This is a genomic window from uncultured Kocuria sp. (assembly GCF_947500125.1).
GTDB lineage: Bacteria > Actinomycetota > Actinomycetes > Actinomycetales > Micrococcaceae > Kocuria.
Genome location: NZ_CANMRA010000025.1, coordinates 1 through 57024 on the forward strand (window position 1 = coordinate 1; position 57024 = coordinate 57024).

Sequence of the window (57024 nt, forward strand, 5' to 3'; positions counted from 1 at the left end):
CGGGCCGATGTGGAGGCCACCGCCGAAACCGCCGCGCTGATGCTGCACTCCTGGGACACCGCCACCGACCGCACCCAGACCGCCGCCGCCATCCGCGCCAAACCGCTGATGTCCCAAGAGTGGGCCAATAACCAGGTCGAGCCGGAGCGCAACGGCAACCAGGCCGCCTGGCTGGAACCCGCTGAGCACCAGGCCTACAGCGCGCCCAGCCTCGTGCCGGCTGTCGGTGACGTCTCCCGCGACGTTGCCAAGGACAAAGCGATCCGCGCCTACGACCTCACCTGGCGGTGGATCAGCCGCGACGGCCACCAGATCGAGGCCACCGGCCAACGCCAAGTCGTCCTCTACCTCGAGAAGCACAGCGGGCAGTGGGACGTCGTCGGCCACCAGTCCAGCGACCTGCCTCAGTGACGACACGCGGCGGGCTGAAATATAGCTATTGTGCAATAGGTCTGTAAGACTGGCTCCATGAGTGAGTACAAGGCGCCGAAGATGTATGGCCGCAAGGTCGCATTTAGCACGCGCTTTACGCCTGACCAGCACCGGCTTGCAGCTGAGGCTGCTGCTAGGGCGGGTCTGTCGATGGCGGAGTACCTTGGCGCGTTGATCGAACGCGATGCGGGGCGGACCAACAAGCTCGACAACCCGCAGGAGGCGGAACTCCCGCTCAAGAACACCGCTTAAACGACTGACGGTCCGCCTGGCAGGGCGGACCGTCGAAGTCAATCAGCTGTCGCAAGTTTGGCGACCGAGACAGCTGGTTCAACAGAAACCGGATGAGAACTGCATATGAACCCATTACCAGGGGACCGTTGTGTCCCCTAGTGTACCTGAGGCGCGTCCGCAAGTGGACCCCGCCTTACTCGACATTGCCCTTTTTTGCCCCGAGACCCCGGCCCGCCGGTTTCTGGCGCACCACCGGATCGAGTACTTCCGGTGCGGTCAGACCAAGTCTCAGGCGTTCCCGAACCGTGGGCGGCCTGCTGGTGACTTCGCGTTCATCCAGCTCAACCCGGCCGACTGGCTGAACTTCCTCGTCGTGGACGTCGATGACGAGGACGCGTTGTTGAACCTGATGCACCCGGCCGTGCCCGAGCCGACCTGGATCATCGAGAACCCCCAGACTGGTCATGCCCAGGCCGGGTGGGCGATCGAACCGGTCTACCGGGGCGAGGGCGCTCGGCCAGGCCCGATCCGCTACGCGGAGGCGGTGCAACGGGCCCTGGACCGCCTGGTGGACGGGGACCCCTGCTTCACCCGGTACCTGGTGCGCAACCCGGCCGCTCAGTTCCCGGCCGGGCGCGTGTGGTGGGGCCGCAGAGCCAGCCCATGGTCCCTAGGGGATCTCAAGGCGCACATGGTCGAGTACACCGACCCGTTCCACGACGAGGCTATTGACGGGCCCGCAGCACCATCCTGGGACCCGGGCACGCCCCTGCTGGGACAGTCCGGTATCCCGCGAGCCTCTGTCTCGGACACCGCCACGGAGGTGGGGCGCAACACCGCGGTCTTCCGCGCCACCCGCCGGTGGCTGTGGGACCAGCGGCAGGCCCGCCACCAGACCCCCAGCGAGGCCGCCTCGATCGCCCACGCCAGGGCGCTCAACGCCCAGCTGCCCCACCCTCTGGCTGATGGGGAGGTCGCCTGTCTGGCGCGCTCGGCCGTCCGTCAGGTCAACGCCGGCAAGGGACGCCCCACCTCCACCAGTGGTTCCGATGCTGCCCACGAGTATCTAGCGCGGATGGGCCGCCGCGGCGGGAAGGCCAGGACCGAGGCCAAGGTGCGTGCGGCGGCAGACAACGCCGCCCAGGCCCGCCAGGCCCGCACCCGCCGTGTGGGGCAGCTGCGGGCTCTAGCGGTGCAGTTGCGGGCGGCGGGGGCGACCTACCGGGCCATCGCCGAGGCCGTAGGGCGTACTACACGCACCGTGATGGCCTGGTTGAAAAACGAGCCCACCACACCCGCTGGCAGCCCCGTCGAGGAGGGTGAAATTCTCCAAGCAACAGGTATTGGTTCCGCCCCAAAGGTGTGCCCCGCGCCCTCCCCTAGTGTGGAAGTGCCCCCCGGACCTGCCGATGAAGAGGATGCCCCCGTGACGAGTGAACCCGCCTACCAGTGGCCCGAAGGCGTCCTGCTTGGAGAACCCGACCCCGACTTCCGGGATCGGCTCCTCCCTGAGCACCGCGGTCTCACTCTCTGGGTGCCTCTGGACTACTTGGAGGATCATCCCACTGGCTCCGGGTACTGGTCTTTCACGACCGCCTCCGACTACTGGGAGACAGTCAAGGACGGACCGTTCCACGGCGCTGCGCTGGGTGGGCGAGAACTGCACGTCACTGAAGTGGGGGCCCGGGTCGGCAAACTCCACGGACTGCGCTTCCCACACCTGACCGCTGTCTCCTACGAGGTCACTCGAGTCGCTGGCGAGTCCCGGTGGTCAGCACGGTTCCCCGGCTACATCGTCCACTGACGCGTCGCGTCCAAGGTCAGTGCCACAGTGCTCTCAGGGACTTCGCTGTCCCCGGGCCTGTCCGACCGCTAGCTGGTCCGGTCAGGAACGCGGCCGACGGTGGTGAGGTGCGGGAGTGAGGATCACCGCGAACATCTCCTGCAAGGCAGCGAGGTCATGGTCTTCGGCTGCGGCCCGGGACGCAGCGTCGTTGAGTGCCCCGGTGACCTGGGTCCAGTCCAACCACCAGCCGGCGGCTACGGCCACTGAGTCGAAGAAGAAGCGCTGGGTGCGCCCGTTGCCCTCCCGGAACGGATGCAGATAGTTGACCTGGTCATAGTGATAGGCCAACCGTTCGATGAACCGGTCCCGATCCAAGTGCTGCAGGTAGCGGTCCTGGCGGAGCTGATCGAAGACGAAACCGGCCGAGCGAGTGATCATCGACACCGGCAAGAACGGCTGCGCCCCCGGGACCGTCTTGCGCAGATCCACGGTGCGCAACTGCCCCGCCCAGGGATAGACGTCCTGGAACAGGTGACGGTGAATGGCTTGCAGCTCAACCAAATCTCGGGTGGGCGCCGGTGGATGGCGCCACAGCTGCAGGGTGCGGACCGCCACCAGGTCGGCTTCCGCGGCGGCGAGCTCTACGGCGGTGCGTGCGCCGATCAGGTTAGTCAGAATCCCGGTGTGCGGGTCCAGATAAGGGTCACGGTGCGGGCCTGGGGCCTCACTCAAGGCCGTAGCGGGCGCGCGTGCGCCGAACCAGCTCCTCGACCTCGAGCCCACCCTCGGCGAAACGATCCAGCTCCGCCCGGGTCGCTGTGGTGACGTGGAGTCCTTCCATGGCAGCACTGTGCACCACGGAGGCCACCTGCTGTGCCCGGTCCACCTCAAGGGCCGGCGGCAGAATGTGCTGCTGTGCCATGGAACCTCCCCGGTGGTGTGCTGGGCCGTGCTGTGCGCACTAGTCTACCAAGCCCCCTGAACAGCGGCTGGAACCATGTCCTCCCCCGCCCCGTAGAGCAACTACCAAGGCGATCTCTCCCAGTGCTATACCACCGGCTGGGATGAGTTGCGCACCACTAGCTGCCCTAAGACACAGGAGGGGTTACCGCACATTTTCTCGGCCCCGAGGAGCCTCCAAAACGCTTGCCCAGGCGAAGCTTGGGGCGCCTCAGCGTCTACCCGCTGACTTGTCCAGCAGCATCACAACACATTGCTGGCAAAAGTGGGAATAGTACTAACGGAACCTTTCCGCTTTTGCCTCCTGCATACCTGGCCCGAGGCAACTTGCCTAGGGCCACGCACATCCGGCTCAGTGTCCATGCCGGCCTTCGTCTTACTGCAGCCATACTCGCGCCAAAGGAAACCCACGCCGACGATCGATCCACCGGATTGCCTCGCTCTGGAGCGGCTGGGCTCGAGTCCCCTGGCCCTCGGTGTGTGACATGGAAGAACTTTGCACTTTAGCCAATAGCACTATTGACAGTATTAGTACTAATACAGTTAGAGATCGGCTTGTCAGTCGATGTGTCAAAAGGTGCATGTCACGGAGACTTGCCATAGAGAGGTACGTCAAGGTATTTGGTGTCGTAAATGTGCGGCGGTGTTTTGAGACTGGAAATCCCTCATATCGCGCAGGTGAAGGGGGTCGGCGGGGCTCCCCCTCGGCGCGCCAGAGAGGCAGCAGTTGACCTGATTTTGGGCGACCCCGGCGAGGAAGGGGGAAGTCGTGAATGCAGGTCTAGCACGACCAGGAAGGTCAGGGGCGTGGATCCTTCTGGATCCTGGGCCCGACATAGGACAAAGCGGCGGGATGCTCGTGGTCGGCCCCGGCGAAATGAGAAGGACTCTGGTTGCAAAAAGAGGGTTCCGGCGGTCTCCATCGGCACACCACAGGATGTGACGCGTCAGCGAGCCTAAGTGTTGAAGCGCACAAGCTTGCTAACTCCTCTCTTAGTGGCTTTGCTGGGAATAGGACTATTAGTACCTGCAGTAGTAGGCAGGGCATTGGCGACGGCGTGCCGGTCCCCTCCGTCATGCCTTGATCGGGCCCCTTGTTGCCAGGCAGTTGCGGTAGGTATTCCATGCCGTGGTGGGGCCCGCACCGAGGCGACTTCAGCAGAGGGACATGGGAAGCTTATGCTGTGAATAGTACTAAAACTAGTAAAAGAGTTATTAGTGGTAATTTTGTACGCTCTCCATCTGTAAGGTAGGCCTGGCCGGCGCCTTCGGGGTCGAGAAACAGAAAGTACAGAGGGGTTCCCAGCGATAACAACCTCCATCTGTCGCAAAGGATTCGCCCTGGAACTGTGTCAGACGGTGGCGTGGTCGTGAGCTCGTAGCTGGAGGAGGGCCAAGGCGGTGAGAGGGATATCCACCCTGAGCTCGACAGCGGTGGTGACGAAGGCTCCGAGTATGTGCTCGCCTTCGTAGGGCAGCCCGGCGGTGACGTCGCGGTAGAGGGAGGAGGTGAAGCCCGAGCCCGGTGCGGTCAGCGTGACCATCATGGCGTCCTGCTCAGGCCGGGGCATCGGGTGGCCGGAGGCCACGGTGACTTGCTCCACCTCGGCGATGACGTCGCGGACGAACTGTTCCCCGTCAGGAACGGCCACGATGTTCCCGACCGGGGCGCGCATCAGGCAGGTGATGACCCCGGCGGTGGTGATGAATGCTCACTTGTGCCACATGGCGGCCAGTACGTCCTCGGAGATCGTGGCTTCGATCCCGGGCACAGACAGCTCTTGGTGGATGCGGCGGATCCGGTCGGTGACCGACCCGGACTGCGGCCCGAGGGTCAGGGTGGCGATCGGGTGCATCTGGTGGATCGCCCCGTCTTCGCTCACGGTGGCGACCACCTTCACGATCCCCCCAGCACCTGGGCCGCTCTGAAACGGTTGGTGAGCGCCGTCAGGTGCGCCATGCCATTGAGGAAGGGCAGAATCATTGTCTCCTCGCCCAACGCGGGGGCGATCTGGTCGATCACGGTGGGCAGGGCGCCGGCCTTGACCGCCACGACAACCAGGTCATAGGTGCCTTTCAGGTCCTTGGTGGTGACCGTGGCTACTGGGACGGTCTCCTTGCCACCGGGCCCGTTCAGGCGCAACCCGTCCCGAAGCTGCTCGGCGAGCCGGGGGCGGACCAGGAAGGTGACGTTGCGGCCCGCTTGGATCAGCCTGGCCCCGAAGTACCCGCCAGTGGCACCAGCTCCAGCGATCAGGATCCTCATCGGTTCAATCCTTCCAATCTCGCCTAGGGAAAGGTTCCATCGATCCGTTCCCAGACGAGTGACTTCTCGTCCTTGCGAGTGTACGGAGATTAAGACCCGGTACAGGTCTGGTGGAACGCACCTGGCATCCTTTACCCCTAATAGTACTTTTAGTGGTTATTTCTAGGTTCGGGGCTTGGGGAAATGCGTTTGGTCGGCATGACTGGGACCACGGCGGGATGGCAAGTGTTGATCCGTCTGCTGTGGCAGCCATGACGCCCGGCAGGGAAGAGCATCTTTGGGTAAGCGCGCCATGTAGGACTTCAAGGATGGAGCCAGCTCACTTCTCCAAACAGTCCTTCACCAGACGGTATGGAACAGCAGTATGAGCGTGCCGGCGGTTGTGAAGCATCGGTGAGTCGTACAACAGAAATTGGCCGGATGAGCCTCGGATAGGCACGTGAGCAAGTGGACGACAGACTGCCTCTAACAGTACTGTTACCTCTATTGGAGGTTCTATCTATGACGACGCGCATTCTCGCCCTGTGTAACCAGAAGGGCGGCGTGGGTAAATCCACGACCACCTTCCACCTCGCTCGGGCTGCTATCACTGCCGGTCAACGGGTGCTGGTGGTCGACCTTGACCCGCAGGGCAACCTGACCAGTGTCGCCGCGGCTGAGTCCGTACCGGAGGATCAGGTGGGAGTGGCGGATGTGCTCAGCTCCCGGGCCGAGGAAACCGCCCGGGACGTGATCGTGCCCGGGGTGTGGGAGGGCCTGGACGTGCTGCCCACCACGGGGGAGACCCTCGGGTTCGTCCGTGACGAGCTCGTGGTCGCCGGGGCCGGACGAGAGGGCCGGTTGCGGGAGGCTCTCGCCAAAGTCGCCGCAGACTACGACCTAATTCTCATTGACTGCGCCCCTAGCTTGGATCAACTGACCATCAATGGGCTTACTGCCGCCGATGCAGCGGTGGTGGTCACCCAGTCGAAGCTGTGGAGCGCCAACGGGCTAGCCCACCTGCTGACCACCATCGACAATGTGCGCCGCTACTACAGCCCGGAGCTGTCCGTGGCCGGGATCATCGTCAATCAGCACGAGGAGCACACAGTGGCCGGTCGCCATTGGCGCCAGGAGCTTCAAGAGGCCGCCACAGCGCGGTCCTTGACGGTACTGACTCCGCCGGTGCCCAAGCGCGCCGCGATCGCCGATGCGACCGAGGCCGCCCGGGGCCTGGACGAGTGGGGCACCAGTGAAGCGGCCTTGCTGGCCAGCATCTATGCCGACTACCTCATCACCCTGGAAGGAATCCGCTGATGGGCCGGCCCGCACCGCGCAAGTCCAGCCTGGCCGGAAGCACCCCGGTCACCCCGCCGGCTGAAGCGGCCCCAGCCGACTCTGCACCCCAGGCCCCAGCTACTCCGACAGCAGAAGGGCCGCCAGCGGCTCCTGCGCCCGAGAAGAAGAGCAAGTACCCGCCGAAGGTCTCCTTCTACCAGGACCCGGCCGACACCGCCCGGGTGCGCGGGGCCATCCTGCACACCCAGGTGGCTGAGGGCACCCGGTCGCTTTCGGACTTCATCAACAACGCCGTGATGGTTGAGGTGCAGCGGCTGGAGGCCAAGTACAACGGGGGGCATCCCTTCCCCGGAGTCGGTGCCCGAGGGCTGCCCCAAGGCCGTCCCATGGGGCGCTGATTCCCAGATTAGGCAGCTGGACGGCTTGTGCTGTCCTGTTCCGCCCGAAGCAAGTCGGCGCTGGACGATGTCAATCGTGAGACCCACTTGGACGGGTACACCTATAGCGAGGAAACAATTGACCAACTTCACGGACGACCAAAAGGTCTACGTCACCCCCCGGGGAACTCAGATGCATGGGGATTCCTTGGAGCTACTAGGAGCTCTGGATGACGAAACCGTGGACCTAATCGTGACCAGTCCTCCTTTCGCCCTTCAGCGGAAGAAGGCCTACGGCAACGAAAATCAGGAAGCGTATGTCGACTGGCTCGCACAGTTTGGCCAAGCTGCCAAGCGCGTCCTGAAGCCGACGGGGAGTCTTGTCATTGACCTCGGTAATGCCTACCGCCAAGGCAGCCCAACGAGGTCCCTCTATCCGTATCGCGTACTACTTAAGTTCGTCGACGAACTTGAGTACCATCTTGCCGAAGAATTTTTTTGGTACAACCCGGCGAAGCTGCCTAGCCCTCTTGAATGGGTGAATAAGCGGCGTATTCGTGTCAAGGATGCCGTCAACACCGTATGGTGGTTCTCGAAGACGGAGTGGCCGCAGGCTGATGTGAACCAGGTTCTGCTGCCATACTCGAAGAATATGCAGCGTCTGCTCAAGGATCCGGAGAAGTATTACAAGGCGACTCTGCGCCCAAGCGAGCACTCCATCTCCAAGCACTTCGGTACGAACAACGGCGGCGCCATTCCGTCAAACCTTCTGCAGATCCCCAACACTGACTCAAGCTCGGCTTACTTGAAGAAATGCCGCGCACTCGGCATCAAGTCGCACCCTGCGCGTTTCCCAGCCAACCTGCCTAAGTTCTTTATTGAGTTTCTCACGAATCCCGGGGACCTTGTCGTGGACATTTTCTCTGGGTCGAATACGACAGGAATGGTCGCTGAACGGCTTGGACGACGTTGGTATTCGTTCGAGCTGAGCCGGGACTATGCCGCCCTTTCCATCATGCGGTTCCTTCCCGGTCTGGCTCCGCAGGATGCCGGGAAGCTGTACGACGAGGCAAAATTGAGGACGGTGTCCCTTCCGGAGGAAGGTCGGTCGCTCCTTGCCACGATGGCGAAAACTCTCGAAGAGGACGCGGATAAGGCTGTGGCGGCAGCCGAGGAGGCGTTGGCGATTGCCGTTGAGGATCATTTGGAGGCCAAGGGTCGGCGCAAGAAAGCCAAGGATGCAAGCCGTGAGGTTCTGATCGTAGGTCCCACCGATCTTGTGGAGATCGCGGACGCAGCCTTGGCGCGGGCGGAGGAGGACTTGGCAGCTCGGTCTGCAACCATGCGCGCAGCAAAGCGCGATCTTTCTCAGGCGAAAAAACGTAGCGAGCTGGGACGCGCCTTGCTTGAAGACTTCGATGCCTATTACGACACGACTAAGTTCTTGGTGGAGGTAGACGAGCTTGCGGCCTCGGTGGAGTAGCCCATGGTCGGACAGGAAGCGGACACGTTGCCGCTGTTCGCAGATTACTCGGGCAAACCGGCGCTTATGGTGACGCGATCAAGAGCTAGCGAAGGTACTCGCCTTGCGAACCAAACCTTCGCCGCTGCTCTCGTCGAGCAATGCGCGCCGGATCCTACTTTTGGTACGGACAAAAAGCCGTTTGATCTGCACTCGGTTGCCTCCCTGCCGCCGCTCCTCCGGGTGTACATGTACACGATGACGACGCATCCTTCGGAACGTCAGCAGGGCGCCTACAGAATTCAGATTATTTTGCCGAAACAGGGCCGACACTTCGACACGACCGATGATGCATTTGTCATCCTGGCAGGCTATGAGCCGAGCCTGGAAATTTTCGCTTTGTGGGACGCGGACGCTCACGATGTCGGCGACGGCATCCCGCACTCCAAGGGCGTACAAGTCCTGGAGGACACACTCTTTGAAGCGCTATCGACAGGGACTGCCCAACAGAAGAGGAAGCTTCGTGGGACTGACATGATGGAAACTGTCGTTGCCTGTCGGCCAGACACTCTGCCCGACGCACTTGAGCTGCGTTGGCAGCTATCGATTGAGAGGCATACCTCATGAGTGCGGACGGTTGGGGCAACTCTGGCTGGACCCCCGAACCTGAATACGCCAGCGACAGGGATGACATTCTCAATGGGTTCTACCTGCAGGCCTTGAGTGAGGCCATCACGTACGACCGCATCACCGGCTTCTTCGCTAGCAGCGCCCTCACATTGTATTGGAAAGCGCTTCCTGGATTTGTTGACCGAGGCGGGAAGCTGCGCATCCTTTGCTCGCCGCGGATCACGGAGCGTGATGCACTAGGCATCGAACGCGGCTACGAAGCTCGCGACGATGAGTCCCTGGCTGCCGTATTGCGAGCTGAGTTTGGCGCACTGCTGGGGAGTGATCAGCTACGAAAGCCTGCTCTTGCTCTCGCTGCACTGATTTCAGAGAGCATCCTGGATGTCCGCCTAGCGCGGGTAGCCGGTGCCGCCCTCCACGACCGTCGCATGTTTCACGATAAGGTCGGCCTGTTCACCGATGCCGGGGGACAGCGGATCGGTTTCCGTGGCTCCCTGAACGAGACACGCTTCGGCATCGCCTCGGACGGCAACGTCGAGTCCTTTGACGCGTGGACCAGTTGGACAGGCCGCAACGACAACATCAGGGTCCAACGATCCGCGGAACGGTTCGAACGTCTCTGGGCTGGCGAGAGTGCGGGCGTAGAAGTTCTTGCCCTCCCAAGCTCATTCCGTCACTGGCTCGACACCCAAGCAGACGGCATCGACTGGCGGGAGTTCGCAGCTGAAATCACCACTGAAGCTGAACAAGACCTAGTGATCCGTTCTGCGCCAGACGGTCGGCCACTTCTAGAGCAGCAGCTTCGAGGCCTGGATGCTTGGGAGAAACACGGTAAGCGTGGCATCCTTGCCCATGCGACCGGTTCCGGTAAGACAGTCACTGGGATCACCGCCATCACCAATCACGACGGGCCAGCACTGGTTGTTGCTCCCTCCCGTCTGGTGGCCCGCCAATGGGAGAAGCAGCTTGAAGACACGGGGCGGCGGGTCCATCTGTGCGGCGACGGCGAAACCACATGGAAGACTCGACTGCGCAACTGGTTGACGCAGCCGGCTTCAGAACGGGTCGTCGTTGCGCTGGCGCCCACCGCCGCTCAGCAGGCATTCGTGAAGCAGGCGTCCCGCGCGAGGAATCTGCTGCTTGTGGGTGATGAGGTACATAGGTTAGGCGCGCCGTCGTATCGCAGCGTCCTGGAGATCGACGCGGCAGCACGTCTTGGCCTGTCAGCGACCCCTGAACGCGCGGGCGACCCCGAAGGCACTACAGCCATCTACAACTACTTCGGTGGGGTCATCGACACTTACACGCTGAAGGACGCTTTAAATGTGGGAACCCTCTGTGACTACCTCTACTACCCGCAGCTGGTGCGACTAAATGCACAGGAGCAAGAGGACTGGGACGAGCTGAGCAAGAAGATTGGCAGACTCGTCGCGCAGGCCCACAACTCCAACGACGGGGCGAGCAGCAACCTGATGGGCCGGGTGAAGGTGCTAGCGACGCAGCGCGCCCGCATCGCGAAAACGGCCGCTGCCAAGACACCGCTAGCCCACTCAGTCGTGAGCAAGAACTACGAGCCTGGCCAGCGCTGGTTGGTCTACTGCGACAACAAGCACCAGCTTCAAGAAATCACAGGTAAGCTTCGCTCCTCCGGCATCGACGCGTATGAGTACTACTCCGATATGCCGGGTGACAAAGACGCCACACTGAGGTATTTCAACGAGAACGGCGGCGTGGTCGTCTCGATCAAATGCTTGGACGAGGGCGTAGACATACCCAATGCTGATCACGCCCTGATCTTGGCCTCGTCAAAAAACCCTCGCGAGTTCATCCAGCGTCGGGGGCGTGTGCTGCGCAAAGCTGATGGGAAGAGCTTGGCGATCATCTACGACGCCATACTCCAGCCTGAGAGCCTCGGCGACGCATCGGGGATGGCGCTGCTGCAAGGAGAACTCGCCCGCGCCGGCAACTTCGCCCAGAGTGCACTTAACAGCAACGCGCGCGATCCGCTAGAGCGGTTAGTTGTCAGCCTCGGTGGTGATCTTGAGGCACTCTATGGGTACCTCGGTTCCGGGGATGAGGACGATTAGCACCGCTGGGTCTCAGACGCACCGCTCGGTACTTTATACGCGAAGCACCCTTGTAATAGGAGTAACTCTTATGCGAGACAACCTAACCACCGTGGTCGAGTCAGTGCGTTCACGATTCTTTGCTGACAGCGTCGACGCGACGCTGACCCAGCAGATCCTCGAGATCGAGAGGCAGCACATGGAGGACCGGCCACGCGCTCAGGAAAGCGTTGCCCGCACCATCCAGCAGCACCTGGATGGCGGGGCGGCGGAGTGAGGTACAGGAAGCTCACGATCGAAAACTTTCTAGTCTTCAAGGGCGAGCAGACCATCAGCTTCCCGGAGAAGGATGGGGTGGTCGTCTTCTATGGGCGCAATGGTAAGGGGAAAACCTCTTTGCTCAATGCCTTTCGCTGGGCTTGGACTGGTGAGGTTCGCAAGCGCAGCACCCGTACGCTGCCGCTCGAGGACATCACGAACCAGGTTGCGCTCGAGGAAACGAACAGTGATTCCCTCCGCTGCCGGGTGCGCCTCGAGTTCGAAGTTGATGGCGTCCAATGGGATCTCACCCGCACCCTGGCCACGACGGGACAAGGGCTTTCGACCGATCTCACACTGCGCCGTGCCGCGGTTGCACTGAGCACTGCCGACGCTGAGCGCCGGGTTGCGGAGTTAATGCCTCGGGAGATCGAGCAATTCTTCCTCTTTGACGGTGAGCTGCTCGACCAGTATGAAAAGCTTCTGGATGACGACAGCACCGCTGGCTCCACTCTCCGTGATGCCATTGAACGGATTCTAGGACTACCGATCCTTGAGAACGCTGCAAGGGACAGCTCGCGCGTAGCCGAAGATGCCGGCAGGCTCATCGCGGACGCTGCCAAGCGTGACAACAAGACGGAGAAGTTGGGTCAGTACCTTGCTGGCGAGCAAACCAGGCTCCAGGCGTTCCGCGACAACTTCGAAGCTGAGGACAGGAAGGTCAAGGAGCTCGAGGCTGAGTCACGTCAGCTCGAACAGCAGGTTGCCGAGCAGTCCGGAAAACTAGAGATCAAGGCGAAGCGCGACGAAGTCCTGGAGCGTCTGAAGGATGCAGAGACCCGTTACGAGGCTGCGAAGCAGGAGTTCGAGGAGCTTCTCGCTGACTCCTGGCGTGCCGTCCTAGTGGAGCCGATCGCGGCTCGCATCGAGCAGGACGATAAGGAGCTGGAATCACTGGAGAATCGGCTCGGCGGACTGCGCTTCGCGGCTGTCCTCGCCCGCCACTACAAGGCCTCCGGCGACGACACGTGCCCTGTGTGCGAGTCCCACTTAGGGGACGACAATCGAGCAGCCTTGGAGCAACACCTCCGGGAAACCGATTCCGATGAACTCGAAGCGGCGGAAGACCAAGCCGCAACGCTAAAAAGTAGCCTTAAACAGCTCCGGGCGTCCGGTACGGGGTACGAGCTGCGCGCTAATCTCAAGATAGTTGAGGACACTTATCTGAAACTGCAGCAGGAGATTGAGGACTACCGGGACGACCTGGACGACCTGAACGACAATTTGAAAGGCCGGGACGGCGAGCTCACAGAGCTCATACAGCGCACCACTAACGTCGCCAAGCTACTCGAGAAAGCGAAGACTGCCTATAAAGACGAGCGGGCACGCTGGGAGCAGGCGAGGGTGAACGTCGACAAGTTTGAGATGGAGATCCGCAAGACTGGTGCCGGGCAGGCTGACCCAACCATTTACCTGCGGAAGCAGACTGCCGAAGGGCTCGCAGCGCTATATGAGAAGGCGATAGTCATTTACCGTGACCAGCTCAAAGAGCAGATCCAGGAGAGAGGTACCGAGCTGTTCCAGAGCATGCGGTCGGAGAGCGACTACGTGAAGTTGGCAATCAACGAGTCCTACGGCCTTCGTATCCTGGATCGGTCAGGCCAGGCTGTAACGCACCGTAGTGCGGGATACGAGCACCTCGTCGCGCTGTCGCTCCTAGGCGGATTGCAAGCCAGCGCCCCCATCACCGGACCGCTCGTTATGGATTCGCCGTTCGGACGGCTCGACGAGCAGCACGTTGAAGGTGTCGTCGCCAACCTCGACAAGCTCAGCTCCCAGGTATTCCTTCTTGTGCACGAGCGTGAGCTTCCCCGCGACGCGGCACGAGACCTACTTCGCGGTCGCCTACTGGCCGAGTTCGAGCTGTCTCGAGGCTCGTCTGCACGCGAGACCAACATCCAGGAGTTACGCCAGTGAGGGAAACACCGACGCGCGCACGCGTCAATATTGCGTTGACGGGCCCAGCGGAGCTTGCCCGCGACGAGGTCAACGATCGATTTCCTTTCAGAGAGAAACAACAGCTCGTGCGTCTTGGGCTGGCCTACGCGCTGCGCCTCAACCTTGAGCCGGTCCGAGACGCCCACTTCGGTCGTGCTGGCGACGGCCAGAATATGAACGTCGGATCGTTTGACCCCAGTGGTGAACTCTTCGAGCTAGTGCGCGCGTTCCACCCGGACCAACGGAACGTTGCTGAGGTCGCCGAGACCCTCATGAGCCTCGGTCTGGTGAGGCTGGCTGAGGACATCCGCAACAGCGAGGTCAGCCGCATCGCCGATATCCTCTACTCGGGCAACGAGCCTGCGTGACAGGTGGAAGATCGAAGCGGGAGCTTCTCTGCATTCTCGCTAATCCTCCCCTTGGGAGTGGCGAGCGAACCCGGGCGCGCCTTGAACGCGCACGGGAAATCCTTGGCTTCGAGGCTGTGGTTATCGGCAATCTGTTTGCTATTCCATCTAAAAACGTCACTGACATCTCGTCACTCGGGAGAGATGCAGCCGGTTGGACGGAAGCTCGGGCGGCCTTAGAGCCAGCCATCGCAGTGTGTGATGGTGCGCTTCTTGCCTACGGCCTCGCGGAACCGAGCGGAGTGGCTCGATTTCACCACCGTGGCCAGGTGGACATGGTGATGCAGAAGTTAGGTGACGCCGGATGTCCCACGTTCCAGGTTGGCGATGGCCCTAGGCACCCATCACGCTGGCAACGGTGGACTGCGAAAAACTATCCAGAGCTTACTTTCCCTACAGCACTGCGACTTGCTATTGCACAAATCTAAGAGATGGTTTCAATAATATAAGGCTAGCGGCCCCTGCCGTGGCGACGATTATGGTCGACATGACGACGCGTAGATCTTCTCCAGGGCTGAGAATAGTGATGAGTGGTAGACGTTGCTCGAACTGTTAATCCCGCCGCATCCGCGGGCCACGAAGGGGTAAACCGGTTATGCGATGTTTGCCCACATATCGGACCAATTTGAAGCCGTCTGCCGGGCCGGGGTGGAACGGCACGACGTTTAGCCGCTAATCAGTTTTTTGATGATCGACGAGCAGATCCGTGAGCAACTACACGAATACAGCGCCGGTGTCTTTTTTTGATCCTCGGATCGGCACGCCCGGATCTCCTGAGGGAACTTAGCATTCTAAATCTCAAAAGCGGAGCTTTGACAGACAAGATGGGAGCCTGCCGAGCGTGACGCTCGACGGGCTCCCACCAAAACAAGACCCACGACCCACGTGCATCCTGTTCGTACGATGCTACAGTCTCGGGACTGCCGCACCGATGGGTCAGTTTGGGTTTCATGCCGCGAGTGTCACGGCGAGGTTCATCATGGTCTGGTACTCGATGGGGGTCAAGCTGCCGAGACAGGGTGCGTGCCTACGCCCAACAGCTCAACCGACAGCACCCGACCCCGATAGGGGAGGGAGCCAGCCGCGGAGGGCTTTCCCATGGTCCACGACGAAGGAACCCGGTTTACCGGTGGTGGTGGGTCGGGTTCCTCATTCCTAGGACAGGCGGCGGGATGGGTTGAGTGGCCGGATGGCTCTTCGGTCGACGCCGGTGCCCGCGCCTCTTCCGTAAGGGGCCAGGGCTAACCCCCAGCAGGAACCGTTGTCGGGGGCCAAAGGGACGACCAGCGCTGTCCAGGCTGGACGCGGGGCGTCCCGGCGGCACCGCACCGGGCAAGGACCGCCGGCCCGTCACCGAGCTGCTGATTACGAGGAGAAGGCCACGGTGACGTCCCCCATGCTCGAGGCCTGCCCCAAGTCGATCCACTGCGATGTCGCAGCGGTGGCCCCCAAGCACGAGGATCCGCTGCCGCGGATCGCCCGGACACGCCCAAGGGCGTGTCCGGGCGGGGGAGTGGGGGTCTACTGGGCGGCGTAGTAGGCGTCCTTGACGGACTGGTGAATGCGGCCGCGGTCGGAGACCTCGTAACCGTTCTCCTTCGCCCAGGCCCGGATCTTCGCCGTCTCCGGGTTACCACCCGTGGAGGAACGAGGACCGGGGGCCCGGGTGGGCTTGCCCTGGGTTCGCCGGCCAGCGGCCGCGTAGGGGCGCAGGGCCTCCCGCAGCTTCTCCGCATTATCAGTGGAAAGGTCGATCTCGTACCGCCGGCCGTCCAGGCCGAACTGGATGGTCTCATCCGCCGGCCCGCCCTCGAGGTCGTCCTCCAGAATGATCTTTACGCTCTGGGCCATCGCAAAACCCTTTCCTTCATCTCGTCATGTCTTTCGCTGGCGCACACCCATGGTCCTAAAAACCGGCACCGACCACTTGCACGCATGTTTCTGGGACAAGTCAAGGTGCCACGGTTGCGTGGGTGCTTTCGGATACCAACTCACCGTACCGAAGAATGCTAAACATTTTATAATTGGCTTCGGAGATAGCGAGACCGACCGCGTAGACATCAGCGGAACGGATCCTCATGTCGTAGCATATCGGGGAGTGGACTGACCAAAGCATTTCGATCGTGGACCGAGCCATGAAGTCAGCGGTCTGACGTACGCTCTGCATCGGTTGTAATATTGGTGAACGGGCAGTCCCGTAGAGAAGCCGTATGAAGCAAAGAGTCCTTGGGTGGTCTAATAGGTCCGGAACGCCTGACGTCATTTTGCGCCATCTCCAGATGACGATGCCGATGGCGAGATAAAAGCGTCCGCTGATCGCCTCAGTAAACACCGCCAGTGCTCCCACGAAGCCCAGACACATAAAAGTAATCGAGGTCACTTCGGGCTATCTTGATACAGTGGTCAGGGTGGATGGGGTAACTCCCGCGTACTGTGTCGAGGCCTGCCATGACGGCGCAACGCTCAACAATCCACGTCCATCCCACTCCCATACCAGCCATACACTGCCTCGGTGGGTGGCAGGTGTCAAAGATGCCCGCGATGAACGAGAATGCGGTCCAGTGCGCGCGCGGCAGCGTCCCGGCACGGTCTCGGTGGCCCCAACGGTGTGAGCCGATCACCGCGGTCGTCGATCCTGAAAAATTGGGCAAGCATGGCGACAAAATCCACGGCAACCAGTTGGACTTCAACACCTTCGTACCCGTTATCCACGTTGGCGATACTAGCGATTCTGTCGGCGATGTAAGGCTGACTCCCTTGCCGGTGTCCCGTGCTGGTGCGTCGTAGCCGCGGTCTGGGCAGGTTCCCTGCGCGCGTGACTCTGCCCGCACGTTGAGAGGAGTACCGAGTTTTGACCTCAAACGCGACAAGGACTCCCTCTACCACCGCGACCATGTCCAGGTCTTGTCGGCCCTCAGCGCGATCCAGCCCGGTGTCCCCAAGTGCCACCAAAATTGCGTCAAACTCGTCTTGCAGCAGAACTGCCGCAGTTTCCTCCCCCAGCGCCCCTACTTGAGCATCAGTTGCTCCACTTAACTCGACCAACAGTCGATCAGCCCCCGTTATGGCTAGCTCATCAAAGCGATTACGGAAAATCTGTGTCTTTTGTGCCGCAGAGGTCACGAGGCCAAGTTGGATAAATCCTGGAACTGACGTGTCATCTATATAAAGCGGGTAGGCGAACATAAGGGAGTCAGGACCGGATGTAGCGGCACGGCGTTCGATAGCGCGGTATTGGCGCCCTTCTCTCGACCAGCCGCGATTTAATGCACGATCCTGGACGTAAAGGTTGGGACCGTAGGTGCCCCCTGATGTATAGGGGATGAAGTGCCCGCGGTCGACTCGGCGTCCGCCGAAGGTTTCCACGAGAGGATACCCACGCTGATAAGACACATCCCGCTGCTCAAGTGGGGCTTTCGGATGTCCGACTGCTAGTACAGTTCGATTGAATTCGGGGTCCGTATCGAACAAAAACTCGGTACCTTGATGAGTGAAAGCAACTAAACTAGCCTTGGGGAAGGCGTCATAGTAGGCACCAGCGCAGGCATCACTGAGTGACTCCGGCAAAGAAACACCTAAAGTACGGGCGTTTGACACAATTGACCACAGGTTCACCCCTGCATGTTTAAACATTCTCTGTCTCGTAGTTGTACTCAATCACTTGCGCAACTTTCTTTTATTGCAGCCTCAGAGCCATCGATAAAAAACGGCGACGGCCTCGGCTAAAGTACTCCGTATGTCAAAATGGCATGTGTTTCTCCGCTATCAGATAAAAATTCAAGAATGTCAACTGGCGGTGTCCAATAAAATCAAAACACCACAAAACACTCCCCATGCATTATATGCTGAAGTGAGTCCTCAGCAGGTGTAATGCGTCGTCACGGAGCTGGGTCCGGCCGCGAGTCACCCAGTCTTGATCATTGACAAATGATTGTCGCAACACTGGAAGGACTTTCAGCCACAGATCCTCCATGAGATCAATTCGACCTAGACCGTTGTTGGCGTCATTATCAATTTCATAACCGCTGCCTGCAAACATGGAGAAACCACCCATCGTGTCAAGTTCCATGTCATAATATGCGTCGGGAACAGTGGTTTGAAGACATAATTTGGCCGGCCCGAATGATGCATTTTGACCTGCCAATAGAGAGGCCACTTCCACGCGTTCCGAATGGGCCCCGTCACTAAAGCGTGCTGATCCGCCGACTAAGTCCTGGCTTTTAACCTCACGAATCTCAGTCAAAAAAATATTTGGATCCAAGGTGGGGTTGTCACCAAGTTTGAAGAAGATCCATTTAAAAAACTCAGCGTCTATGAATTCTGGTAAATTGTTCCATTCAGTCCTGCCCTGGAATGCATGGGCAAGATTATCCAATGAGGGCACTACTTTATTTCGTACCGTTTTTGGGTCGCGAGTGGAACATAAGGCGGTCAAGCCTTCTTGGGGATCGCCGTCAAAGACGATCACGTCAAAGGCTTCACGCACATGGTATTGCCCCCATGGCGTACCGAGGGGCAATACGCGACGCACAGCGGTACGGGGTTCGTCGTAGTAAAACCTCACACGCATTCTGGCTGGAAGGTCTCTGCCCGCAGGAGTAATCGATGGTGCGGTTGCAGTAAAGGCATGAGAGGAGGGGTTGGCGTACACACCGTCATCCTCTATGAATCGTCCCCAGCCCTCACTTGGTTGCGTCGTGTCGTACACATAAAGATCTGCTTGAACCTGCGTCAATAAGTCTTGCAAATCCCCGTCAATAAATATGCGGAAAGGTTTTGCAATAACGCGTCCTGAGGTGAAAATGCTCACGATGAAACCTGTTTCGGGGGGCTACTAGTAGGGGTATCTGAGAATCACACCATCAAGATTGGATGTTGTTTTAAGTACGCGATTTACGATAAAGCTTGCTGCGTCCTTAACTTCCACGCGGGGTATAATCTTGATTGGCTGGTTGGCTCGAATAGCTTCTTCTCTTGGGTATATTCGAAACGTACATGACACACTATCTGAAGTTCCGATAGTACTGGTGGCGTTACAGAGAATGCCGTTGTCGGATTCCACAAAATTTTCTGAAGTTCTCACAGTTTCCGAAAGAAAATTGCCTCCATCCACTTGTATTCTTGCAGGTCCAGGAGGTGTAAAGTCCAGATTGATCACTATTCTTGATTCGCGCGCCCACTTTGCGACCAGCTTATGACATGCTCCGCTACCCTCAAGAGCGTAAGTGAAAGTTAAAGGCGTATAAAACTTGGGTTCTTCTCTGGTTATGTTGAGACTTAATTCCGGTGTTGGAGTTAGAGGCGGTTTGTCCTGGACGGTCCAACGAAAAACAAGGGTTGTGCGCCCAAAAATTAGATCTATAATAATGATATATGCAACGACCAAAACTACAGTCACAATCACTTTTTGGAATATGTGGCCTACTATGCCGGTTTGGAATAACCCAACTTGGGTGGCAATATATAACCCCAGTAGGGCTAGGTACTTAAGAGTTTCCCCTGCTATTTGTAGTGCTTTTTCCACCTTTACCGCAACACCTCATTGACCCAATCTTCGACGATTGAATCGAGGCGCGGGTTATGTGTTTCGATCACACCTAGGCTTCGTAAACTGAATGTTCCCTGCAATGGGCGGGGAGGCTGCATTGTTATCGACTTAATTTCATATGGAGGCAAGTCGTTGGTTAAGTAAAGATTCAGCCTTTTAACATTTTTTGCGCTAAAGGCTTCAGTCAGAAATTTTAGGTGATCTTCCTCGATGTCTGAGGAAACATCGTGACCGTCCATTACTTTTAGATCGATCCGCCTTAGTCGACAATTTTTTCGGCTACTTAAAAGGAAAGCCAAGTTTAGAATATCTGCTGAACCCAGCAACCATGAATCTTTGATGAGTAAAGGTGATTTTCGACGTGAGTTGTCGAACAGCCTCGACTCATGGGCATGCTTGTGGTGAGCACCCCTTCTCAGCTGCATGGTCGTCATTCGCCCAGTCTATCCATTGACTCGTCTACACGCACGTGTTACGATACGCGATTTTTGTCATCGCACACTCACGGTGCTACGTGCGATCGAGCAACCGATCAGCCTTAACTTCTACTTCTGACACCCTTTGGGGCTGCCATCGGCAAGCCCATCCGTTGCTCGGTGGGGGTGCCGTATAGCCATAGTCGTTTGACGCGCCGTGTACTGGGCGGTGTGCGGGGATATCACCGGGGCCATCGCCTGGATCCGCAGATAGTGCAGCAGTTCTGTACGCACCTCCGAATTCTCGGGCCCCCAGGGTCCAGGCGGCGCACGCCCCCCTCATCCGTCTCGCTTGATCACGCTGAGTTCGGCCCTCCTGCTCGCGGAGCAGGATGGATAAGTTTTGGTCCTTGCCCACCGGGTCGGAAACTTGTGCTTCGCCCCGGGCAAGTGATGTGCTCAGGCTCGACAGACATGTCTTGGAAGGCATGGGATGCGAGACGTCTCGTCCGGGAAATTTGCGCCCGCATGTTGTGAACCGCAGCGATAAGTGGCGCGCTTCTGACAGAGCTAAATGACGGGAGCAAGGCCGAGCGGTTCGATCCGGGTCGATGGGTCGTTCGAGCTCTGGATGGTTGAGAGTTTGTCCGGCTCGGACTGCCGTCCCACTTCCTAGGTACTGGGACGCTCGGCGTCGAAACCTAAGTTCGGGGACTATGGATATCGATTCGAGTGCCAGAAGTTAGGCCTAGAACTCAGTGCCATCTAGGTCGTACGGAACCGACTTCCGGTACGCTGAGCCCATGGAATTGGGCTATGCGCGGGTCTCGACGGCCAAACAGGACCTCGATCGGCAGATCGATGCCCTCCGCCAGGTCGGGATCGCCGCCGAGCGGATCTATGTGGACAAGAAGTCCGGGGCCACCACGGAGCGCCCCGGTCTGGCTGCGGCCCTGGCCTACGCGCGGGAGGGCGACGTGATCGTGGTGCACACCCTGGACCGGCTCGGGCGCACCGTGCGCGACACCCTCAACCTCATCCACGACCTCGCCGAGCGGGGAGTGGGCGTACGGAACCTCGCGGATCCGATCAAGGTGGACTCCACCAACCCGAACGACCCGATGGCTCAGCTGGCGGTGGTGCTGCTGGCGCTGTTCGGGCAGATGGAACGCACCTACACGCTCGAGCGCGCCGCCCACGCCCGATCGGTGGCCACGGCCAAGGGCCGGCGGATCGGGCGGCCTACGGTGGTGGACCCGGACAAGCTGGCCTACGCGGTGCACCTGCGCGAGTCCGGGCACACGATGGCGGAGATCGTGGCGAAGACCGGGATCACCCGCACCAGTCTCTACCGCCACCTCCCACCGCGGCCCCCGGAGCCGGTGACGGCCGGACCGGTCACCGCCGCCGATCCCGAGCCCGGTCGGGCGGACTGACCCTCGTGGGGTGATGGTGGTGGTGCAGCTGAGTCCGCAGGAGAAAGCGGCACTGCTGCGCCAGCACCTCGACGACGGGGTGCCGCTGACCCGGCTCGCCGCCCACGCCCAGGTCTCGGTCCGCACCCTGCAGCGCTGGGCCGCCGAGTACCAGGCGGACTCCTCCGCGGCCGGGTTGCACCGCCAGGTCCGCAGCGACCGCGGTCACCGCCGGTTGCCTGCGGAGCTGATCGCGGTGATCGAGGCCCTGGCGCTGCGCCGGCCGGCACCGACGACCACGTTCATCCACCGCCGGGTGTGCGATCTGGCCCCGGAGCGCGGCTGGGCGCCCCCGAGCTACTCGAGCGTGCGCAGCGTGATCGCCGGCATCGACCCCGGGCTGCGCACCCTGGCCCTGGAAGGAGACACCGCCTACCGGGACCTGTACGAGCTGGTGCACCGGCGGACGGCGGTGAGGCCCAATGAGCAGTGGCAGGCCGATCACACCCTGCTCGATCTCCAGATCCTCGACCACCGGGGGCGCCCGGTGCGGCCGTGGCTGAGCGTGATCCTCGACGACTACTCCCGCGCGGTCGCCGGCTACATGGTCTTCACCGGCGCCCCGAATGCGGAGCAGACCGCCCTGGCCCTGCACCAGGCCGTGCGAGCCAAGCCCGACCCGCGGTGGCCGGTCCAGGGGCTGCCGGAGGTGCTCTACAGCGACCACGGGTCCGACTTCACCAGCACCCGGCTCGAGCGGGTCTGCCTGGACACCCACATCCGGCTCATCCACTCCCGCGTCGGGGTCCCGCAGGGGAGGGGGAAGATCGAACGCTTCTACGGCACGATCACCACCGAGGTGCTCCCGCACTTGCCCGGTTACATCCCGCACGGCACCGGGGGCACCCCTACCTCACCACCTGCCCTGAGCCTGGAGCAGCTCGACGCAGTGGTCCAGCGTTACCTGATCGAGGACTACCACACCCGGGTGCACTCCGAGACCGGCCAACCCCCGGCCACCCGCTGGATCGGGGCCGGGTGGATCCCCCGCACCCCAGCACGACCGGAAGACCTCGACCTGTTGCTGCTCACCGCCGCGACCACCCGCATCGTCCAGCGCGACGGCATCCGCTTTCAAGGCACCCGCTACATCTGTCCAGTGCTGGCCGCCTACGTCTCCGAGACCGTGACCATCCGCTACGACCCCCGCGACGCCGGCGAGGTGCGCGTCTACCACCAGGACACCTACCTGTGCCGGGCGATCGCCCCCGAACTGGCCGCCGCGACCATCACCCTCCAGCAGCTGCAACAGGCCCGGAGCGCACGGCGCCAGGAGCTCAAGCAGCAACTGCGCGCCCGGCGCAGCCTCGCCGACGCCCTGCCCGCCGACGACCGCTGGGCACCACCACCCGCCCCGGCGCCGGGCCCGGCAGCAGACCCGCCGGCGGACCGGGCGCCCCGACACCGGCTGCGGACCTATGCCACCGACTGAGCCCGACTCCTCCCGGAGCCTGCTGGGCAAGAACGACGACGGTCGGCGCTTCCTCTCCGGCACGTTCGGGGAAATCGCAGCCTTGGGCCCACCCCCGGACCCCGCATCGCCCCTGCTCCTTCCCACCCGGGAGCACCGCCGCTTCACCGAGTTCGCCGACACCGTCCGCACCCACCGCTACATCGGCGTCTGCTGGGGCCCACCCGGGGTCGGCAAGACGCTCTCGGCCCGGCACTACGCCGGGGCACCGGAATGGGAGCAGTGGCAACGAGACCTGGGCGAGGACCGCGAGCCCGGCCCCATTCCCGAACAAGTCCTCCAGGCCCGCACCGCCATGTGGACTCCGACCGTCACCGCCAGCCCCCGACAGGTCGACCAAGCCCTGCCGCGGGCCTGCCAGCAGATCTCCTACGCCATCGACTACCACCGCCACGGCCACGTCGACCCGCTGGTGCACACCGCCTCGCGGTCCTCCGGGCTCACCGAGCTGCTCATCATCGACGAAGCCGACCGGCTCAAGACCACCGGCCTGGAACAGGTCCGCGACTACTACGACCGCCACACCATCGGAGTGATCCTCATCGGAATGCCCGGCATCGACAAACGCCTGGGACGCTACCCCCAGCTCTACAGCCGTGTGGGCTTCGCACACGAATACCGCCCACTCACCCCCGAAGAGCTCACCGCCGTCCTGAACCGCCGCTGGCACACCGACGGACTGGCCGACGACGACGAGTTCACCCAGTCGGTCGCGATCGCCACCATCGCCCGGATCACCAGCGGCAACTTCCGCCTCGTCGACCGCCTCCTCACCCAGATCAAACGCATCCTGGACATCAACCAACTCGAGACCGTCACCCCAGAAGTCGTCGAAGCCGCCCGCGACGCACTCCTCATCGGCCACTGAACAGCGGAGTGGACCACCAAGGCAGCCCGCCATCCCAGAGTCCCTGCTGCCCACTGCGCACCATTCGTCTCGGGCACGTCCCGTCGGTACGGCTCCGACGTTGCAGTGGAAGTTTCCTATCGCCAAGCCCTTTGACGTTCTACCCTGAAGGCACGCGATGACGAAGGAGTCCGCCATGTTGCCCCTGCTTCCCTCCGCCACGACAGCCACCGCTTCCTCCAGCTGGGTCTTTCTGACCGTGATCGCAGTCCTCGCCCTGTTGTGCATTGCCCTGCTGGTCATCGACCGACGCCGTCGCCGAAACTCTGGTGCCGACAACTCGGGGCCCCGTGATCGCAGTGTTGCCCCGGAGACCCACTCGGTCGGACTGTGGGGCGCCGGCGGAGGAGCAGGCACGGGAGACATGGGCTAAAGCCCCGGAACAGCAAGCCATCCCACCCACCCACGACATGAAGAACGTGGGACGGCCACCGGGACAGGCCAGGCCATCAATCTTTTCGAACCAGGCTGACCAGCTGGCCCGCTACTGACTGCCCCGCCCCGAAGCGGTCATTTAGCTCTGTCAGAACACCGACACTTATCGCTGTGATTCACACCCGCATGTTTCCGCGGTTCCGCGCGTCTCGCATCTATGTGCTTTATCCGTACCCCTAGAATCGGATACTCAACGTTAGTTGCGAGACAGATGAGGTAGACATGGGGAAGCTCATCGGGTACGCCCGAGTGTCGACGCGGCAGCAGGACGCCGACCGCCAAGTGCATGACCTGCGGAATGCGGGCGTGCGGCGCGATGACCTCTACGTCGATCATGGAGTGTCTGGAGGCCGTGCTTCGCGTCCGCAGTTCGACAAGGCCGTGGCGGCGCTCGAGGAGGGGGACACATTGGTGATCACCACGCTGGACCGGTTGGGGCGGTCGACGCAGAACATGCTGGCCTTCGCCGAGGCGTTGCGGGGCAGAGGTGCCGGGCTGCGGGTACTCAACTTGGGTGGGGGAGACGTGGATACCCACACCCCGATGGGCTCGATGGTCTTCACTGTGATGGCCGCCCTGGCGCAGATGGAGCTGGAGATCAAGCGTGAGCGGATCACCGACTCCGTGGCCAAGCGCCGGGCCGCCGGCAAGGACCTCGGTGGTCGCCGCCAGACCTTCACCGACTCCCAGATCCGCAACGCTCTCCGGCTCATCGAGTCCGGGGAGCCAGTCACCCAGGTCGCCCGAGACCTCGGGATGTCCAGGGCCACCTTCTACCGGCGGATCCGGGAACTGCCGACAGCTCTCCCCAGCTGAGCCAGGTCTGGGGTTCTCCTGCGCTTCGATGAGCGTCCATGAGTGCTTGAACCGGTCACGATGAGGTGTGAGGGTCACCGGTGGGAAGTGCCCCCATGCCTGCCATCGCTGAAAGATTCTGGCGGGGAGTGAGTTGTCCGCTACCTATTGCCGATACTTCTTCAACTGGACGATCATTTGGGCCAGGAAGGCTGTCGGGCGTCTCCGCTATGTCTGTTGCGGCACCAATTGCCAGTCTTGGCCGTGGGTCAATGGATTTCGCGCAGCGAGCCGTCGGTGACGTCGTAGACGAATCCGCGCACGCTGTCCTGGTGCGCGATGAAGGGGTTGGCGGCGATCCGTGCCATCGACTGGCGGACGTCGTCGTCGGGATCGGCGAAGGACTCCGGTGACCACGGCGGGCGGATCCCGGTGTCGGCCTCGATCTGGGCCTTGAAGGCGTCGTCGGTGAAGGTGAGCATGCCGCAGTCGGTGTGGTGGATCAGGATGATCTCCCGGGTGCCCAGCAGCCGCTGGCTGATCACCAGGGAGCGGATCTCGTCGTCGGTGATCACCCCACCGGCGTTGCGGATGACGTGGGCGTCGCCTTCGCTCAATCCGAGCAGTCCGTAGGGGTTGAGCCGGGCGTCCATGCAGGCCACCACCGCTACCGGCAGGGCCGGGGGCATGGGCAGATCGCCCTTGGTGAAGCCGGCGGCATAGGCCTCGGCGTGGTGCAGAAGGTCATCGGTGACGCTCATGGCAGAGGCCTTTCCTCGACGGCTGTGGCGGACTGCATGTCGGCTGTGGTGGGCTGCATGTCGGTGATGGGCTTCGGCTCCAGTGTTCTGGGGTGCTGCGGTCGAACATCTCCGGACCCGCCTGGTCCGTTTTTCAGCCCAGGACCGGCCGTCGCCCGTGAACACCCTTCCCGTCGTTCGGCGTCACCCTCCGTGTCTGGGAAAGCGAGAACAGGTCGCTCTGGAGACACCTACTGATGCAGCAGTCCAGGGCGCCGTCGAGGGTGGTTTCGACCTGGGTTTCTGTGCCGGCGAAGAAGTTGCTCATGGTGGCCTCCGCCTCGCTCACTGTCTCGCCGCTGTCGTCGCGGATCGTGAGGTCCCCGGCCGGTTCCACGTGGGCGTTGCCGGTGTTGGTGATCCCCACCTGAACCACCGAACGGCCGGCCGTGTCGATGTGGCCGGCTCGACCGAACTCGAAGGCCGGTTCGAGCGGCCCGGGGACTTGGACGGTGACGGGCAGGGCTTGGCGGACGATCTGGTTCAGGGCGACCTCCCCGGAGCCTTCCACGGGCTCGGCGCTCTCCAGCACCAGGCTGGTGATGTACTGGCCCGGCTGTGTCTCCTGCGGCACGCTCACGGTCATGGTGCGCTCATTGGCCTGGCCTGCCGGCAATGACAGTTCCTGCGCGGGATAGTCCAGCCAGGTGGTCGTGCCCGTGGGCTTGGTGCCGCTCTCCTTCGCCGCGAAGCCGCCGTTGATGATGGTGTAGGCATCGGCCGGGTAGGTGCTCACGTCCATGGCGGCATCACCGTTGGTGCCCAGCGCCACCGTCAGGTCGCGGCCTTCGCCCGGTTCCATGGTGAGGTCGAAGTAGGACCCGGGGTGGTCCACGGGACGGAGGCTGAGGTTGACCGGCTGCTCGGCCTCTGCGGTGGTGGCGGTGGCACCGGTCGTGGGGGCCAGGATCAGGCCGAGGGCCGCCAGCAGGGGGATGAGACTGCGGCGCAGGGGGGCGGGCATCGATGGACATCCATCGGGGGGACTCGACGGCACGGGTGCCGGAGCGTGGGGCAGTGCGTGAGCACGCCGTGTCCGCCTCCGCCCGGAGACGATCGGTGGGTTCGGGGGTTCGTCTCCGGGGGTAGGTGGCGTGGTGTTCTTCTAGCGCTTGTTCGTGGACATGTCTTCGTAGCGGTCACCGGCGGGGTCCTGGGCCTCGGCGTCGTCGGGGTCGTCGGCAGTGATGAGGATGTTGCCTTCGGAGATCGCCTCCGCGTTGACGTCGTGCTCGATGGTCGTGGCCAGCGGCTTTTCTTTCACGAAGCACAGCAGTACGGCTGCGGCCAGTGCCAGTGGTGTGATCCAGATGAACACCGGGGTCAGGGCGTCGTTGTAGGAGGAGATGATCGGGTTCCTGAGGGCCTCGGGCAGGGAAGCGACCACGGCCGGGGTCAGTGAGTTGGCTCCGCCCGAGGCGTTTTCCAGGGCGGCTGCCGGCAGGCGTTCGGTGAGCAGGTCGGTCAGGCGGGCGGCGAAGACGCTGCCCACGACGGCCGAGCCCAGAGTGGCCCCGATCTGACGGAAGAAGTTGTTCGAGGCGGTGGCGGTGCCGACCTGTCGCAGGGGGAAGGTGTTCTGGACGATCAGGACGAGGATCTGCATGGACAGCCCCAGTCCCAGGCCCATGACCGCGATGTAGGTGCAGACCTGCCACAGCGAGACCTGCGGGGTGAGGGTGGAGAGCAGCCCCAGGCCGGCGGCGACGATGATGCTGCCGGTGACCGGCATCCACTTGTACCGGCCGGTGCGGCTGACCAGTTGCCCGGAGATGACCGAGGCGATGAGCAGAGAACCCATCATGGGGATCATCAGCAGCCCGGACTCGGTGGCGTCGACACCGAAGGCCATCTGCAGGTAGGTGGGCAGGTAGCCGATCGCCCCGAACATCGCGACCCCGATGAACAACCCGGCCACAGTGGTGAGCACAAAGTTCGGCTCGGCGAACAGGCGCATCGGGATGATCGGCTCGGCGGTGCGGCGTTCCTGCGCCACGAACGCGGCCCCGGCCACGACGGTCCCGGCGATCAGCGCGAGGATCACCGGGTCGGTCCAGGCGTATTTGCCGCCGCCCCAGGTGGCGAACAGGACCAGGCAGGTGGTGGCCACAGCCAGCAGGATCATGCCGGGCACGTCCACGCGCGGGCGGCCGGGGTGGCGGGGCAGTTTCAGGAAGAAGAACGCCCCGGCCAGGGCCAGCAGCCCCAGGGGGATGTTGATCCAGAACACCCACCGCCAGCCGGGTCCCTCGGTGAACCAGCCGCCCAGCAGCGGCCCGGCCACGGAAGCGACGGCGAACACCCCGCCCATCACACCCATGTACTTCCCGCGCTCCCGCGCCGGGACGACGTCGGCGATGGCCGCCTGGGAGAGAATCATCAGCCCGCCACCGCCCAGGCCCTGGACCACGCGGGCGGCGATGAGGACTTCGATGGTGCCGGCCAGGGCCCCGATCACGGAGCCGATCATGAACAGCACGATGGCGGCCATCAGCAGGGCCTTGCGGCCCATCAGGTCCCCGAGCTTGCCGTAGACCGGCATCATGATGGTTGAGGCCAGGATGAAGGCGGTGATCACCCAGAGCATCTCGTTGACGCCGTTGAGCTCACCCACGATCGTGGGCAGGGCCGTGCTGAGCACGGTCTGGTTCAGGGCGGCCAGCAGCATGGAGAGCATCAGCCCGATGAACAGCAGCACGATGTGCTGCTTCCCCTCGGCCGGTTCCGGGCGGTGGGCGTCGGTGGGTTCTGCCCGGTGGGCAGGGGCGGGGGTCATGAGAGCTTCCTCTGGACATGGTGGAAAAGGGTGAGGGCCGAAGTCAGGTTCTCGGGTGTTACACCGGAGTCGGTGTCGTAGGCCGGGGAGGCCAGGGCGAAGCGGATCGGGACGCCGGCGATCATGACGAGCATCCGGGCCAGTTCCTGCGCGTCGCATCCTGGGACCTGGGCGGAGCACTGCGGGTCCGCAGCCAGGAGGCCGGCCAGGGCCTGGCGCACGAGCTCTTCGGCCTCGAGCATGTATTCCTTGTGCCGCTGACCCAGATGGGGGTACCTCCGCAGCAGGGCCCGGCGCCGCACGGGGTCACCGGTGGCATCAGCGCTGCGAGCCACCGCGAGCAGCAACCGTGAGGTCTGGCCCAGCAGGTCGCCCTCGGCGGTGAAGCCTTTCAGCAGAGTCGGGTCCAGGGCCGGGGCGCGCAGGCCCAGCACCGCGTCCTCCTTGGTGCGGAAGTAGTTGAAGAACGTCCGTGGGGACACCCCGGCGCTCTGGGTGATGGCGTCCACGGTGGTGCCCTCGATCCCGTGGTCCAGGACCAGCGCGGCGGCCGCCTCGTGGATGGCTGCCCAGGTGTCGGCTCTTCTCCGCTGGCGTAGCGAGGAACTGGATGTCGTACTCACACCCCCCATCATTGCACAACTGCAGAACATGCATTGATGCATCGCAGGGGAAGGGGGGGCGTCGAGACCGCGAGGTGAGTGGCTCGGATCCGCCTTCCGGGAGAGACTCAGAGGCGTGCCACCGTTTCCGGTGGTGCCGGGAGCGGGGGCGTACCCTGTCTGCTGTCAGTAGGCTGAGCCGTTCTCGGGTGGAAGAGGCGGGGAGGAGAAGATCCTCAGGGAGCCATGGGTGCAGATCCGGGACTTCCGGAGGGCCTTCGGGGACACCACCGTGATTGAGGAGGTGTCCTTCGGCGCGGTCGCGGGGCAGACCGTCGGGTCAGAGTCAACGGCAGTCGGGGTGGTCCCCATTGCCTCCACGGGCGGGTCCACAGACCCGGGCCCTGCCGGGCTCGGGGTCCCCGAGCAGAACGGAACAGGAATGGACGGATACACCATGAAGCACGTCACTTTGGGCACCGCAGGACTCGAGGTCTCCCGCCTGGGTCTGGGGTGCATGGGCATGTCGGCGTTCTACACCGGCAGCGGCGCCAACGAGTCCGAGTCGATCGCCACGATCCACCGGGCCCTGGATCTGGGGGTCACGTTCTTCGACACCGCGGAGATGTACGGCCCCTACGCCAACGAGGAACTGCTGGGCAGGGCCTTGGGCTCCCGTCGTTCGGAGGTGGTGGTCGCCACCAAGTTCGGCACTATCTCCCACCGCGCCGGCGACACCCCGGGGTTGGACGGCAGCGCGGAGAACGTGCGGCTGTCGGTGGAGGGCTCCCTGAAGCGGTTGAACACCGACTACATCGACCTGTACTACCAGCACCGCATGGACCCGGACACACCCATCGAGGAGACCATGGGCGCGTTGGCTGAGCTGGTCCAGGAGGGCAAAATCCGTCACATCGGGCTCTCCGAAGCGGCCCCGGCCACGATCCGCCGGGCACACGCGGTGCACCCGGTGACCGCGCTACAGACCGAGTACTCCCTGTGGTCCCGGGACCCGGAACAGGAGATCCTGCCCACGGTGCGGGAACTGGGCATCGGTTTCGTACCGTACTCCCCGCTGGGACGAGGCTTCCTCACCGGCACCATCCGCTCCATCGAGCAGCTGGACGAGGACGACTTCCGCCGCAACAACCCCCGCTTCGCCGGGGAGAACCTCCAGCACAACATCGGGATCGTGGAGCAGGTGGACGCGGTGGCCGCCGAGCTGGGCGCCAAGCCCGGGCAGGTGGCCCTGGCGTGGCTGCTGGCCCAGGGCGATGACATCGCCCCGATCCCCGGCACCAAGCGGGTGAGCTACCTGGAGGAGAACGCCGCCGCGGACGCCCTCGAGCTCACCGACGAGCACCTGGCCGCCCTCGACCAGGTCGCCGCCCCGGCCGGGGACCGCTACGAGGACATGTCCACGATCAACCGGTAGAAATCCGCACGGCTGCACCCGGAGACGCTTCCCGCCGAGTCCCCGGATCGTCTCCGGGTGCAGCCGACGTGTCCATGCCTGGTCGCATGCTCTAGGGCCGGGTTGGGCCTGCAACACCGCATTACCGGTGGGCGGCGGCCTCCTACGGATCGAGAGCGGCGCGTATATGGCCCACGGTGGGTGGGGCGGGTGTGGCGATTCCTGGTCCGGCAGGGTCTGGGAAGAGCTCGATCGAGTCAGCCAGCGGCGGGGCAGATCACCCCGGTGAGCCGCTCGGGCTCTTCCTGCAGCTGCGGGGCCGCCACGTCATCGGACGTCGTTGCGGAGCGCTCGAGCCTCTTCAGGATGCCGCGCAGCGTGTGTGGATCACGGAGGTGGATCTCCACGTCGTCCTCCTTCGAAGGGCACGAACTGACGCTCAGGAGCCCCCACCGCTGCGCGATCGCCGGATACCGCGGGCCTACTCGGCCTCGACCTGAAGGGAACCGGTCTGCCGCCGCGGCCTCGGACGAGGCGGTGTCGACGGGTTTGAGCGCCGTGACGATCCCGTCGCGGTGCCGGCGGCTGGCGTAGCGGAAGGAGTTGCGGATCAGGTGCACGACGCACTGCTGCGCCACCGTCGGTTGCCCGGTGATCGTGATGGCCTCCGGCAGGCCCTTGCGCCCGTCGCCGGCTTCCGGTGAGCGTGTCCTGGACACCACGGGTCTTCAGCTGAAGAGGAGACCTGCAGCCAGAACCGGGCGCCCTCGCCCGCCGTCGCCGGCCCAGTTCCCGAGGCTGTCGCGTTCCCCGTGGGTGGTCACGCCCAGGACGACGTAGAAGGGCGTGGTGCGCATCTGCCTGTCGCGGATCAACACCAGCGATCACGTCGACGAAGAGCACCGGATAGAGCGGGTCCAGCGGAGGAGAGGACCATTCGGCCAGTTCGCCGGCGACTTTCCGAAGTGATCCGGTTCAGGGTGTCCTGAGAGAGCTTCGCCCGGCAGATCTCCTCGAAGTGCGCGGCGATCTCCCCGTGATCAATCCGCTGGCCGAGAACGTGGAGCACGATCTGGTCGATCCCGTCCAGGCGCCGCTTGCGCTGGGGCGCGATCACCGGTGTGAGTGTCCCGTCCGGTCCGAAGGGAACCTCGATCTCGACCGGGCCGATCTCGCTCAGCACGGTCATCACCCGGGTCTCGTTGCGCATGTTCGCCGCGATCGGTGTCTGCCCGTGGTCATGACCGGGGTGCTCGGGCAGTTCGGCTTCCCGGGCGGCCTCCAGCACGTTTTTCGTGAGCTGGTTCAGCAGCCCCGCCGGGCTCGATCAGGCTCACGCCCCGCTCCTTCGCGTGGGCGAGAGGCCGTTCGACGAGGTCCTTCTGATTGATGATCTTTCCGGTCACGGGATCGATGCGTGCCCGTCGTCTCGGTCGTGGACTCTGACACGGCCGTCTTCTTTCGGATCAGGCCGGACCCTCACACACCGTTTTCTTGCAGTGTCTCGCCGCCGGCATGTCCTTCCGAACTTCAGCAACCCGCGTCGCGGCTGGTTCCACCCGATCTCGGTCCTTGACGGTGAGCCTCAATACGGTCCTGCCCAGGACCGCCTTATCCCGCGGTCCGGCCGGGTTGGTCGGCGTTGCCCGCCCTCGGCCGTCCCGGAGAGACTGTGCTTACAGCATGGAAGGAGGTGCATGGTGTCTGATGTGGATCGCGATCTGCCGTGGACGGGGTTGCCGCCCGCCCTCGCTCCGCTGCTGAGCGTGCATCTGCCAGTGATCACCGAGCAGCTGCTGGCGGGGGTGCATCACGATGTCCCGGTCTACGCCGCTTTCATGGATGGCGCGCTGGGCCAGGAGATCCGGCACGGGGTCCAGGACGCCCTGGCCAGGTTCCTGGATCTGGCCGGCACCGACCAGCCGGCCCTGCTCGAGGTGGACCAGGTCGTCTACGAGGGGCTGGGCCGGGCCGAGGTGCATCAGGGCCGGCCCATGGACGCCTTGTTCACCGCCTACCGCTCCGGGGGGCGCACGACCCTGCGGGCGATGTCGAAGGTGGCCATGGAAGCCGGGTTCGAGGCCTCGGTGCTGATCGTGTTGGCGGAGTCGGTGTTCGCCTACATCGAGGAGCTCTCCGCGGCCAGCGCCCAGGGCTACGCTGCCGAGCAGTCCGAGCGTGCCGGGGAACGCGACCGGTTGCTGGACATGGTGGCGGAGATGCTCATCCGCGGTCACGCCGAGGAGGAGTCCGTGCGTGCCGCGGTGCTCGCGGCAGGTTGGGTCCTGCCCGAACGGGTCGTGGTGGTGCTCCTGCCCGCCGAGCGGCGCTCGGGGCTGCGGTCCCGGCTGGGACCGGGGGCGCTGCTCACCTCCCGCCCCGGGGACGTCGTGGCGGTCCTCCCCGAACCGCCCACGCCTGCGGCCCGGCGGGAGCTGGGGCGGTCCCTGACCGGGCGGACCGCGGTGGTGGGCCCGGGACGACCCTGGCGGGCGGCCCCGGACTCCCTGCGCCTGGCCGTGGCCGCCCGGGACCTGCTGGAGCACGATGGTGAGGAACCACTGTGGGTCTGCCAGCACCTCACCCGGCTGCTGCTGCACAGCGACCGCGCCCTGGTCGAAGACCTCGCCACCCAGCGGCTGGCCCCGCTGGAGCATCTCCGCCCGGCCCAACAGCAACGACTGGTCTCCACCTTGCTGTCCTGGCTCAAACACCATGGGCAACGCGCGGCGATGGCCGCCGAGCTGGAGATCCACGAGCAGACGGTCGGCTACCGGGTCAATCAGCTGCGCGAGGTCTTTGGGGAGGCGCTCCACGACCCGCAGGCCCGCTTCGAGCTCGAGCTCCTCCTGCGCGCCCGCGCCGACCAGGACCGCGCGTGAGCGAGGACCGTTGAAGCCCCGCCCCTGGGCGGTGATCGGCCGCCGGCGGCGCCGAAGGACCAGGACAGCGACCCGGGATCCGGGGCCGGTCCAGTTTTCAGTGGAACCACTGCAGCAGCCCTGGCACCACGCCAAGCAGTGAACCACTACCGGGCGTTCGGCCATGCCCGCTCAACGCGGCTGTAGTGCTCAGAACCAGCGCACACCCAACCCCGGGAACGCCCAGTGACTCGCGCGGCAGCTGATTCCAGCAGATCCCGGTCTTGAGCACGAACACGACCCCTGTCAGAACCGCGGGGTCATCTGCGCGCCGGCGCCCTGGGTGGCGGTACCGCCGAGGTGGGCATGCTGGTAGCAACGGCTCGGCTCGCTCCCACAGCGAATCCGGCACGGGATTCCCCATCATGCTCACGAGGGTCGCCGAGCACCCCGGGCGCCATCAAGATCTACGGCCAACTCCTGCTGAAATGACCTCTTACGCCCCGCGTAGCGGTTTCAGGGCCTGCGCCCAGGCCACCACCTGATCGAAGAGTGCCTGCAGGGCGCCGGTAGCGCCCTCGGTGGGCTGGAAGGAGAAGTCCTCTCCGAACTCCGAGCCGAAGGGCAGGAACACCTGGGCGCGGACGTCGGCCATCTGCACCTCGGCGGCGATCAGCCGCCAGGCCTCCACGGCGCGGGTGCCCCCGGCGCTGCCGTAGCTGACGAAGCCGATGGCCTTGTTGTTCCACTCCGCGTAGAGGTAGTCCACGGCGTTCTTCAGCGCCGCGGGCACGGAGTGGTTGTACTCGGGGGTGACGAAGACGAAGCCGTCGTAGGAGGCGATCTTCGCCGACCATGCCTTCGTGTGCTCGTTTTTGTACTGGCCCAGGGACGGGGGGAGGGGTTCGTCGAGCAGGGGCAGGTGCTGGTCGGCGATGTCCACGAGCTCGAACCGGGCGTCGGTGCGCGCCGAGGCGTGCTCGTGCACCCAGTCCGCCACGTCCGCGGCGTTGCGGTTCGGGCGGGTGCTGCCGACGACGATCGCGATGCGCACCATAAGAATCTCCTGGGGTCTTGAGGGTTGGTACCACTGCGGCGTCGGTCCCGGGAACCCGCGGAACGACACCCTCCCGTTGAGGCTACCGATTCCCAGCCGGAAGAGAACCCCTCCCGGCTCTGCGCCGCCGAGGTCTTCACCGATGCGCCATGAGTTCGGGGGCCCGCCATGCTGGTCCAGTAGCCACAGGATTCCCGTGTTGTGGTGGGATTCTACGGCGGAGGCGGAATCCTGGTCAGCAGAAGCTTGCAGGCGGAGGCCACCTCGTCGGCGCCCCTGGAGGACAATCCGCGGCGACCGCGGACGCCGTCCCGCGTGGGCCGATGGCCTCGACGATTCACCGACTCCGATCGAGGCCGCCCGCCTGGCGCTCCATGGGGCTCTGGCTGGCGATACCTGAGCCCCCGGTGCAGAGGACTCCGGGCATCTGAGCAGCGGGCTTCAGAACCTGACAGCAACGTTGCCTTTTTACACCTGGGCCCGATGACCCCGGCGTGTGCGTCGTTCGAGTGCATAGCCGAGGCCGGTCAGCCCCAGCATTCCCGCGCTGGCGAACCGCTCGTCGATCCACACTCCTCGAACCCGGGGCACCAGGTGGGGAAATTCCGCTTGGAGGCCCTGGGTGCCGGGAAAGGCGAAGGCCGCGCTCATGGAGGTCCAGAAGACCGCCGGCAACAGGGCGCCCATGGTGGTGTCCCGGTCCGGGTCCGGCCCCTTGCGGTTCAACGCATACAGTCCCCCAGCCCCCAGCAGCGCGGCCACGGCGATGGTCATCGCATCGTGGAACCGGGCATGCGCAGGCCAGTTCGGATTGAACAGGTGCGTGCGGTTCCAGTCCGCGGCGAATCCTCCCACCGTGGTGGCCCCAGCAACGACATTCAGGATTGTGCGCCCTGCTGACATGGCGACACTCTATCGGACCCGTGTCATCTTCCCCGCGTCGCGGGAGGATCCTCAGGCACCGAGGCACCAAGGACTCGCGCCGCGGCAGAGCCGGCCCCGCCCGCCGGTGAGTCGTGGTCGCCGCTGCGGTACCGCTGCGAAGAACTGAGGGAAAACCAGCCCAGTGGAGTGAGGGGGCGTGGGGGTGCCACGAGCAGCGGAGCCGGCCGGATCCGCTCCCTCGGCCTGGAGCGCACCGAGGGCCGGGGCTGCCTGATCCGATGTCACCTCTCGCGCTACCGGCTTGCCCTCGGTGGACTGCAGCTTGGGAGTACGGGGCGAGGCGAAGACCGGTCTGCCCGTTGGGCAATTTTGCTTATTGGGCAGTGTGGTTCACACTATGGGCATGGATCGTGGGTTGCGGGACCTCAAGCGCGAGGCGACGGGGCAGGCGCTGGCCGAGGCGGCATTCGAGCTGACGCGTGAGCGCGGGCTGTCCGGGTTTGTCACCGCGGATGTGGTGGAGCGGGCGGGGTACTCCCGACGCACCTTCGCGAACCACTTCTCCTGCAAGGAGGAGGCAGTCGCTTCGGTCGCCTTCGGTGGTGTCGACGACGCCAGCGCGATTCTGGCCGGCCTGCCCGCCGATCTGCCCCTGCTCGATGCCTTGTTGGCCGTGATGAGGGCGCAGTTCACCGAGGACACGTTGGTCAAGATGCGCGAGCTGATGGCGATGGCACAGCAGTACCCGACCCTGGAGCCCCACGTCCTGCGGGTTCAGCAACGCATGCGCCATACCGCCCAAGAGGTCTTCGGGTCGGTGGCGGGGGACCGGTACCCGGCCATCTACGTGCCGCTGTTGTTCGGTGCCGTGTACGGGGCCGTGATGGCCGCCCTGGAGGGGACCCTCGACGTGCGCTTCGGCGGGGAGAGCGACCTCAGTTCCGCGTCGATGGACTACAACTCGTTCCTCGACATGACCTTCGACTACCTGCGCCGCGGCCTCTAGACGCCGCCGCTTTCGCCCTCAAGGAGAACCAGACCCATGTCCACTTTCTTGTACCGGCTCGGACGAACCGCGTTCGGCAGGCCGTGGCTGTTCATCGCCGGCTGGCTGACAGTCCTCGCGGTGGTCATCGGCACTGTGGCCGTCAACGGGGTGAGCGTGAGCTCCGACATGAAGATCGAGGGCACCGAGGCCCAGAGCGTGCTCGACCGCGTATCCACTGAGCTCCCCGAGGCCTCGGGGGGTCAGGCCAGTGTGGTCTTCACCGTCCCGGACGGTGAGCGTCTGGACACAGCGGAGCGACTGGCAGCGATCAGCGACACCGTCAACGACGTCTACGCCCTCGAAAAGGTCGTCAACCCCCTCGACCTCGCCCCGGCTGCCCCCGGGGAGGGCGCTGCCGGTGCTGGGCAGCAGAACGCCCCGGGCGCCCCTGGGGAAGGTGCTGCCGGTGCTGGGCAGCAGAACGCCCCGGGCACTCCCGCGGCTGGGCCGGAGCAGGGGCAGGCGCCTCCCTACCAGCCGCTGGTGGTGGACGGGGCGCCGGTGCCTGGCGTGCTGGTGTCCTCTGACGGGCAGGTCGCGCTGTTCCAGTTCCAGTTCACGGTCGCTTCGACCTCGTTGACCGACGAGGACGTGACCTCGGTGGTCGAGGTGGTGGAGCGCGCCGAGGAGGGAACGGAGATCTCTGCGCTGCCCAGTGACTCGCTCAAAGCCCTGGAGGTCCCGGTCGGTATGGGCGAGGTGATCGGTCTCGCCGTCGCCGCCCTGGTACTGGTGCTCACGTTGGGCTCGCTGATCGCGGCCGGCCTGCCCCTGATCACCGCGCTGATCGGTGTCGGCATCGGCGTGGGCGGGGCGTACGCGCTCTCGACGGTGGTGGAGATGAACTCCGCCACCCCCGTCCTGGGTTTGATGGTCGGGCTGGCCGTGGGCATCGACTACGCGCTGTTCGTCGTCAACCGGCAGCGACGGCTGATCCTCGACCGGGGACTCACCGCTCAGGAGGCAGCCGGCAGAGCGGTCGGCACCGCGGGCAGCGCCGTCTTCTTCGCCGGGCTGACCGTCATTATCGCCCTGACGGCACTGACCGTCATCGGCATCGCCATGCTGTCCACGATGGCGCTGGTCGCGGCGTCCACGGTGGCCCTGGCCGTGCTCATCGCCCTGACCCTGCTGCCGGCGCTGTTAGGGCTGGTCGGGGAACGGATCTGCTCGGACAAGGCCCGAGCCCGAAGCCGCGCCAAGGTGGAAGCGGAATCACACAGTGTGGCTGACCACTGGGTGAAGGGTGTGATCAGGTTCAGGTGGCCCGTCATCGCGGGCGTGGTCGCGCTGCTGGGCGTGATGGCGATCCCCGCGGCCGACATGAACCTGGGGATCCCTTCCGGGGCGACCGCGAACCAGGACACCGCCGCCCGGCAGAGCTACGAGGCGGTCTCCCAAGGCTTTGGTGAAGGATTCAACGGCCCGCTGCTGGTCACCGCAGAACCCACCGACACCGCAGGCGGCGTCACGCCCGAGCTGACCGCGAAACTGATCGGGGAGTTCCAGGACCGGGACGACATCGTGCTGGCCGCCCCCGTGGGCGTCAACGAGGCCGGAGATCTGGCGGTGTTCAGCGTCATTCCCACCTCCGGCCCCAGCGACGAGGCCACCAGGGACCTGGTGAAGTCCCTGCGCGAGCCCGACAACGCGATCGCCCAGAACAATCAGGTGCAGCTGGGCGTGACCGGGTTCACCGCCATCGGCATCGACATGTCCGACAAGCTCGCCAGCGTCCTTCCGCTCTACCTCGGCATCATCATCGTCCTGTCCGTGCTGATCCTGCTGCTGGTCTTCCGCTCGGTGATCGTTCCGATCAAGGCCACGGCCGGGTTCCTGCTCAGCATCCTGGCCACCTTCGGAGCCACCACCGCCGTCTTCCAGTGGGGCTGGCTCAGCGGCCTCTTCGGGGTCGACACCGGCGGTCCGCTGATGAGCTTCATGCCGATCATGGTGACCGGCATCCTCTACGGACTCGCCATGGACTACGAGGTCTTCCTGGTCTCCTCGATGCGCGAGGCCCACATCCACGGCCAGGAAGCCCGGCAGAGCGTCGTCCACGGCTTCGACCAGGCCAGCCGGGTCGTCGTCGCAGCCGCCATCATCATGATCTCGGTGTTCTCCGGCTTCATCTTCAGCCACGACGTCATGATCAAGCAGATCGGCTTCGCCCTCGCCGTCGGTATCCTCATCGACGCCTTCATCGTCCGGCTGACCCTCGTCCCGGCCCTCATGGCCGTCTTCGGCGAACGAGCATGGTGGTTGCCCCGCTGGCTCGATCGCCTGCTGCCGGACCTCGACATCGAGGGCGACAAGCTGCTGGCCATGCTCAACCAGCAGCCCGAGGCCACCGATCGAGACAAGATCGAGGTCCGCACCTGAGGGAACGGAAACATCCCGAGCCCAACGTCCGGGGCAGGCTCCGGTGCCTCCACCGGACCCACCGGCTCGGCCGGCACTGTCGAACGCGAGCGACCCTCCACCCCAGGGCCTCGGTCACCGAGGATCCCGGCGGTCATCAGACCGGTGCGCCAGTATTCCCTGCGTCTCACCACGCCGCAACGCGATGACCGCTGTTGCCTCGGTCAACCGGTGGCCACTACCACCTTCGCATGGGCTCACTGCCCGTGCAGCAGTGGGCGGATGCCCTGGGGGGGGGGCGACTTCCAGCGACAGCCCCGCAATGGAGCGCGGATTCTCGGTGAGTCGTGTAAGTCCGGGAATATGAGACGGCTCATGAAGGGCGTGTGTTATCACCGCCGAAGTGCTCCAGAGTTTGTCCAAGAGAGACCTTGCGGGCGTCCCTGGCGGCTTTTTGCTTGTCCTTGGTCTTCTGGTAGTAGCGGTGTTGAGCAGCTTTCGCGCAGGCCTTGCATCGTGGTGGACCGCCAGGTGTGTGCGGAGGATAAGAGTTCTCCTCGGTGATCTGGTGGATACCGCGGTCAAGCCCCCGGCACGCGGCAAAGCGTTTATTCCGGCGCGAGGAGACCCGGTGGACCGGTCTCGCAGATAGGTCCGTCACGGAGTGATCCCGACAAGGCGACCGTTCGGGGGCGCCGTCGGCCCGCGGTACGTCTGGCGCCCGTGGCGGCTGGCAGACCCGGGCGAGCCCGGCGACGTCGCGGGCTACCCGGTTCAACCTGACGGTGCAGGCGTCGTCCCACGGCTCGGCGTCGACGGTGCTAGGGCTCGTTGCACATGATCGGCGAAGCGCCGCCACTGGGCGGGGTCTTGTTGCCGTGCGTGGTCGAGGCCGGTGGCGCAGCCGGTGACGAGGATGGTCACGTCGTCCACGTTGACGTCGGGGCGCAGCGCTCCGACCTCGCGCATCCGAGATACGAGAGCGCCCATCGCCGCGCGAACCTCGACCTCGGCCGTGCCCAGACCTGGAATGAGCTCTCCGCACAAAAGGCTCAGGGTCATGCGGTCCGTCCGGAGCCGCTCGAACAGGTCTTCCAGGAAAGCAGGCCAGGCCGCGGCGCCGTGCTGGGTCGCGTCCGCCATGGCCTCGGCGATCCGCTGGGAGACCCAGCTGAGCAGATCCTGACCCACCGCGGCGAGCAGGCCCGACTTGGAGCCGAAAGCCCGGTAGACGGTGGCGTTCCCGACTCCTGCCCGCTGGGCTATCTCGGGAATGGTGGCACTCGCACCCCGGTCGGCGAACACCGCACGCGCGGAGAGCAGGACGGCTTCGGTGTTGCGTGCCGCGTCCGACCGTCCTCGTGCCCCCGTCGCAGGAGGCGCTGGGTTGGGCTCGACGTCCATCAACGGGCCTCGCCAGGGGCCGGCAGATCCGGGTAGGTCACTCCCGTCAGGTCCTCACTGACCTGCCAGAGCCGGGCGGCAACGGCGTCGTCGTATGCAGCACGGGAGCGGCTGACGAGCACCGGGGCCCCGCGCCCCTGGCCGAGGCCGCCAGGCCCGTAGTACTGGCCGCCGCGGACGTCGGGCATCGTCGCAGCGCGCAGGGACGGCAGGGCCGCCGCGGCGGCGGGCTGCGAAATGCGCGACTGCAGGGCACGCACCACCGTGCGCATCGGGCCCGCAGGACCAATGAATCCGCTGGAGAGGTTGGTGTTGGCAACACCTGGGTGCGCCGCGACGACGGTCACCGTGTCGGCCGCCGCCTGCAGTCGCTGATCCAGCTCGTGGACGAACAGCAGGTTCGCGAGCTTGCTTTGCCCATACCGCGCCCACCGCCGGTAGCTGCTCACACCGTGCAGGTCGTCGAAGTCGATGCGCCCAAACCAGTGCGCGTTGCTGGAGACGACCACGACCCTGCCCGCCTCCGCTTGGCGCAGGGCCGGCAACAGCAACCCGGTGAGGGCGAAGTGGCCGAGGTGGTTGGTGCCCAGCTGGCGCTCGAAGCCGTCAGCCGTCCGGCCCTGGGGGACGGCCATGATGCCGGCGTTGGCCACCAGCAGGTCCAACGGTCCATCCCACGCCGAGGCGAACGCACGCACCGAGGAGAGGTCGGCCAGGTCCAGCTGTCCGAGCCTGGCGGTGCTCGACCCCGTCTCCTCGACCAGCTGAGCCAGAGCCCGCTCACCACGCCGCGGATCGCGGCAGGCCAGGGTCACCACCGCGCCCCGACGGTCCAGCTCGATCGCGGTGCGCAACCCGATGCCGCTGTTCGCGCCGGTGACCACGGCCGTGCGCCCGTCCAGAGAGGGGATGTCGGCCAGCGACCAGGCCGGAGATGTCGTCGTGTTCGTCATGACCAGACCATAGCCGAAACGGACTGAAAGTGTCCGTTTCGGGGCGGCGCCGCACCGTCGGGGTCGCATCTGGTGACCACCTGAGCATCGGTATGCCCCTGACCGATACAACTATCGGATCGGTCAGAGACCGGTCCACCGGAACGAAACTGGTCCGGGGTTTCCAACTACCGACGGACCGCCGGCCGTCCCGCTCCGAAGCCTCACCAGGGTGCTTGTCCTGAAGCCTCTTCGCCGACACTCTGGGTGCAGCATCGCTCACCCTCGTCACCACCTGGCTCGGGGCATCGATGCCTGTACTGCTCCCGGTGGACAAGCGGGAATCCGCAACCGGGTCGCCCTGGAGGACATTTTCGCCGTACTGCCCCAGGCCTCCGGCGGCGGGATCGCCCTTGGCATCGACTACGAAAGCGGCAAGAGGCCGGTATCTGGGATCACCGGCCCCAGACGGTGCCCCCTGAACACTCCGATGCGCAGGCACCGGAGTGTTCACGCCCCAGCATCAACCCGGTGCTCGTGCACGCCAAAGAAGGGGGCGAGAACAGACCGGGCCCATCCCGTTACCTTCGTCGTAGCTTCCCCGTCCAGCAGGATGGAGGGGGAAGCTACGACGAAGGTAACGGGGACTATGAGGTTGTGCGGTATGAGCAGTTTCCCAGTGTCGAGGGCCTCGTCGGCGATCTCGGCGGGCTTGCGGTGGCAGTCCTTGCCGGCCTTGACCAGCCGATCGAAGATCTGCTGTCTGGTAGAGGCCCGAAGCGCCCCATCAGCGCCCCAGTGAGGCCTCGCGATCGGACGAGATCAGGGGTTTACTGTCCTGGGGCAGGACATCCCCAGCGGGCTAGGAGCGTCCGGCAGGGTGCTCGTTTACGGGTCCGTCCCGGAAAGGGACACGTCGATTAGTGTTATTGAGTGATCACTGTCGAGCGTCTCGAAGATATCAGCCGGTTCCATGACCTATTGCGGGACGCACTAGCAGAAAGCACCCAGCCCTTGACGCAGATCCAGCGGCAGGTCGTGGTGGACATGATGGGGGAGCTGATCGTGCACGCAACAGAAACCATCAGGCCATAACGAAAGCGCCCCACCCGACAGAGGATTAGGGCATTCCGGCGCTCGATCGGGGAGATCGGGTACGGGGCCCTCAGGCTAGGGACCCGCATATAACATCAGCCGCCCGGGGATGCTCTTATAGCCTGTCAAGCCGGACTGGGCTGGTTCTCGAGCAGCGGATTGCCGCGTCAGTAGGTCAGATGAGGCGTCATGCCGCAAGGGTCACGAAAAAGGGCCGCTTTACATATGGCCCGGTTTTCGGACATCTGCGGGAAGTGCGGTGACTGTTTGTCTCCGGACATGCGGATTGGTTAGCGGCGGCAATGGCCCGAGGTCTCTCTAGCATTGGCATATGCGCCTGCGAGAGACCCGCCCAGCGGATCTGGACATCATCTTGAGCTGGGTGACCTCAGAGGCGGACATGGTGCTCTGGTCTGGCCGCACCTTCACCTGGCCTTTGGACCGAGGACAGTTGGAGACCTATCTGCACAACGATCGGCGCCGGTATTGGACCGGGCTCCACCCCAATTCCGGGGAGCCGGTCGGCCACGCGTCGTTGCTCGTAGACGACGAGGCACGCATGATGCGACTCGGGTGCATCCTCCTCGACCCCACTGCTCGAGGACGCGGCTTGGGTAGGGATTTGATCACCGCAGCAGTACGCGTGGGTTTTGCAGCGACGGAGCTACCGGCCATGAGGTTGGGGGTCTACGCGCATAACGTCTCGGCTCGACGTGTGTACGAGAGCCTGGGTTTTCAAACGACCGGTCGAGTGCGTAGCACCGAGGTGAGTGGCAAGCCCTGGCATGCCGTGGAGATGGAACGACCGCGACTCGGCTGAGCCACAAATGAGCGTCGGATCAGCCCGCTGCAAGCTCTCCAATCCCATAGGCTGACGCTCACAGCAATCTAAGGAGAACGGGGCGGCCGTGCAGGGGTGTGCGTTCTGTCGGATCGTGAATCGGGAGACTCCCGCGGAGGTCGTCTACGAGACGAAGTCCACGCTGGCGTTCTTCCCGTTGGAGCCGGCCACCCGGGGGCACACCATGGTGATTCCAAAGCGGCACATAGAGACCTTTCTCGACGCTGAAGAAGCGGATGTGCCCGAATTGGGGTCCACTGTCCTCACCGTGGGGCGTGCGCTACGGGCCGTTCTGGCGCCGGAGGGTATGAACATGATTTCCTCTGCCGGAGTGGCTGCCAGCCAGTCGGTGATGCATCTGCACGTGCACCTAGTGCCGCGTTGGGCCGGGGATGCAATCGGGGAAATTTGGCCGCCAAAAGTTCCGACTTCGGAGGCACTCCTAGAAGATGTTGCGGATGCATTGCGCCAGTTCTGCCGTACCAGCGGCCTGGAAGAGCGCAACCCCCAGTAGAACCAGCCCCACGGCGACGATCATGCTGTGTAGCAACAACCATGAGGGGGAGCGGAGCACGCCCGTCTTGCCCCAATAGCGGCATGACGGGAAAGCTTCCTTGTTGGTGTAGCAACGGGTGTCCATCTCAAACATGGGCACCGGCGTGTACTCCTGGCTCACGCCCCGGTATAGCGCCCGGAATAGGCGTTCCTGCCGCAGATAGAAAGCGTCCAGCCCGGCGAACGCCACTGCAGGCAGAAGGGCGACAAGGGCCATCCACCAAGTCAGATGAGCTGCTGCATAGGCATAGATCACTGCTGCCACTGTCAGTGACCACCCCTTCACCGCGAAGGAGTGAGAGGCCTGTCGCGTGATCGTGTTCTGGATGAACTCCAGATGTTTGATCCGCTCAGGCGACACACTCACCACTGCTTGCGGACGGCGATGGCGTTTTCGACCCACGACTCGAGGTTATTTGCGATCGTGCCGTACACGTTGGTGCTGGTGCTCCCCGCGGGATCGTAGACCGGAACAACCGAGTCGAACGGCACCTTGCCGTTGTTCAGAGTGAACCCAGCGAAGGGATTTGCGCCCTTAGTGCCAGAGCGACCGTCGTGATCGAGGAGCTTGTGGATGTGAATGCCGAGCACGCCTTTGCCGCTGCCCCAGGCCTTCGTGAACTCGTAGTTCACCCACTTCCGTCCTGCAGTCTGGCTGCCGATGAGTACCACGTTGCAGCTCTTGCCGCCCATCTCTGCGTCGATCCACTTCTGGATCGCGGCCTCACCGCCGGCGGCTACGTCCTCCCAATGGTTGGAGCTCAGCAAGGGTTGGCCTTCGAGGAGTCCCATGTTCCGAATCTGGGACACGCGCCAGGCGTCGAGCTGGTAATGAAAGCTAAAGAACACCTTGCGAGCCATGAGTCATCCTTTCGGGGCGCCACACCGGGGGATGTGGGTTGCTTATGAGAATACTGGTGCGATCGGACACCTTTGGGCGCGGGACGGTGAGCCAGAAGCGGAAAACACTGTCTAGACCACCAGCTGATGGGGCAGCGGAAGTTCATGCGGTTGGCAATGCTGCCGGCAGGGAACGGGATTGGTCCTGCAGGCATGAAGTGAGGAGCTACCAGCTCCTTCAAAAAGTTGACATATCAACAAACTCGATATTAGCTGGTGCGTGTTCTCGAGGAAGGCTTGGGAGCGGCTGGGTAGCGTGTGTGAGAGCTTCCCGATCGCACTCAGGAGACCCCCCATGGCCCGAGCCCGCAAGAGGAAACAAGTCGAGGGGCAGTTGAGCATTGATGCCTTTCTCTTCCCGGAACCCGAGGAGGTTCGTGATGAATACGTACGGCAAGTTCGCTCAGGAAGCGTGGAGGACGACCGCGCCCGAGGAGTACGCCCAGATCCCGGATCCGGACGCGTGGTTCGAGAGACTGGGAGAGGAAGCGACCCAGCGGGTGGGCGAGTTGATGATGGAGTTGGCCGGCCCGGATCCGGTGGGGGAGACCTACTTGGAGAAGGTGGGGCGGTTGAACGCGTCGAAGATGCAGGCCGAGGAGATCGTGCGGGCCGAGATGCTGACCCCGGATCCGTCGGTGCAGCAGGAGCCGGAGGAGGACGAGGAGGAGACCGGGGTGGCTCAGATGCTGCGGGTCGTGGAGCAGCTGAACCGGGAGGACCGCCAGTACTGGGACGAGGTGGCCCGGAAGGACGCCGAACAGGCGTAATCCCGGCTGAGTCTGAAGGTTCGGGGCGTTTCGTCCCCCGCGCCCAGGACGAGCTGGCCCCCTCTGGAGCCCAGGCACGCTTCCGGGCCAACCTCGCCGCGCTGCGCGTGCTGCGCACTCTCCAAGCCGAGGAGCGGGCCGCTACCGATGCTGAGCGCGCCACGCTGGCCCGCTGGGGGTCCTGGGGTGCGACCGGGGTCGCGGAAATCTTCGACGAGTCCCGTCCCGAGTACGAGGCCGACCGGGCGGAGCTGCACGAGCTGCTGGATGAGACCGAGTACGCGGCCGCGCGCCGGACGGTCATCAACGCCCACTACACCGACCCGGCGATCGCCAGCGAGGTCTGGGGCGCCCTCACTGCCCTGGGTTTCCAGGGCGGGCGGGTGCTGGAGCCCGGCTCCGGTGCCGGCACCTTTATCGGGTTGGCCCCGGAGGGGGCGCAGATGACCGGGGTGGAGCTGGACCCGGTCACCGCGGCGATCTCCCAGGCCCTCTATCCGGACGCCACGATCCGCACGGAGTCGTTCGCGGACACCAGGATGCCCGGTGGGGTCTTCGACGCGGCGGTGGGCAACGTCCCCTTCTCCCGGAACACCCTGCACGATGCGCGGCACAACGCGGGCGGGCACTCGATGCACAACCACTTCATCCTCAAGTCTTTGGCGCTGACGAGGCCCGGTGGGGTGGTCGGGGTGCTCTCCAGCGCCTTCACCCTGGATGCGCAGAACCCCGCAGCGCGCCGGGAGATGGCCCAAAGCGCTGATCTGCTTGGGGCGGTCCGTCTCCCCACCGGCGCCCACCGTCGAGCCGCCGGCACGGACGCGCTGACCGACGTGCTGATCTTCCGCCGCCGACTGCCCGGCGAGGAACCGTTGGATCAGGAGTGGGTGGAGACCGCCCCGATCGAACTGAATGGGGCGCAGGGGCGGATGAACGCCTACTTCATCGACCACCCCGAACGTGTGCTCGGGGAGCCGATGATCGGCAACGGGATGTACGGGGCCGCTACTTTGACCGTGCGCGCGGAGGATCTGGCGGCCACGGGGGACCGGCTGCGCGAGCAGCTGGCGGGCATCACCGAGCGGGCCGTGGCGGCTGGGCGCGGGATGGCCGAACGTAGTGGCGAGCAGGAGCTCGAGGTCGCTGCCTTGATCCCGGCGGGGGAGCAGGAGCAGATCGGGCACATCACCGATCGCGGTGCGGAAGGCTTCACCCAGGTCACGATCGAGAAGGTGCACGCGCCGCTGAAGGTGGCACGTACCCGGCACGGTGAGCTGCGGGCATTGCTGGGCCTGCGAGACGAAGCCCGTGCCGTGCTGACCTTGGAGGCCGCCAACGTCGATGACACCCCGGAGCTGGACGCTTTGAGGGCTCAACTGGCGGCCAGCTACCGGGCCTATGCGGATCGCTACGGGCCGATCAACCGTTTCACCGAACGCCGCACCGGGCGCACCAACGAGGCCGGTGAGGAGATCCTGGCCCGCATCACCCCACCGGCGGTGGCTCTGCTGGGGGATGATCCGTTCGGGCCGCTCGTGCTGGCCCTGGAGCACTTCGACGAGGGCACCGGCACGGCGGCTCCGGCTGGTCTGCTGTCGCAGCGGCAGGTGCAGCCGCGCAAGCCCGTGCTCGGGGTGGACACCGCCGATGAGGCCCTGGCCGTCACCCTGGACACGGTCGGCACCGTGGACCTGGCCCATGTCGCGGCCCTGCTGGGCACCGATGAGGCCGGGGCGCGGGAGTCCCTGGGAGGACTGGTCTATGAGGTGCCCGGAGAGGAGGGGGTCTATGAGACCCGTGCGGAGTATCTCAGTGGTGATGTGCGCGAGAAGCTGGACACGGCCCGCGCCGCCTCAGTCGCCGATGAGCGGTTCCAAGCCAACGTCGCGGCACTGGAAGCAGCGCTGCCGGCCCCGCTGGGAGCCGATGAGATCGAGGCCCGGATCGGGGCGGTGTGGGTCTCCCCTCAGATCCACGAGCAGTTCCTGCGCCACATCATCAAGGACCCAGCCGCCCGGGTGGACCGGATCAGTGGCGCGAACTGGGACGTGAAAGCCAGCCGCCATGTCTTCGCCGCCCGCAACGACTGGGGCACCGACCGAATGGCCGCCGGCGACATCTTCAAGAACCTGGCCGAGCAGCGCCGGGTGCAGGTCACCGACCCGGACCCGACCGACCCCGAGGGTAATCGCCGGGTGGTCAACGCCACCGAGACCACCGCCGCCCAGGAGAAGGCGGCACTGATGCAGGAGCGGTTCAGCGAGTGGGTGTGGGAGGACCCGGCCCGGGCGGCCGGGCTGGTGGATGAGTACAACCGGCGGTTCAACTCCATCGTGCTGCGCGACTACACCGTGGAAGGGGAGAGACTGAGCTTCCCGGGGCTGGTCAAGGACTTCACCCCACGCGGCCACCAGCGAGCGGCGGTGGCGCGGATGCTCTCGGAGCCCTCGGTGGGGCTCTTCCACGAGGTGGGGGCGGGCAAAACCGCCGAGATGGTGATGGGCGCGATGGAACTGCGCCGACTGGGGATGGCCCGCAAACCGGTCGTGGTGGTGCCCAACCACATGCTCGAGCAGTTCACCCGGGAGTGGCTGCAGCTCTACCCCCAGGCGCAGATCCTCGCCGCCTCCTCGGCTGATCTGAAAGGCGAGAAGCGGCGGGTGTTCGTCGCCCGCGCCGCAGCGAGTGACTGGGACGGGATCATCATGACCCGCACCGCGTTCGAGCGCATCGAGCTCTCGGAAGAGTCGAAAAGCGCCTACAACCTCTCAGAAATCGGACGTCAGCGAGCCGAGCTGGAAGCCGCCAATGAACGGGCAGCCGCCAGCGGGGCGGACACCATGTCGATCAAGCGCATGGAAGCCCGGTTGCAAGCGAAAGAAGAAAAGCTGAAGGAGAAGATGGACCGGGTCACCGATCCAGGGATCACCTTCGAGCAGACCGGCATCGACTACCTCGTGGTGGACGAGCTCCACGACTTCAAGAACCTCTCCACGCCGTCGAACATCCAAGACGCGGCCATTGACCCGGGATCCGGCAGAGCCACTGACCTGCACATGAAGGTCGAGTACCTGCGGGCCAAGCACGGAGACCGCGTGATGACCGGTGCAACCGCAACCCCGATCGCCAACTCGGTCACCGAGATGTACGTGATGCAGCGCTACCTGGGCCCGGAGCTGTTGGAGCGGGCCGGGATCCACGACTTCGACACCTGGGCGGCGACCTTCGGTCAGGTGGTGACCGAGATGGAACTGTCGGTGGCCGGCGGGGACCACTTCAAGCTGAAAGAGCGGTTCGCGAAGTTCCAGAACGTGCCCGAGCTGCTGAAAATGTTCCACACCTTCGCCGACGTGAAGACCGCCGAGGACCTGCAACTGCCCACCCCGGATCTGGTGAAGAGAGACGACGGGGCGCGCCTGCCACGCATGGTCCCGGTAGAGGCATCGGCGGAGCTCGAGGCGTATATCGAGGAGATCGGCCGTCGCGCTGAGGCCATCCAGGCCCGGATGGTGGACCGGACCGAGGACAACATGCTCAAGGTCAGCTCGGACGGCCGCAAAGCGGCCCTGGACGTGCGCCTGGTGGATCCCGAGCTGGGATCGATCGTGGCGGAGAACAAGGTCAGCGTGACCGCGGACCTGATCGCCCGGGTGCACCAGGAGCACCAGGACGACGTGTTCCTGGATCCGGCCAGCGGCGAGGAACACCCGACCCGGGGTGCGTTGCAGATCGTGTTCTGCGATCAGAGCACCCCGTCGACGGAGAAGTGGAACGTCTACGACGAGCTGAAGGATCAGCTGGTCCAGCGGGGCATTCCGGCGGAGAAGATCCGGTTCATGCACGAGGCCAAGAACGATGCCGAGAAGGGCCGGCTGTTCTCCGCTGCCCGCTCGGGAGACATCGCCGTGCTGATGGGCTCGACCCAGAGGATGGGGGTGGGCACCAACATCCAGGCGAGGGCGGTGCACCTGGTGGACCTGGACGCCCCGTGGCGTCCGGCGGACATCGCACAGCGGCACGGGCGCATCATCCGACAGGGCAATCAGAACCCGGAAGTCGCGATCTCCCAGGTGGTCACGAAGGGTTCGTTCGACACCTTCATGTGGCAGACGCTGGAGCGGAAGTCGAAGTTCATCGACCAGATCATGCGCGGGCGGTTGGACGTGCGGGAGATCGAGGACGTCGGGGACAACACGTTGTCCTTCGCGGAGGTCAAGGCGATCTCCAGTGGCAATCCGCTGATCCTGGAGAAGTCGAAAGCCGACCAGGAACTGGCCCGGTTGGAGCGGCTGAACCGGGCCTGGCACCGCAATCAGTCCTCGTTGGTGTTCCGCAAGGACGCGGCTTCCTCGCGGGCGGAGGCACTGGAGCGTGAGCTGCCGGTGCTGCGTGCGGCCGCGCAGCGCACCACCGATGAGTTGGGCGGGGAGAAGTTCCGCATGACCATCGACGGAGCCACCGTGGAGAAGCGCACTGAGGCCGCCGAGGCGTGGCAACGGTGGGCGGGGGTGCACGCGACCGCGCGGCCGCCCCGTGCTGGGGAGGTCGACCTGGGGGTCGCGGCGCGGATCGGTGGTCACGACATTCGGGTGGTGCAGCGGTCTGGGAACCTGGCTGATCTGAGTGCCTCCCCGGTGGAGTTGCGCATTGATGATGCCCCCGGGGTGGCGGTGGAAGTCACGAGGGCGACGTCGTTGAATCCGAGTGTGGGCATGATTCAGCGGTTGGAGAACCAGGTGCTGAAGCTGCCCGAGGAAGTGACCAAGAGGGAGGCCCGGTTGGCGGCCGCGCATCAGGAAGTCGTCGACGCCCGGGCGGCACTGGAGGTGCCGTTCAAGCACCAGGAGGCCCTGGATGCTGCCCGGTGGGAGGTGGAGCGCATCGACCGTGCGATGCGCGGAGAGGAGACACCGCAACCGACTTTGGACCCGGAGTTGGAGGCGTTGAAGAAGCGGATGCGGATCAACTACCCCGGAGCTCCCACCACCGGCCGTAGTGCTCCCGGGCGTGGAACTTCCACGGCCGACCGCTCACTGGAGACAGCTCGTATGTCTTATGACCAGCGCCCCACGGAGGAGGGCCTGGGGCTGTAGCCGCTGCCCCGCTGGCCTTACGACGACGAACGGTGCCCGCTCCCCGATGGGGAACGGGCACCGTTTCTTGTGCGGTGACTACAGGGGCAGGAAGCCGTCCACAGTCGGCGGTTACGGATCTGGAACGGTCGTGCGTGAGGTGACCTGCCGGCTGTGGGCGGGTGGTCGGTGGGGGTCCCTGTGTCCATCATGGGTGCGGGAAAAGCCGCGGAGCGATGGAGCTTTTGCCGTGCCCATGTGGGCACGGGGTCAGGAACTCAGCCACGGTAATCCATGTTGCGGTCTGCACGACCCTGGCGTGCTTCACGCCAAAGCATGAGCAACGCAACGACCAAAAGAAGACCAGTCAGCCATCCAATTACTGAGCCTTGGAGTACTAGGACGATGGAGACAATGAGCAGCACTACGTAGCTTGCGGCAAGGATCCAGCCGCCGGTCTTCACTGCTCCGACTCGGTGCCGCCACCGTTCTGCGCGGATGAGTTGGGGGCGTCTGGGGTGGACTGAGCGGCCTTCCGTCGACGCTGCACGCGCTGCATCTTCTCGGGTGCGGAGAGTCCGATTTTGCGCAGCTCGTCCTCGGTCCAGCCGCCGTTATTGACGGCGGCCTGGAAGGCTTGGGTGTCGTTTTTCTCCGCTTCCTTGAGAGCTTCGCGGGCCTCGTCGAGGGCGCCACGTGCCGTGATCGCCCGGCGGACGTAGTCCATCCGGTCGTTGAGCAGCCGCTGCGCGGCTTCCTCTGCCTGCTGAGGGTCAGTGAGCTTAGCCATGCCCCCACCTTAACGGACGCACACTGTGCGTTCCAGAGTCCACGGGCGCTCCGCCGGCGCTTCGCACCCGTGGTGCCCCGGCGGAGCAAAGCTATGTTTTATGTGCCATAAAACGGGTCCGCCGCTGGCCCTGCCGGTTTTGCGGTGGCACACTGGTCGTGTGGGGCCCACCAGGGTGGGGGTGCTGCGCTGGGCCGATAAGGAGAAGGAGGTGCTGTGGTGGAGCAGGAGAATCCGCGTCGGGTGTGGAAGTCCCGTCGCAAGCGGATCGAGGGCAAGACCCAGTACGTCCGGGTGTCCATGTCCGAGTCCGAGCGTGCTCAGCTGATGGTGCTGGAGCAGCAGACCGGGCTCTCACCCTCGGCGCTGATGGTCGAGGCGGTGTTCGGGTCTACCGATCCGGTGGCGGTGCAGCTGCGGCGGAACCAGCTGGCGGAGTTGCTGGCGATGCGCCGGCTGATGGCCACGATCTCGAACAACGTGAACCAGATCGCCCGGCACGCCAACAGCACCGGCGAGGTCCTTCCCGAGACGGTCGAGACGATGCGCGAGGCTCGGCGGTTCGGTGAGGAAGTGCTGGCCAAGATCGAAGAGTTGATCCCGTGATCCCGAACATCACCAAGGGTGACAAGCCGATCGGGCTGATGAAGTACCTGGTGGGTCCGGGGAGGGCCAACGAGCACACCGACCCGCACCTGGTGGGCGGCTCCCCGCTCATCATGTCGTGGCACGACGATGTGCAGCTCAATGAGGAAGCCGCGGTGTCCATCGCCCGCGAGATCGACCTGAACCGGCGCGCCTTCGCGGTGGACGCTGACGCGAAGCACATTTGGCACTGCTCGTTGTCGATCCCGTACCAGGACCGGGAGGTCACCGATCAGGAATGGTCGGACATCGCCGCCCGGTTCATGGACGAGATGGACTTCACCGAGGCCGGGTCAAAGGCCCCGTGCCAGTGGGTCGCGGTGCATCACGGGCGTTCCACCAAGGGCAACGACCACATCCACATCATGGCCTCCACGATCCGGGAGGACGGCACGAAGTGGGCCGACGGCAACGACTTCTCCCGCGCGCAGAAGGTCGCCCGTAGCATCGAGAAGGACTTCAACCTCATCCAGCTTGGCAACCACTCCGAACGATGGTTGCAGCAGGGAGAGATCGCTCGGGACAGCACTAGGGAGCCGACCCGGTTCGCGCTGGAGCGCACCGTGCGCGCGTGCGCGGTAGCAGCCGAAACAGAGGCACAGTTCGTACGGCAGATGCGCCGGGCGAACCTGCTCGTGCACCCGAGGTTCGCTGCTGGCACTGATTCGGTGGTGACCGGGTACTCCGTGGCCGAGCGTCCGCCGCAAGGCAAGCGGCCACTGTGGTTCGGTGGCGGCAAGCTCGCCCAGGACCTCACCCTCCCGTCCCTGCGGACCCGCTGGCCGGACACTCCGGTCTCGGCGCAGGAGGCGTCGGAGGAGTGGATGGCTGCCAAGCGGCATCGCCGCATTGTCCACCCTGACGCCCCCGGTGCGGTGCTGGATGAGGTGACCGCCCGGCGGTTGGCGGATGAACTGAAAGAGGTTCGCCGGCGCCTGGTGAAGCTCGCACCGGACGACCATCAGGCGTGGGCGCATGCGGCTCGGGAAGCCTCTGGTGTGTTCGCGGCGTGGTCGCACGCGACCGAGGATGGGCAAGGACCCTTGGGGCGCACCGCCAGGACGCTGGCACGCTCGGCGCACCGGTCGGGGCTGAAGATCACCACCCCGCTGGAAGCCCCACTGCGTACCAGTGGCACCACGGCGTTCCTGCTGGCGGTCACGAAAGCGCCCTCCCCGATGGCCCAGGCATTGATCATGAACCAGATGCTGCGGATGACCCGCGCGTTCCAGGACATGCATCAGGCCAACAAAGAACTGCGCGAGACCCAGTTGATCGTGGACACCTTCCGGCAGCACCTCTCGGTGGTGGCGGAGCCACTACCGGAAGTCGAGCCTTCTTCTCCCAAGCGCAGTGCCTCCCACGCCGGACCCGCCCGTGCCCGTGGTGCGCTGCGCGAGACCCAGGGGCCCACGGTTGAGCACCCTTACGTAGATCACACCCCCCGCACGGACTACGGAATGGAGCTGTAGAGATGAGCACACAACCCGATGGCGTGAACGATTTGATCGGCCGTGACCTCCAGGCAGCGATGGCCGTCGCCGGGCGCTGGGGCGAGATGATGGCCCGTCAGCGCGCCGAGCAAGTGCGTCAACGCCTGATGGAGCAGCAGCAGCGGCGACGGGAGCTGGAAGACCGGTTTGAAGCCGAACGAGCAGTGATGCGCACCGAGCTCGCCCCGGTGGATCAGGACCGTTTCTGGGAATCCGCCAAGCCGGAAGACATCGCTGCCCACTACGCGCTGGCCCGGCAGTGGGAGCAGCACGACGAGGTCGCCCGCACCGCGCGAGGATGGATCGAGTCTCAGGTAAAGGACCGCTACGGGCTGGCCGTGGAGGACTACCTGGAAGATCGCATCCCGCAGCAACAGCGCACTGAGACCGTCGAGCAGGGGACCGCGGCCCGCGAAGCCGTGGATGCCCAACGTGACCACGCTGAGGCCGCGCTCAATGCCGCAGAGGCCAGCCGGGGGGATCTGCAAAACGACGCCGACACCCGTCACGCGGCTGCCGAAGCCGAGGAACTCTGGGACTCCGGAGACCGGCGGGCGAACCTGGCCAAGAACCTCATGGCGGCCTTTGGTGGCACCGAGGAGGGCCGCGATGGGGTACGGGCACGTCTGGCCGCCGACCGGGACCAGGGCACGCCTCCCATAGAGGCTGTGCGCTCCACCAAGCGTGGCCCTAAGGCCCGCAAGAATACCGGGCGCCCAGCAGGACGAGAAAGAGGCTTGGAACTCGGCTGATGCCATGAGGGCAGCAGCGAGAGGGGCGCAACCCGTGACGGGTTGCGCCCCTCTCGCTGTGAGGTTCAGTCGAACAGGCCCTCTGGAGGTGGCTCCAAAGTCAGTGGAACTCCCTTGGGGCGGTGCTCCCTGGGAGTGCAGCCGTGGAAAGGACCCTTCTCCTCAAAGAGGACCCGCATGGTCGGGTCGGCGTGGTTCTGCCACCACACCGCCAGCCCGGTAGTGGGGTCCAGGCGCAGGTTTTCCCACGCCCTCCACAGCCCCGTCAGACGGCTCACGGCTTCATCATGCCGCCACCACTGGGCGCACCAGGTGAACGTGTTCGAGCGACCAGATGGGTCCAGCTGACGCCGGTACATCGGCGCCAACATCTCGGTGACGAACTCCACCACGTTCGCGTAGACCAGCTCCGCAGGAGGCTGCTCTTCCACGTCCTCGTTGCCCTCACTGGACGATTTTTCTTCCCAGTCCATGGCCTACTCCTTCACCAGCGCCGCCCACCGGTTCCCGGCAGGCTCGGCCGCCACTGGCTCGGCGGCCGGCGCTGTGGGCTCGTGATCGACGGTGTCCACTGTGGGGCGGTTGTGGGCCTCTTCGGAGGCCCTGGAGGCTTCCGCGTAGGGGCGGTGGTCAATCGGGATGGTGCGCAGCAGCACGGCCCTCGCCCCGGAGCCGAACATCACGGCCCTCCCCTTGGGCAGGGCGGACAGGTCGGCCACCGACATGATGTCGTCGGTGGCGTCCTGGCGGGAGGTGGACCCGGAGTCCTTCTGCCTCGAGGAGGAGACAGAGGTGTAGGTGTACTTGCCGATCAATTCGACAAGCATCTTCAGGTAGCCCTCCTCCTTGACGTTGCCGCCGTAGGTGACGACGTTGGCGGTGGAGAACAGCTTGCGCATCCCGGACTCCCCCCACACGTCCACGCCCTGGGACCAGGACTGCAAGAACGTGGAGACCACGATGCCGCGAGACCCGTAGTGGCTGTAGAGGTTGGGCAGGTTCATCCATCGGCAGACGTTGGCGGCCTCGTCCAGCACGCAGAGCATAGGAGTGGCCAGTCGGCCCCCGCGCTGGGTGACGGCGTGCTCCTCGGCGGCGGTCACGGTGGCCACGGTCAGGGCGGTCACCAGGGGCCCGGCGGTGCCGGCCCCTTCCTTGGACAGCGCGTAGAGGGTGTGCTTGCCGGCCACGAACGCCTGGGGATCGAACTGCGGGCGATCGTCGTCCGGGCCCGTGGGGTTGACCCAGGCGGCGATCTTCTCGTTCTTCAGGCACGCGGCCATCTGCAGGGCGGTGGAGTAGACGCTGCCTCGGTACTTCTCCGGTTGCTGGATCGTGCTGGCCACCGAATCGGCTTCCTTGGTCCACCCGTGCTCATCCAGCAGTAGTGCCGGGGTCTCATCGGTAGAGCGGGTCAGCCAGTAGTGCACCCGCTCGATGGGCTCCCCGCCCACGGCGGCCGCGAGCAGCAGCCCGGCCAGGAGGTCCTTGCCGGCGGAGTCGAAGTGACCATCGCCCTTGGCGCCGACGTCTCGGGAGCCAGCGGCGAAGTTGTTCGCCATCTCGGCGGCGCGCTCACTGTCGGTGACGTAGGTCAGCGGGTTCCACCACCAGGTCGGTTTCTCCCCGGCCACACCTTGGGGGTCGAAGACCCAGACGTCGCCGTCAGCGGCGCGGAGGTCGCGGGTCAGGTCGGAGAGGTCGCGTTTGTTGGAGGTGGCGATCACCGGGCCCGGGGCCTCGATGATCGACGGGGCCGCCTGGGAGGTGGTCTTGCCGGTGCGGGTGCCCCAGATGTGCAGGAGGGTGTCCTCCCAGGAGGCGTAGAGGGTGTGGCCGCCGCGGACCATCTTGCCGAGCATCACCCCGGGGGTGTCGACGCCGAAGCGAGTCGCTTTGGCGCGGGCTTGCTTCTCGGTGAAGGGTGCGACGTCGCGCACCGAGGCCATGCGCGGTGCGGCGCGGTCGTGCTTGACGACCTTCTTCGCCTTCTGATGGCGCTTGAAGCCCCACAGCACCAACAGTGTTGCCGCCACCAACCCGAGTGCGGCGGCCAGGACGATCTCCGTGGTGCGCCACGGAAGGTCTCCGGTGACTACGCCCAGGGACCGTTCCCAGTACCCGGTGGGCAACGGGCTCGGGCGCGGGGTGAGGGCGTGGCCGGCGCTGGCGAGGACGTAGAGGATGGCCGGGACGCCGACGAGGGCAAAGAGCAGGGTCAGCAGCAGGGCGACTTCCCCGCCGCCGGTCTTGTACTTGCGGTCCAGGGAGCTCATCGTTCGCCCCTCTCCTGAGCAGCGCGGGACTTGGCCTCGTGCCACTTCTTCTCGGTGTCGTGGACCTGGGACCGGCGTTCGGTGGGGGTGAACTCCATGGCGAACGGGATCCCGGCGCGGGAGCCGACCTTGATGAAGAACTTCCCCTGGCCCGGGGGCGGGGTGGTGGTGCGGTCGTCGAAGTACCAGGCGGCGTTCTCATCGTCGGCCAGCCACTCGTTGAGCTCGACGTCGGTGAACGCCTGGTCGGTGGGGGCGTAGACGTCGTCGTTGGTGTACTCCAGGGCCTCGTCGCCGCGGCGGTTCCAGGCGGGTGGGTCCTGCCAGTTCGCCAGCTGCTCCTGCTCGCGCATCGACAGCGGCACGGACTCGGTGAGTAGGGGCATCTCGGACTTGGCCAGCCCACCCAGGATCTTGATGCCGCAGCGGTCCATGATGCCCTTGGCCTTCGCCCGGTCCTCTTCACCGCGGACGGCCAGAAGGTCGGAGGGGGT

Annotated in this window: 55 protein-coding genes and 1 pseudogene (1 of these 56 only partly in view); 28 read left to right on the plus strand and 28 right to left on the minus strand. The window is 64.5% G+C overall.

Annotation, left to right across the window (positions count from 1 at the left end; translation table 11 throughout):
* The 3 genes from Q0817_RS14945 to Q0817_RS14955 all read left to right on the plus strand — a co-directional run.
* Positions 1–411, plus strand: a 411-nt coding sequence (locus tag Q0817_RS14945) for a hypothetical protein (RefSeq protein ID WP_298589884.1), incomplete at its 5' end; no start/stop codon positions are given.
* 57 nt (positions 412–468) lie between these two features.
* The gene (locus tag Q0817_RS14950; RefSeq protein ID WP_144836704.1) at positions 469–684 is read left to right on the plus strand and encodes a hypothetical protein; all 216 of its coding nucleotides are present in this window, start codon (positions 469–471) and stop codon (positions 682–684) included.
* Positions 685–847: 163 nt separating this feature from the next.
* Entirely contained in the window at positions 848–2470 is a 1623-nt protein-coding gene (locus tag Q0817_RS14955; protein ID WP_298589892.1) for a replication initiation protein, read from the plus strand.
* Between the two features lie 81 nt (positions 2471–2551).
* Here Q0817_RS14955 and Q0817_RS14960 read toward each other — a convergent pair whose 3' ends face one another.
* From Q0817_RS14960 to Q0817_RS14980, 5 genes are all read right to left on the minus strand, one after another.
* Positions 2552–3184, minus strand: coding sequence for a Fic family protein (locus Q0817_RS14960; protein ID WP_298589894.1), 633 nt, complete (start codon positions 3182–3184; stop codon positions 2552–2554).
* Positions 3177–3374 (minus strand): antitoxin VbhA family protein, encoded by a 198-nt coding sequence (locus Q0817_RS14965; RefSeq protein WP_144836707.1) that lies wholly within the window; start codon positions 3372–3374, stop codon positions 3177–3179. Before Q0817_RS14965 ends, Q0817_RS14960 begins: the two co-directional genes overlap by 8 nt.
* A gap of 1390 nt (positions 3375–4764) precedes the next feature.
* Positions 4765–5088 carry a ketopantoate reductase family protein gene (locus tag Q0817_RS14970; RefSeq protein WP_260987174.1) on the minus strand — a complete coding sequence of 108 codons (324 nt, stop codon included), beginning with the start codon at positions 5086–5088 and terminating at the stop codon, positions 4765–4767.
* A gap of 36 nt (positions 5089–5124) precedes the next feature.
* Positions 5125–5295, minus strand: a complete 171-nt coding sequence (locus Q0817_RS14975) for a hypothetical protein (protein ID WP_260987175.1) — start codon at positions 5293–5295, stop codon at positions 5125–5127.
* Positions 5296–5309: 14 nt separating this feature from the next.
* The gene (locus Q0817_RS14980; protein ID WP_260987176.1) at positions 5310–5678 is read right to left on the minus strand and encodes a 2-dehydropantoate 2-reductase N-terminal domain-containing protein; all 369 of its coding nucleotides are present in this window, start codon (positions 5676–5678) and stop codon (positions 5310–5312) included.
* A gap of 501 nt (positions 5679–6179) precedes the next feature.
* On the opposite strand from Q0817_RS14980, the gene Q0817_RS14985 reads away from it, so the two are divergent.
* The 9 genes from Q0817_RS14985 to Q0817_RS20095 all read left to right on the plus strand — a co-directional run bounded on the left by Q0817_RS14985 (position 6180) and on the right by Q0817_RS20095 (position 14582).
* Positions 6180–6974: a ParA family protein gene (locus Q0817_RS14985; protein ID WP_144836709.1), complete on the plus strand. Its 795-nt coding sequence runs from the start codon at positions 6180–6182 to the stop codon at positions 6972–6974.
* Positions 6974–7354: a hypothetical protein gene (locus Q0817_RS14990; RefSeq protein ID WP_144836711.1), complete on the plus strand. Its 381-nt coding sequence runs from the start codon at positions 6974–6976 to the stop codon at positions 7352–7354. The genes Q0817_RS14985 and Q0817_RS14990 overlap by 1 nt, the downstream gene beginning before the upstream one ends.
* 118 nt (positions 7355–7472) lie before the next feature.
* Positions 7473–8816, plus strand: coding sequence for a site-specific DNA-methyltransferase (locus Q0817_RS14995; protein WP_222129286.1), 1344 nt, complete (start codon positions 7473–7475; stop codon positions 8814–8816).
* Between the two features lie 3 nt (positions 8817–8819).
* A complete protein-coding gene (locus Q0817_RS15000; RefSeq protein WP_144836713.1) occupies positions 8820–9422 on the plus strand; it encodes a hypothetical protein in 603 nt (200 codons plus the stop codon).
* Complete coding sequence (locus Q0817_RS15005; RefSeq protein ID WP_144836715.1) at positions 9419–11512, plus strand: DEAD/DEAH box helicase family protein; 2094 nt, start codon at positions 9419–9421, stop codon at positions 11510–11512. Before Q0817_RS15000 ends, Q0817_RS15005 begins: the two co-directional genes overlap by 4 nt.
* A 91-nt stretch (positions 11513–11603) precedes the next feature.
* Positions 11604–11768 carry a hypothetical protein gene (locus Q0817_RS15010; RefSeq protein WP_186374946.1) on the plus strand — a complete coding sequence of 55 codons (165 nt, stop codon included), beginning with the start codon at positions 11604–11606 and terminating at the stop codon, positions 11766–11768.
* Positions 11765–13726, plus strand: a complete 1962-nt coding sequence (locus Q0817_RS15015; protein WP_298589924.1) for an AAA family ATPase — start codon at positions 11765–11767, stop codon at positions 13724–13726. The genes Q0817_RS15010 and Q0817_RS15015 overlap by 4 nt, the downstream gene beginning before the upstream one ends.
* Positions 13723–14115 carry a hypothetical protein gene (locus tag Q0817_RS15020; RefSeq protein ID WP_144836719.1) on the plus strand — a complete coding sequence of 131 codons (393 nt, stop codon included), beginning with the start codon at positions 13723–13725 and terminating at the stop codon, positions 14113–14115. Before Q0817_RS15015 ends, Q0817_RS15020 begins: the two co-directional genes overlap by 4 nt.
* Positions 14112–14582, plus strand: a complete 471-nt coding sequence (locus Q0817_RS20095; RefSeq protein ID WP_144836721.1) for a DUF1643 domain-containing protein — start codon at positions 14112–14114, stop codon at positions 14580–14582. The genes Q0817_RS15020 and Q0817_RS20095 overlap by 4 nt, the downstream gene beginning before the upstream one ends.
* 1093 nt (positions 14583–15675) lie before the next feature.
* On the opposite strand, the gene Q0817_RS15025 is transcribed toward Q0817_RS20095, so the two are convergent.
* The 5 genes from Q0817_RS15025 to Q0817_RS15045 form a co-directional block, all read right to left on the minus strand.
* On the minus strand, positions 15676–16005 hold the full coding sequence (locus Q0817_RS15025; RefSeq protein WP_144836723.1) for an Lsr2 family protein: 330 nt from the start codon (positions 16003–16005) through the stop codon (positions 15676–15678).
* 675 nt (positions 16006–16680) lie between these two features.
* Positions 16681–17769: a hypothetical protein gene (locus Q0817_RS15030; protein WP_298589928.1), complete on the minus strand. Its 1089-nt coding sequence runs from the start codon at positions 17767–17769 to the stop codon at positions 16681–16683.
* A 223-nt stretch (positions 17770–17992) separates the two neighbouring features.
* A complete protein-coding gene (locus Q0817_RS15035; RefSeq protein WP_144836727.1) occupies positions 17993–18964 on the minus strand; it encodes a hypothetical protein in 972 nt (323 codons plus the stop codon).
* Between the two features lie 24 nt (positions 18965–18988).
* Positions 18989–19678 carry a hypothetical protein gene (locus tag Q0817_RS15040; protein ID WP_144836729.1) on the minus strand — a complete coding sequence of 230 codons (690 nt, stop codon included), beginning with the start codon at positions 19676–19678 and terminating at the stop codon, positions 18989–18991.
* 2 nt (positions 19679–19680) lie between these two features.
* Positions 19681–20136, minus strand: coding sequence for a hypothetical protein (locus tag Q0817_RS15045; protein WP_144836731.1), 456 nt, complete (start codon positions 20134–20136; stop codon positions 19681–19683).
* A 785-nt stretch (positions 20137–20921) separates the two neighbouring features.
* Between Q0817_RS15045 and Q0817_RS15050 the strand changes: the two genes are divergently transcribed.
* The 4 genes from Q0817_RS15050 (at position 20922) to Q0817_RS15065 (ending at position 25222) form a co-directional block, all read left to right on the plus strand.
* Positions 20922–21554 carry a recombinase family protein gene (locus Q0817_RS15050; RefSeq protein WP_298589933.1) on the plus strand — a complete coding sequence of 211 codons (633 nt, stop codon included), beginning with the start codon at positions 20922–20924 and terminating at the stop codon, positions 21552–21554.
* A gap of 13 nt (positions 21555–21567) precedes the next feature.
* Entirely contained in the window at positions 21568–23025 is a 1458-nt protein-coding gene (locus Q0817_RS15055; protein WP_298590022.1) for a Mu transposase C-terminal domain-containing protein, read from the plus strand.
* A complete protein-coding gene (locus Q0817_RS15060) occupies positions 23012–23932 on the plus strand; it encodes an AAA family ATPase (RefSeq protein WP_298589936.1) in 921 nt (306 codons plus the stop codon). Before Q0817_RS15055 ends, Q0817_RS15060 begins: the two co-directional genes overlap by 14 nt.
* Positions 23933–24628: 696 nt before the next feature.
* Positions 24629–25222 (plus strand): recombinase family protein, encoded by a 594-nt coding sequence (locus Q0817_RS15065; protein WP_075871023.1) that lies wholly within the window; start codon positions 24629–24631, stop codon positions 25220–25222.
* Positions 25223–25470: 248 nt separating this feature from the next.
* Here Q0817_RS15065 and Q0817_RS15070 read toward each other — a convergent pair whose 3' ends face one another.
* From Q0817_RS15070 to Q0817_RS15085, 4 genes are all read right to left on the minus strand, one after another.
* Positions 25471–25962 (minus strand): carbonic anhydrase, encoded by a 492-nt coding sequence (locus Q0817_RS15070; protein WP_277552243.1) that lies wholly within the window; start codon positions 25960–25962, stop codon positions 25471–25473.
* 133 nt (positions 25963–26095) lie between these two features.
* Positions 26096–26965 carry a WxL protein peptidoglycan domain-containing protein gene (locus tag Q0817_RS15075; protein WP_277552245.1) on the minus strand — a complete coding sequence of 290 codons (870 nt, stop codon included), beginning with the start codon at positions 26963–26965 and terminating at the stop codon, positions 26096–26098.
* Between the two features lie 141 nt (positions 26966–27106).
* Positions 27107–28777 (minus strand): MDR family MFS transporter, encoded by a 1671-nt coding sequence (locus tag Q0817_RS15080; protein ID WP_277552249.1) that lies wholly within the window; start codon positions 28775–28777, stop codon positions 27107–27109.
* Entirely contained in the window at positions 28774–29400 is a 627-nt protein-coding gene (locus Q0817_RS15085) for a TetR/AcrR family transcriptional regulator (RefSeq protein WP_277552251.1), read from the minus strand. Before Q0817_RS15085 ends, Q0817_RS15080 begins: the two co-directional genes overlap by 4 nt.
* A 436-nt stretch (positions 29401–29836) precedes the next feature.
* Between Q0817_RS15085 and Q0817_RS15090 the strand changes: the two genes are divergently transcribed.
* Positions 29837–30814 carry an aldo/keto reductase gene (locus Q0817_RS15090; RefSeq protein WP_277552322.1) on the plus strand — a complete coding sequence of 326 codons (978 nt, stop codon included), beginning with the start codon at positions 29837–29839 and terminating at the stop codon, positions 30812–30814.
* Between the two features lie 236 nt (positions 30815–31050).
* Here Q0817_RS15090 and Q0817_RS15095 read toward each other — a convergent pair whose 3' ends face one another.
* Genes Q0817_RS15095 through Q0817_RS15105 form a run of 3 tightly spaced genes read right to left on the minus strand, consistent with a single transcriptional unit; the run spans position 31051 to position 32081 of the window.
* Entirely contained in the window at positions 31051–31512 is a 462-nt protein-coding gene (locus tag Q0817_RS15095) for a transposase (protein WP_277552253.1), read from the minus strand.
* 9 nt (positions 31513–31521) lie between these two features.
* A complete protein-coding gene (locus tag Q0817_RS15100; protein ID WP_298589954.1) occupies positions 31522–31650 on the minus strand; it encodes a hypothetical protein in 129 nt (42 codons plus the stop codon).
* Between the two features lie 14 nt (positions 31651–31664).
* On the minus strand, positions 31665–32081 hold the full coding sequence (locus tag Q0817_RS15105) for a transposase (protein ID WP_277552255.1): 417 nt from the start codon (positions 32079–32081) through the stop codon (positions 31665–31667).
* Positions 32082–32493: 412 nt separating this feature from the next.
* On the opposite strand from Q0817_RS15105, the gene Q0817_RS15110 reads away from it, so the two are divergent.
* A complete protein-coding gene (locus tag Q0817_RS15110; protein ID WP_277552257.1) occupies positions 32494–33675 on the plus strand; it encodes a helix-turn-helix domain-containing protein in 1182 nt (393 codons plus the stop codon).
* Between the two features lie 97 nt (positions 33676–33772).
* Here Q0817_RS15110 and Q0817_RS15115 read toward each other — a convergent pair whose 3' ends face one another.
* The 3 genes from Q0817_RS15115 to Q0817_RS15125 all read right to left on the minus strand — a co-directional run bounded on the left by Q0817_RS15115 (position 33773) and on the right by Q0817_RS15125 (position 35614).
* Complete coding sequence (locus Q0817_RS15115; RefSeq protein ID WP_277552259.1) at positions 33773–34081, minus strand: transposase; 309 nt, start codon at positions 34079–34081, stop codon at positions 33773–33775.
* Between the two features lie 69 nt (positions 34082–34150).
* Complete coding sequence (locus Q0817_RS15120; protein WP_277552261.1) at positions 34151–34711, minus strand: NADPH-dependent FMN reductase; 561 nt, start codon at positions 34709–34711, stop codon at positions 34151–34153.
* A gap of 468 nt (positions 34712–35179) precedes the next feature.
* Positions 35180–35614 carry a DUF6640 family protein gene (locus tag Q0817_RS15125; protein ID WP_139318418.1) on the minus strand — a complete coding sequence of 145 codons (435 nt, stop codon included), beginning with the start codon at positions 35612–35614 and terminating at the stop codon, positions 35180–35182.
* 385 nt (positions 35615–35999) lie between these two features.
* Between Q0817_RS15125 and Q0817_RS15130 the strand changes: the two genes are divergently transcribed.
* Together Q0817_RS15130 and Q0817_RS15135 are read left to right on the plus strand one after the other, a co-directional pair.
* The gene (locus tag Q0817_RS15130) at positions 36000–36602 is read left to right on the plus strand and encodes a TetR/AcrR family transcriptional regulator (protein WP_277552264.1); all 603 of its coding nucleotides are present in this window, start codon (positions 36000–36002) and stop codon (positions 36600–36602) included.
* Between the two features lie 36 nt (positions 36603–36638).
* Positions 36639–39026, plus strand: a complete 2388-nt coding sequence (locus tag Q0817_RS15135; RefSeq protein ID WP_277552266.1) for an MMPL family transporter — start codon at positions 36639–36641, stop codon at positions 39024–39026.
* A gap of 753 nt (positions 39027–39779) precedes the next feature.
* Here the strand turns inward: Q0817_RS15135 and Q0817_RS15140 are convergent.
* Together Q0817_RS15140 and Q0817_RS15145 are read right to left on the minus strand one after the other, a co-directional pair.
* Positions 39780–40409, minus strand: coding sequence for a TetR/AcrR family transcriptional regulator (locus tag Q0817_RS15140; RefSeq protein WP_075873123.1), 630 nt, complete (start codon positions 40407–40409; stop codon positions 39780–39782).
* Complete coding sequence (locus Q0817_RS15145) at positions 40409–41362, minus strand: oxidoreductase (protein ID WP_277552269.1); 954 nt, start codon at positions 41360–41362, stop codon at positions 40409–40411. The genes Q0817_RS15140 and Q0817_RS15145 overlap by 1 nt, the downstream gene beginning before the upstream one ends.
* 912 nt (positions 41363–42274) lie before the next feature.
* Between Q0817_RS15145 and Q0817_RS15150 the strand changes: the two genes are divergently transcribed.
* The 3 genes and pseudogenes from Q0817_RS15150 to Q0817_RS20105 all read left to right on the plus strand — a co-directional run.
* Positions 42275–42436, plus strand: coding sequence for a hypothetical protein (locus tag Q0817_RS15150; RefSeq protein ID WP_158041337.1), 162 nt, complete (start codon positions 42275–42277; stop codon positions 42434–42436).
* A gap of 331 nt (positions 42437–42767) precedes the next feature.
* Positions 42768–43256 (plus strand): GNAT family N-acetyltransferase, encoded by a 489-nt coding sequence (locus Q0817_RS20100; protein WP_075873121.1) that lies wholly within the window; start codon positions 42768–42770, stop codon positions 43254–43256.
* A 76-nt stretch (positions 43257–43332) separates the two neighbouring features.
* Positions 43333–43791 (plus strand): annotated as a pseudogene (locus Q0817_RS20105) (HIT family protein); the annotation flags it as partial.
* On the opposite strand, the gene Q0817_RS15155 reads toward Q0817_RS20105, so the two are convergent.
* Together Q0817_RS15155 and Q0817_RS15160 are read right to left on the minus strand one after the other, a co-directional pair.
* Positions 43720–44235 carry a hypothetical protein gene (locus Q0817_RS15155; RefSeq protein WP_277552272.1) on the minus strand — a complete coding sequence of 172 codons (516 nt, stop codon included), beginning with the start codon at positions 44233–44235 and terminating at the stop codon, positions 43720–43722. The pseudogene Q0817_RS20105 and the gene Q0817_RS15155 sit on opposite strands and share 72 nt — an antisense overlap.
* On the minus strand, positions 44196–44693 hold the full coding sequence (locus tag Q0817_RS15160) for a TIR domain-containing protein (RefSeq protein WP_075873119.1): 498 nt from the start codon (positions 44691–44693) through the stop codon (positions 44196–44198). The genes Q0817_RS15155 and Q0817_RS15160 overlap by 40 nt, the downstream gene beginning before the upstream one ends.
* 419 nt (positions 44694–45112) lie before the next feature.
* Here Q0817_RS15160 and Q0817_RS15165 point away from each other — a divergent pair, with 419 nt between their 5' ends.
* Positions 45113–45502, plus strand: a complete 390-nt coding sequence (locus Q0817_RS15165; protein ID WP_075873118.1) for a TnpV protein — start codon at positions 45113–45115, stop codon at positions 45500–45502.
* Positions 45503–46041: 539 nt separating this feature from the next.
* On the plus strand, positions 46042–50595 hold the full coding sequence (locus Q0817_RS15170) for a helicase-related protein (RefSeq protein WP_298589970.1): 4554 nt from the start codon (positions 46042–46044) through the stop codon (positions 50593–50595).
* A 439-nt stretch (positions 50596–51034) separates the two neighbouring features.
* Here Q0817_RS15170 and Q0817_RS15175 read toward each other — a convergent pair whose 3' ends face one another.
* Positions 51035–51364 (minus strand): hypothetical protein, encoded by a 330-nt coding sequence (locus Q0817_RS15175; protein WP_101853275.1) that lies wholly within the window; start codon positions 51362–51364, stop codon positions 51035–51037.
* Between the two features lie 216 nt (positions 51365–51580).
* Between Q0817_RS15175 and Q0817_RS15180 the strand changes: the two genes are divergently transcribed.
* From Q0817_RS15180 to Q0817_RS15190, 3 genes are read left to right on the plus strand one after another with little or no spacing between them, the layout of a single operon-like run.
* Positions 51581–51970 (plus strand): MobC family plasmid mobilization relaxosome protein, encoded by a 390-nt coding sequence (locus Q0817_RS15180; RefSeq protein ID WP_075871064.1) that lies wholly within the window; start codon positions 51581–51583, stop codon positions 51968–51970.
* A complete protein-coding gene (locus Q0817_RS15185; protein ID WP_075871065.1) occupies positions 51967–53481 on the plus strand; it encodes a relaxase/mobilization nuclease domain-containing protein in 1515 nt (504 codons plus the stop codon). The genes Q0817_RS15180 and Q0817_RS15185 overlap by 4 nt, the downstream gene beginning before the upstream one ends.
* A 2-nt stretch (positions 53482–53483) precedes the next feature.
* Positions 53484–54254 carry a hypothetical protein gene (locus Q0817_RS15190; RefSeq protein ID WP_298589981.1) on the plus strand — a complete coding sequence of 257 codons (771 nt, stop codon included), beginning with the start codon at positions 53484–53486 and terminating at the stop codon, positions 54252–54254.
* 65 nt (positions 54255–54319) lie between these two features.
* Here Q0817_RS15190 and Q0817_RS15195 read toward each other — a convergent pair whose 3' ends face one another.
* The 3 genes in view from Q0817_RS15195 to Q0817_RS15205 are tightly spaced (at most 3 nt apart) and all read right to left on the minus strand, a layout consistent with a single transcriptional unit that may run on beyond the window.
* Complete coding sequence (locus Q0817_RS15195; RefSeq protein WP_298589984.1) at positions 54320–54727, minus strand: DUF4913 domain-containing protein; 408 nt, start codon at positions 54725–54727, stop codon at positions 54320–54322.
* A gap of 3 nt (positions 54728–54730) precedes the next feature.
* Entirely contained in the window at positions 54731–56530 is a 1800-nt protein-coding gene (locus Q0817_RS15200; protein ID WP_298589987.1) for a type IV secretory system conjugative DNA transfer family protein, read from the minus strand.
* Positions 56527–57024, minus strand: partial view of an ATP/GTP-binding protein gene (locus Q0817_RS15205; RefSeq protein ID WP_298589990.1) — the end only. The gene runs 1254 nt beyond the window's last position; only the last 498 of its 1752 coding nucleotides appear in the window; its start codon lies off the right edge, out of view — the gene reads right to left on this strand; the stop codon is at positions 56527–56529. The genes Q0817_RS15200 and Q0817_RS15205 overlap by 4 nt, the downstream gene beginning before the upstream one ends.

What these genes read in the sequence shown, in the direction of transcription:
- Q0817_RS15125 (WP_139318418.1), bottom strand. Translation starts at nt 35,614, where the DNA reads ATGTCAGCAGGGCGCACAATCCTGAATGTCGTTGCTGGGGCCACCACG.
- Q0817_RS15100 (WP_298589954.1), bottom strand. Translation starts at nt 31,650, where the DNA reads ATGCGCACCACGCCCTTCTACGTCGTCCTGGGCGTGACCACCCACGGG.
- Q0817_RS15120 (WP_277552261.1), bottom strand. Translation starts at nt 34,711, where the DNA reads ATGGTGCGCATCGCGATCGTCGTCGGCAGCACCCGCCCGAACCGCAAC.
- Q0817_RS14970 (WP_260987174.1), bottom strand. Translation starts at nt 5,088, where the DNA reads ATGCGCGCCCCGGTCGGGAACATCGTGGCCGTTCCTGACGGGGAACAG.
- Q0817_RS15055 (WP_298590022.1), top strand. Translation starts at nt 21,568, where the DNA reads ATGGTGGTGGTGCAGCTGAGTCCGCAGGAGAAAGCGGCACTGCTGCGC.
- Q0817_RS15145 (WP_277552269.1), bottom strand. Translation starts at nt 41,362, where the DNA reads ATGACGAACACGACGACATCTCCGGCCTGGTCGCTGGCCGACATCCCC.
- Q0817_RS15060 (WP_298589936.1), top strand. Translation starts at nt 23,012, where the DNA reads ATGCCACCGACTGAGCCCGACTCCTCCCGGAGCCTGCTGGGCAAGAAC.
- Q0817_RS15025 (WP_144836723.1), bottom strand. Translation starts at nt 16,005, where the DNA reads ATGGCCCAGAGCGTAAAGATCATTCTGGAGGACGACCTCGAGGGCGGG.
- Q0817_RS20100 (WP_075873121.1), top strand. Translation starts at nt 42,768, where the DNA reads ATGCGCCTGCGAGAGACCCGCCCAGCGGATCTGGACATCATCTTGAGC.
- Q0817_RS15135 (WP_277552266.1), top strand. Translation starts at nt 36,639, where the DNA reads ATGTCCACTTTCTTGTACCGGCTCGGACGAACCGCGTTCGGCAGGCCG.
- Q0817_RS14990 (WP_144836711.1), top strand. Translation starts at nt 6,974, where the DNA reads ATGGGCCGGCCCGCACCGCGCAAGTCCAGCCTGGCCGGAAGCACCCCG.
- Q0817_RS15170 (WP_298589970.1), top strand. Translation starts at nt 46,042, where the DNA reads ATGCCCGGTGGGGTCTTCGACGCGGCGGTGGGCAACGTCCCCTTCTCC.
- Q0817_RS14985 (WP_144836709.1), top strand. Translation starts at nt 6,180, where the DNA reads ATGACGACGCGCATTCTCGCCCTGTGTAACCAGAAGGGCGGCGTGGGT.
- Q0817_RS15045 (WP_144836731.1), bottom strand. Translation starts at nt 20,136, where the DNA reads ATGACGACCATGCAGCTGAGAAGGGGTGCTCACCACAAGCATGCCCAT.
- Q0817_RS15065 (WP_075871023.1), top strand. Translation starts at nt 24,629, where the DNA reads ATGGGGAAGCTCATCGGGTACGCCCGAGTGTCGACGCGGCAGCAGGAC.
- Q0817_RS15090 (WP_277552322.1), top strand. Translation starts at nt 29,837, where the DNA reads ATGAAGCACGTCACTTTGGGCACCGCAGGACTCGAGGTCTCCCGCCTG.
- Q0817_RS15115 (WP_277552259.1), bottom strand. Translation starts at nt 34,081, where the DNA reads ATGATGGGGAATCCCGTGCCGGATTCGCTGTGGGAGCGAGCCGAGCCG.
- Q0817_RS15075 (WP_277552245.1), bottom strand. Translation starts at nt 26,965, where the DNA reads ATGCCCGCCCCCCTGCGCCGCAGTCTCATCCCCCTGCTGGCGGCCCTC.
- Q0817_RS15000 (WP_144836713.1), top strand. Translation starts at nt 8,820, where the DNA reads ATGGTCGGACAGGAAGCGGACACGTTGCCGCTGTTCGCAGATTACTCG.
- Q0817_RS15130 (WP_277552264.1), top strand. Translation starts at nt 36,000, where the DNA reads ATGGATCGTGGGTTGCGGGACCTCAAGCGCGAGGCGACGGGGCAGGCG.
- Q0817_RS14980 (WP_260987176.1), bottom strand. Translation starts at nt 5,678, where the DNA reads ATGAGGATCCTGATCGCTGGAGCTGGTGCCACTGGCGGGTACTTCGGG.
- Q0817_RS15200 (WP_298589987.1), bottom strand. Translation starts at nt 56,530, where the DNA reads ATGAGCTCCCTGGACCGCAAGTACAAGACCGGCGGCGGGGAAGTCGCC.
- Q0817_RS15005 (WP_144836715.1), top strand. Translation starts at nt 9,419, where the DNA reads ATGAGTGCGGACGGTTGGGGCAACTCTGGCTGGACCCCCGAACCTGAA.
- Q0817_RS15190 (WP_298589981.1), top strand. Translation starts at nt 53,484, where the DNA reads ATGAGCACACAACCCGATGGCGTGAACGATTTGATCGGCCGTGACCTC.
- Q0817_RS15160 (WP_075873119.1), bottom strand. Translation starts at nt 44,693, where the DNA reads ATGGCTCGCAAGGTGTTCTTTAGCTTTCATTACCAGCTCGACGCCTGG.
- Q0817_RS15165 (WP_075873118.1), top strand. Translation starts at nt 45,113, where the DNA reads ATGAATACGTACGGCAAGTTCGCTCAGGAAGCGTGGAGGACGACCGCG.
- Q0817_RS15140 (WP_075873123.1), bottom strand. Translation starts at nt 40,409, where the DNA reads ATGGACGTCGAGCCCAACCCAGCGCCTCCTGCGACGGGGGCACGAGGA.
- Q0817_RS14950 (WP_144836704.1), top strand. Translation starts at nt 469, where the DNA reads ATGAGTGAGTACAAGGCGCCGAAGATGTATGGCCGCAAGGTCGCATTT.
- Q0817_RS15050 (WP_298589933.1), top strand. Translation starts at nt 20,922, where the DNA reads ATGGAATTGGGCTATGCGCGGGTCTCGACGGCCAAACAGGACCTCGAT.
- Q0817_RS15195 (WP_298589984.1), bottom strand. Translation starts at nt 54,727, where the DNA reads ATGGACTGGGAAGAAAAATCGTCCAGTGAGGGCAACGAGGACGTGGAA.
- Q0817_RS15175 (WP_101853275.1), bottom strand. Translation starts at nt 51,364, where the DNA reads ATGGCTAAGCTCACTGACCCTCAGCAGGCAGAGGAAGCCGCGCAGCGG.
- Q0817_RS15070 (WP_277552243.1), bottom strand. Translation starts at nt 25,962, where the DNA reads ATGAGCGTCACCGATGACCTTCTGCACCACGCCGAGGCCTATGCCGCC.
- Q0817_RS15080 (WP_277552249.1), bottom strand. Translation starts at nt 28,777, where the DNA reads ATGACCCCCGCCCCTGCCCACCGGGCAGAACCCACCGACGCCCACCGC.
- Q0817_RS14965 (WP_144836707.1), bottom strand. Translation starts at nt 3,374, where the DNA reads ATGGCACAGCAGCACATTCTGCCGCCGGCCCTTGAGGTGGACCGGGCA.